The following is a 57532-nucleotide window of genomic DNA, read 5'->3' as shown; positions in this document are numbered from 1 at the left end:
TTGGCGCAGGCGGCGGTAGGTGTCGAGGGCGGCGGCCTGTCTGCCGGAGCGGTAGAGGGCGAGCATGGCCTGCGAGTGGAGGCCTTCGTGGTGGGGGTGGCGGGCGGTGAGGTGGGTGAGTTCGGCGGTGAGTTCGCCGTGGTGGCCCAGACGGAGTTCGGCGTCGATGCGCCGTTCCTGGGTGACGAGTCTGCTCTGGTGCAGGCGCATCGTCTCGATGCGCAGCACGGGGCCGTGCGGGACATCGACGAGTGCTTGCTCCTGCCAGAGGCCGAGGGCATGCTCGAGGACACGGGCGGCGTCGGCGTCGCGCCCCTCCTCGAAGGCCCGGTGACCCTGGGCGGCGAGTTGTTCGTAGCGGTGGGCGTCGACGGCGTCGGGGGGAATCTGGAGGAGGTAGCCGCCGTACCGGGTGGCGAGGATGTCCTTGGCGCCCGGGGCGGTACTGCCGGTGCCGTCTCCGACGCCGTCCCCGATGGCAGTGGTGGTGGGGAGCGAGTGGGCGATCATGCGGCGCAGTTGGAGGATGTAGGTCTGGAGGGTGGTGAGGGAGCTGTGGGGGAGGGCGGTGTCCCAGATCTCTTCCATGAGGGTGGGGACGGGGACGACCTGGCCTGGGCGTAAGGCGAGGAGGGCGAGGATCTGGCGGGGTTTGCCCGCGGTGGGGACGATGTCTTTTCCGTTGATTTCGGCGTTCAGTGCACCCAGAAGTTTTATGTCCATTGTTCCTCCGGACCGTTGGCGTGTTGCGCGGCGGTCGGTTCGAAGCGGTGATGTGCCTTTCGATACTGCTTCGGAGGGGGGTTGTCGCGGGGTTCTCACGGCTTTCCCGCTAGGGGGCCTGAAGGTTTCGTGGACGGGGGCGCGAGGCGGTGCCGAGTGGTTCTCCAGCGGTATTCCAGAACCGGCCGGAATCGGAGGCCGGCCGCAGAGGTTCGGGCGCCGACCGGGGGCTTCACACCGTCCCTCGCGACGCGCCGGAATACGCGGTGATTTCCCGGCATGCCACGGAATGCAGGGCTCTCCCCGCTCGGCGCGGACCTGCGTGAGAGATTCCCTCAGCAGATCTCGAGGCCGCCCGGCTGATGCCCGGCAGCGGGCCTGCGGGCCGTACCGTCGCCGTCGTCGGAAGAAATCTGTTTCCCGATGACTGTCAGGGGTGCGGATCGTCTCCGGTCGCGGAGTCGAGGTACGCGTTCGCTGACGGCCCTGCGTCATGGTCTTCCTCGCCGCAGAGGCTGGGTCGGCCGGTCCGTGACAGGCATGAAGTCCGAGCATGACGTGCCGCGGTGGCCGGCTCCACGACTCCGCGATCGGCCCCATGCCCCCTCTCTCAGCCGAGCCGGTCGAAGTCGTCGATCTGGTCGCTCGTCGCCGGGCTGGTGGCCTGCCACTGTCCGGGGCTCAGCAGACGTGTCCGCGCGGCCAGACGGTGCAGGGCGGCGACGGCGCCTTGGTCGAGTTGAGCCCCGCTGTAGCCGATGTACGCCACGACGCCGGGCACCGGCTCCCACGCCAGCGCGCCGTTGCCACCGAACACGGACGTGATGACGGCAGGCTTGCCGTCCACGGTCCCGGCCGGCTGGACACCGGCGGCGTACATCTGGTCTTCGAGGCCGCCGCACCGGGCGACACCGGTGAAGGTCAGGCCGCCGGAGAGCTCGTCGGCCTCCCCGGTCGCGGCGGAGCTGTAGCGGGTCTCGTGTACGGAGAGCGCGCGTGATCTGCCGGTGGCCGTCACCGAGAGCCCGGGCGGCGCTGCGACATCGGGGCGGCCCGAGACGACGCGGGTGGCGGCGGCGACGGCGATCAGCTCGGCCTGGGGCAGATCTCCTCGGACCCGCGCGTACGAGCCCCCCACCGGCCAGGTGATCTCCCGATCCTGGGCCGTTGCCGAGGTGCGGCCGACCTGGACCGGGCGTCCCCCGGTCGGCGCCGGCACGGGGAACGTGACCACCGCGCCGTGTCGTCCCAGCGATCCGTCCGAGCGTCGTACCACCACCGTCGACGGGCCTGCGTTCGCTGTGCGGTCCCGTCTGACCAGCGTGGCGCCCCGAGGCAGTGCCAGTCCTGTGATCACCATGCCGGGGGTCTGTCCCGCCCCGACGGCCGCGTCCGGGCCGGCGGGAAACGCACTTCCGGTGGGTGAGGCCGACGGCGAGGCCGCAGGCGCTGCGGGGGTCCGCTCGTCGGATCCGTTCACGGCCACGATGGCGATCACGAGCGCCGCGGACAGGGCTACGGCTGTGGCCGCGGCGATCAGCCGACGCGGTGGTCTCCAGGGCGGTCGGTCCGGGCCGCTGCTGAGCACATCCCCCATGTCGTGCAGTGTGCCCCACGGGTTCCGGGCCGTACAGCCGCCCGGTGTCGGTCGCCGGTACGGAGAATATGCGGACGGGTCGGCTCCGCCACGCGGCACGGGCAAGCGCCGCCCGACGCTCTCGGGCGGCGCTCGCCGGTGTCGGGTTACTCGACCTTGGCCCAGTCGAGCGTGCGCTCCACGGCCTTCTTCCAGCCCGCGTAACCTTCCGCGCGCTGATCGTCGGACCACTGGGGCTCCCAGCGCTTGGACTCCTGCCAGTGGGTGCGCAGTTCGTCGGTGTCGCGCCAGAAACCGGTGGCCAGGCCCGCCGCGTAGGCGGCGCCGAGCGCGGTGGTCTCGGCGACGACCGGACGGCTGACCGGTACGCCGAGGACGTCCGCCTGGATCTGCATGCACAGGTCGTTGGCGGTGACGCCGCCGTCCACCTTGAGCACGTCGAGGTGGACGCCGGAGTCCTGCTCCATGGCCTCGACCACGTCGCGGCTCTGGTAGCAGATGGACTCCAGGGTCGCCCGGGCCAGGTGCCCGTTGTCGTTGTAGCGGGCCAGGCCGACGATCGCGCCGCGGGCGTCCGAGCGCCAGTACGGGGCGAACAGACCCGAGAACGCGGGCACGAAGTACATTCCGCCGTTGTCCTCGACGGTGCGCGCCAGCGACTCGCTCTCCGCGGCATCCTTGATGATCTTCATCTGGTCGCGCAGCCACTGCACCGCCGACCCGGTGACGGCGATGGAGCCCTCCAGGGCGTAGACCGCCGGGCTGTCGCCGAACTGGTACGCCACGGTGGTGAGCAGTCCGTGCTGCGAACGGACCAGCTCGGTACCGGTGTTGAGAACCAGGAAGTTGCCCGTGCCGTAGGTGTTCTTGGCCTCGCCCGGCGCGTAGCAGACCTGCCCCACCGTGGCGGCCTGCTGGTCGCCGAGCACCCCGCAGATGGGGATGGCGGCGCGCAGTGGCCGGGAGGTGCGGGTCACGCCGAACGCCTCGCGGTGGGAGGACGGGTTGATCGTGGGCAGCATCTGCCGGGGGATGTCGAAGAAGCCCAGCAGCTCGTCGTCCCAGTCGAGGGTCTCCAGGTCCATCAGCATGGTGCGGCTGGCGTTGGTCACGTCGGTGGCGTGGACGCCGCCGTCGGGACCTCCGGTCAGGTTCCACAGAACCCAGGCGTCCGTGTTGCCGAACAGGGCGTGGCCCTGTTCCGCCGCCTCGCGGACGCCGTCGACGTTCTCCAGAATCCACTGGATCTTGCCGCCGGAGAAGTAGGTCGCCGGCGGCAGCCCCGCCTTGCGTCGGATCACGTCGCCCTTGCCCGAGCGATCCAGGGCCGCGGCGATGGAGTCGGTGCGGGTGTCCTGCCAGACGATCGCGTTGTAGTAGGGGCGTCCGTTGCGCGGGTCCCACACCACGGTGGTCTCGCGCTGGTTGGTGATGCCGATCGCCGCCAGATCCTCGGGGGAGAGGTTGCCGTGTCGCAGCGCGTTCTGCATCACCGAGTTGGTGCGCTCCCAGATCTCCACCGGGTCGTGCTCGACCCACCCCGAGCGCGGAAGGATCTGGGCGTGCTCCAGCTGGTGCTTCGCCACCTCGTTGCCGGAGTGGTCGAAGATCATGAATCGGGTGCTGGTGGTGCCTTGGTCCACCGCGCCCACGAAGTCAGCCATGGGTTGCCGCCTCTGCTGTGGGTGTCATTCCTCGGGGGCCGGAACTCGGCCGGGAGGCTCCGGCTCCGCGGTCGGCAGGAACCGACCGATGAAGGCCTTGTACAGGCCCGCGCCGAGCAGGCCGCCGATCAGGGGACCGACGATCGGCACCCAGAAGTAGAGATTCCCGTACTGATCTCGCCATGCTGTGCCGTAGCCCGTGATGAAGCTGGCCAATCGGGGCCCGAAGTCACGCGCCGGGTTGATCGCGTAACCCGCGTTGGTGCCCCACGCCATACCGATGGCCACGACGATCAGACCGACGATGAACGGGGCCAGATTGGCACCCGGCGGCGTGTTCAGCAGGTCCGTGACGGCCAGGATCAGCAGCAGCAGGATGGCGGTGCCGATGATCTGGTCACGGAACGCGCCCCACTCGTGGACCGGCAGGTTCGGATTGCCGTTGGCGGGGAGCGTGGAGAACACGCCCTGTGTCTTGATGGTGTGTCCCGGGTCGGCCTTCGCCAGTGCCTCGGTGTAGTTCCACCGCACGATGAGAGCCGCCACGAAGGCTCCGGCGGTCTGGGCCAGCGCGTAGGGCGCCACCTTGCTCCACGGGAAGCCCTTGAACGTGGCCAGGGCGACCGTCACCGCCGGATTGAGATGGGCGCCGCTCAGTCGCGCCGCGACGTAGACACCCAGGGTGACGCCGAGGCCCCAGGCCCAGGCGATGCTGTCGTGATTTCCGAGTCCCCCCGGTGGTGTCGTGAGCGCGCCACCGGCGACCACCTGGGCCACCACACCACAGCCGAAGAGAATGAGAATCATGGTGCCGAGGAACTCGGCCGACACTTCGCCGACCAATCCCAACCTTTTGAATCGCTCAGCCATGGAAGCCCGCTTCCCGCCGGTGTTGAACCGGCATGTCCGACTGCTCGAGCTCTCCCGGACAACAGCATAGGGCGATCATGGACTAATCGCACAAATCGGGTGCATCTGGCTTCCTCGATCACCCCGGCCGGCCGGCGGCGCCGTCCGACGGCATCCGGAGCGATGTCGAGCACCTTTGGGCGCGAGGTGATCTCCGAAGCTCCGAATCCAGGCAGATCACGCGACGAAGGGATCAGGAACGTCCCATCCATCCCATCCGTGGCGGCCCGTGCCTAGCGTCGACCGGATGGTCAAAACCTTCCTGGTCAACGTCCTCCCGGTGATCATCGCGGTGATCGCCATCGCCGTGCCCACCTGGCTCGGCGTGCGGCAGACCCGCATCAGCCGGCACGCGAACAACATCCAGGCCATGATCAATCTGCTGGCCGAGTTCCGGTCGGCCGGATTCCACGATCAGCACGATTACGTGTGCGCCCGGCTCCAGCAGGAGCACGCTGCGGACGGCGGGGTGCGCGGGCTGCCCTACGACGCGAAAGCGGCCTTCTGCAACGTCGTGTACTACTACCAGTCCCTCGCCAACCTGACCGTCTTCAAGATCGTCGACGAGGAGATCTTCCTGCCCCTCCTGCGATACCGGATCGTCAGCGTCTGGCAGGCGGCCCGGCCCTACGTGGAACGCGAGCGCGAGCTGCGAGGAAGCGACGGCTCCTACCTGTCGGCGTTCGAAGAGCTCGCCCGGCGGACGGGCGATCTGCCGCACAATCTCCAGGACCGCATCGCGGACAGCCGGTCCGGCCGGCAGTGGTGGACGCGCCGCCGCTGGGGCCGCTCACGCCGGACCGCCTGAGGCCCGGGCGAGGAAAGACGGCGGCGAGCCCGCGCCGCGACCGTCGCGGACGCCGACCGGGCAGCGGATGCCTGCGGGGCACTAGCGTGGGCCCATGATCGTATGGCTCAACGGCACGCACGGCGCGGGCAAGACGACGACCAGCGCACTCGTGCAGCAACTGATCCCCGATTCACGGGTTTTCGACGCCGAGAAGGTCGGCGAGACCTTGATGGACATCACGCCGGGGCTGCCCGGGACGGACAACTTCCAGCACTGGCCGCCGTGGCGGCCGCTCGTCGTCGAGACCGCCTGCCGCGTACTCGACTACACCGGCGGCACCCTGGTGATGCCCATGACGGTCCTGGTCGAGCAGTACTGGCGTGAGATCAGCACGGGCCTCGCCCAATACGCCATTCCCGTACGGCACTTCGTCCTCCACGCGGACCAGGACACCCTCCGAGGGCGCATCGAGGGCGCGAGTGTCGGCCCTTCCCCGTTCCGCCTCGCCTACCTCGAGCCCTACGCAGAGGCAGCCCGTACCTGGCTGCACGCCGAGGCCGAGGTCGTCGACACCACCCACCTCACACCGGCCCAGGCCGCCCGCCGGATCGCGGACGCCGTCGGAACCTGAGACCCGCCGTGACACACGCGCTTCCGGCAGCCGTCGACGACGAGGACGAAGAGGGGCGGCGACCGTCGGACCGGCGACATGCTCAAGCCCTGTCGGCCGGAGCGGTGCCGATCCAGCGGCGGTGGGCCTCTGGGTCGACATTGCTGCCGCAGACGATGGTGACCACGTGTCGCCCGGCGAAGCGGTCGCGGTCTTCGAGGATCGCTGCGATGCCGAGCGCGGCCGACGGTTCGACGACGAGGCCCGCGTGGTCGAGGAGCATGCGCATACCGGCGATGATCGACGCCTCCCGGACCAGGACGGCGTCGTCGGCGACCAGGAGGAGGTCGTCCAGGACGGCCGGGACGGGATACCGGCCGGCGACGCCGTCGGCGATGGTGTCGGTCGAGTCGGTGGTGACGACATGTCGACTGTGCCACGAGTGTGTCAACGCCGGTGCGCCCAGCGGCTGGACGCAGATCACCTGGACACTCGGTGCCAGGGCCTTCATCACGTGCCCCACGCCGGTGGCCAGCGCCCCGCCGCCGAGCGCGATCAGGACGGTGTCGAACGACGCCGCGGTGTCCGCCAGTTCCAGGCCGATCGTCGCCGCGCCCTCGCACGTCTCGAGGTCCAGGCTGTCTTCGAGCAGCCGGATGCCGTCCTGGCGCGCGATGGCCGCCGCCCGCTCGCGAGCCGTCTCGTGGTCGCCGTCCACCAGCTCCAACCTGGCGCCCAGCGCGCGGATGCGGTCGAGTTTGGCGGCGGTCGCGAAGCGAGAGGCCACGACGGTCACGTCGAGCCCCCGGCCGCGACCGGACCAGGCGAGGGCCTGGCCGAGGTTGCCCGCGCTGGCGCACACCACGGCTCGCGGCCCTTCGTCGGCGAGCAGGCTCGCGACGACCTCGGTGCCCCGGGCCTTGAAGCTGCGGACCGGGTTCGCCGTCTCCAGCTTGACGCTCACCTCGCAGCCGAGGTGGGGCTCCAGCGCCTCGCAGCGGTACAGCGGAGTGTCGAGAAACATCGGGTCGATCACCCGACGAGCCGCCCGGATCCGAGCGGTGGAGAGGCGCGTCCCCTGCATGACTCAAAGCGTAGCCGCGTCGAGACGCTGCAGGAGCCGGCTCTCGAAGTGGTCCCCGAGGCGAGCGAGGCGATCAAGTGGGGCCGGCCCGCGTGGGTTCACGTACGGCAGGCCCGTGCCCGGCGGCCTGCTGCGCGAGATGATCGCGTTTAGCACGTGTGAGCACGAGGACGACGGCGTGCTGTGGAGGTGACGGCAGCGGAGGCGGGTCGAGGCCGACGATGAGCCGCGACCGTATGACGGCTTGGGGGAGAACGGGATGTTGACCGGGATCGTGATCGACGCGCTGGACGTCGCGCGCATGGACCGTTTCTGGTTGGACGCGACGCGGGGCCGGACGGGCGGTCTGCGCCTGCGGTGCGTGCCGGGCGCGGAGGCGAAGGCGGCGTACAAGAACCGGCTCCACCTCGACCTGGCCGGGGGACCGGACTGGGAGGCCGAGGTGGCGCGCCTGCTCACACTCGGCGCGACGCGGGTCGACATCGGGCAGGGGGACGTCCCGTGGGATGTGCTGGCCGATCCGGAGGGCAACGAGTTCTGCGTGCTCCGTCCCGGTCACCCCGGCGTTCTCGCGGACTCCGGCCTCGTCGCGATCTGCCTCGACGTCGCCGAGGAGGACCGCTACGCGCAGCGGGCCTTCTGGGAGTCCCAGGCCGACTGGCATGCCGTCGAGTCCCACGACTGGGGCGTCCGGCTGCGCCAAAGGCCCACCAGCACCGTCTCGCTGGTGATGGGTCCGCCCGCGGCGCCGAAGACCGCGCGGAACAGGTTGCGGCTGGAGGTCACGCATCGCGCTGGGGAATCCGGTGAGTTCCTCGACGCCGGGGGAAACGAGTTCCACGTCGTGGGCTGACTTCCGCATTCCGCGGCCGCACGCGTTCATCCACCTCGCGCTCGCCGCGACCCTCACCAGCCGGCCGGCACCAACGGACACGACGCCACCCGACTCCCGCCGCTGCCGGACGCTGTCCCCATGCCTCAAGTGGCGCCGGGGACCTGGGCGGTGTGCTGCGCGGCGAAGGGCAGGAGAAGGGCGGCGGTCCGTGATGGGGCCTCCAGGATGGGCGTGTGGCCGGCACCGGGCAGCAACGCGACGTCCGCGCCCGGAACGACGAGGTAGTCCGCTGCGGACGACGGCCGCCATCTGCGGTCCTGGTCGCCGAAGATCACCTGCAGTGGCTTGCCGAGGTCCCTCAACCGAGCCGGGAGCGGCCGCTCGCCGAGATAGGCGGTGGCCGCCAGCGTCGCCGCCGCGAGCGCGCCGTAGGTCATGCCGCGCAGTTCGTCGACGAGGACTTGTGGGATCTGATAGCCCGGGTGGAACGCGGTGCTCGCGAACCGGCGGATCTGCTCGTCGGTCGGTGGCCACTGCGCGGGGTCGATCGCGCCGGTCCCCGGACCGATGAAGGCCTCCATGTGAGGGCCCGTGTTGATGAGCGCGAACGCGGTCACCAGGTCGGGTCGCTGCTCGGCGAGAGCGGTGGCGGCATAGCCACCGCTGGAGTGGCCGACGACGACGGCGTGTTCGATACCGAGCCGGTCCAGTGCCACGCCGATCCGGCGTCCCTGCTCGGGCATCGCGTAATCGCCGCCGACCGGCTCGGCCGAGCGGCCGTGCCCCGGCAGGTCGACCCGGACGACGCGATGGAGCTCGGTCAGCAGCGGAACCAGCGCGTCCCACGAACGGCTCGACGCGGCGGATCCATGGATGAGCACGAGCACGGGGGCGTCGCGGGGGCCGTCCTGCCTGACGTGGAGGCCGCCGTGCTCCAGATGGAGGGTCGTCTCCTCGGTGGTGTCCGCGTTGCCGGTCTTCCGAGGGTGCCTGTCGGGAGGAGTCATGGATCCACTGTCGCCGCCCGCGCTCACCGGCGGCTTGGACGAATGTTCCCTCCGCTGTTCCCTCCTCTGCTACTTCCTCGATTCCCTCCTCCGCCCGCGTAGCATTTGGGGATGGGGTCCACGACGGGGAAACGGGACGGGCCCGCCGGGTGGGGCGTAGCGCGTCCGCGGCGGCCCGGCCGGATCGCCGGTGTCGACATGGCCGGGTTCCGGGTCCCCGGCCCGCTCGTCGGCGGTCTGCGGATGGTTCCGCACCCGGCCGTGATGCTGGTGCTGGAGTTCGGTGCAAGCCCTTCCACCGTGGAGGACGGTTCCGGCCGTCGGTATGGGGGGAGTCTCGTAGCCGGGCCGGGATTCGGCTCCGGAGGCGGCGTGCGGGCGTGGGGTGAACAGGTCGAGTGCGTGCAGGTGCGCCTGTCCCCTGTGGTCGCCGGGACGGTTCTGGGTGTTCGTCCGGCCGATCTGACCGGCTCGCTGGTGTCCCTCGACGACCTGTGGGGCCGGGCGGCGTCACGGATCCGCGAGCGGTTGGGCGAACTGCCCTCGTGGGAGGACCGCTTCGCCTTCACGGACGCGGTGCTCGCCCGTCGGCTCGACGAGCGGTCGCCGGTGTCTTCGGCGGTGGATCCGGCGGTGGCCTGGGCCTGGAACCGGATCGTCGTCGACGGGGGCCGCGTCCGGATCGACCACTTGGCGGCCGAACTCGGCTGGAGCCGCAAGCGTCTGTGGTCCCGGTTCCACTCCTACATCGGCCTTCCACCGAAAGCAGCCGCGAAACTGGTCCGCTTCGACCGTGCCGTGCACCGGCTGGTCGCGGGCGAGGGCGCCGCCCGCGTCGCGGCGGACGGCGGCTACTGCGACCAGTCCCACCTGCATCGGGACGTCATGGCGTTCACCGGCACCACCCCGGCGACCGTACTGGACGAGCCGTTCCTGACGGTGGACGACCGCGCATGGCCGACCACGGACACATCTCGGCTCGACGACGGTCACCGACAGCGGCTCACGAGGGTCGCCGCGGCAAGTCCGACATGAGGAGTGGAGCGGTTGTCGGGTGCCGTGCCATGGCGTGGCGTGGCGATGAGTTTCGTCGTGGTGGCCAGTCTGTATCCACAACACGCGACCGACGAGCTCACCGGAGGACGGCACCATGACCGCCACCTACACATTCGACGTCTTCTCCAGCCTCGACGGGTTCGGCGCCGCCGGCGGCGACTGGACCGGCTACTGGGGCAAGCAGGGCCCCGAGCTCCTGGACCACCGTCTCGCCCTGTACGGCGAGGAGCAGCGGATGGTCCTCGGGGCCAACACGTACCGGTTGTTCGCGCAGATGCTGGCGTCGAGCACCGAGGAGTCCGAGGTACGTGACCCATGGGTCACCCGCATGAGGAGCCTGCCGGCAACGGTGGTGTCGACCACGCTGGAAGGACCCCTCGACTGGCCCGACGCGCAGGTCGTGAGCGGCGACGCCGTCGACGTCGTCGCCCGGCTCAAGAAGGAGTCCGAGGTGCCGTTGCGCTCGCACGGCAGCCTGTCGATGAACAGGGCGCTGATGGCCGCCGGGCTCGTCGACCGCGTCCAGGTGACGCTCTTCCCCGTGATCACCGGTCGGACCGGTCTGGACCCGATCTTCCAGGGTGCGGCCGACTTCGACCTGGAGCTGATCGAGCACCACACGCTCGACGGGAACATCCAGGAACTCGTCTACCGACCCGACCTGCACGTCTGAGGCGCCCCCGCCCGCCCGGCCAGGCGGCTGGAACCTGACCGGTATGTGCGAGATGCGAACCCGGGCGACGGGGTGGCGGTGGTTCGACCGAGCGCGTTCCCCCCGTTCCGCGCACTCGTCGTCAGGGCAGGATCGAGTCCACGTACCCGCCGTCGACCCGCAGGGCTCCGCCCGTCGTGGCCGATGCCTGGTCGGAGCTGAGGTAGACGACCATGTGGGCGATCTCCTCCGGCTCGATCAGCCGTTGCAGGAGGGACTGCGGCCGGTGCTTCCGCATGAATTCGCGCTGGGCCTCCTCCCACGGCAGGTCGCGGTCGACGAGTTCGTAGACGAAGTCCTCGACGCCGCCGGTGTGGGTGGGACCGGCGATGACCGAGTTGACCGTCACCCCCGTGCCCGCCGCCTGCTTCGCGAAGCCGCGGCCGACGGCGAGGAGCGCGGTCTTGGACATGCCGTAGTGGATCATCTCGGCCGGGATGACGACAGCCGAGTCGCTGGCGATGTACTGGATCCGGCCCCAGCCGCGTTCGGTCATGCCGGGGAGGTACAGCCGGGTCAGCCGTACCGCGGCCAGCACGTTCACCTCGAAGTAGCGCCGCCATTCCTCGTCGCTGATCTCCAGCGGGTCGGCGGAGCCGAAGATGCCGAGGTTGTTGACGAGGATGTCCACCTGCGGCAGCGCCTCCACGACACGGTGTGCGCCGTCCTCGTTCGTCACGTCGGCGGTCACGGGCACGAAGGAAGCCCCCGGTACCTCCGCCGCCAGTCGCGCCACACTTTCCGCGACCCGCCGCTCGTCGCGGCCGTTGACCCCTACCCGGGCGCCGGAACGCGCGAGCCCGGCGGCGATCGCCGCGCCGATGCCCTGCGTCGAGCCCGTCACCAGGGCGGTGCGTCCCGCCAGGTCGATCTGCATGTGGAACCAGTCCCCTTGCGCGTCGGTCCGTCCCGTCCTACGTGCCGGTACGACCGCCGTCGGCAGCTGCCTCGCCGGCCGGCCGCCGGCCGCCTGGCGTCAGCCTGGCGGCAGAGTGATCGGCCCGCCACTCCGGCCCGGTCGAACGGCCTCGGCTGCGTATGCCCGCTCGGCGACGGAGGACACGCATGTCGGGCGCGCCTGGCGCCGGCCGGTGCTTCTGGCGTCAGAGTTCGCTGGTCCAGACGCCGACTGGGTGCTCACTCGGCGGCAGCCACAACCGAGGCTGTGACTCGCGGTGCCCTTGCCGAGCCTGCTCTTCCCAGTGGAAACGGGCGTCCGCGTCGGGCCACGCGACTTGCAGCACCGGGAAGGGGGGCCGCCGGTAGAACCCGATGGCCCGCCCGAAGAAGGTCCGGTACCAGCGGAGATCGACCTTCCTGAGGGCGACTTCGTGGCCGTCGACGACGTCAGGATGCTTCTGGCCGTCGGCGAGGGTGGAGCCCGCCGCCTTCTCTCCGAGCCGGTTGAGTACGCGGTGCATGGCATGGACGTCGAGCCCGAACATGGCGAGTTCGGGCGCGCCGTGGGTGTGCGACAGGCCGATCGTGTAGGCGAAGCCAGGCCCGATGTCGTCCTCGGGGACCATCACGACATGCCAGCCGTGCTTCCGTACGTTCTCGATGATCGTCAGGCCGAGCCGGTCCGCTTCGTCTAGATCGCCGTAGTCATGGCACAGAACGCAGCGGCACCGGAATGGATCATCAGTCATGTGCCGAGGCTACGAGGGGAGCACCCGGGCCGAGTGGCCGGGGCTCGTGATTCCCCCTGCGAACGAACAGCGTTGTCATGCGGTCCGCGGATGTCGTTGCGGAGCGTGTGCCTAGGATCGTCGGCATGACACTGCGACCGGTCCAGGTGAACATCAAGGCCCTTGACGACTCGGCGGTCGGGCGGTTCTGGGCCGAGGCGCTCGGCTGGCGTGTGCACAGCGGGGGATCCGGCGTGACCGCCGTCCACCCCGTCGGCTTCGACTGGCTCAACCCGGTCGTCGTCGGCATCGACGTCGTCACGGTCCCGGAGCCCAAGACGACGACGAAGAACCGCGTGCACCTCGATCTCGCCACCACCTCCGCGGCGCATCAGGCGGAGCTGGTCGCGCGCCTTCAGGCTCTCGGTGCGACACCCGTCCACGTGGGCCAGGGCACGGTGCCGTGGACGGTCCTCGCCGATCCCGAGGGCAACGAGTTCTGCGTGCTGGAGCCTCGGGAGACCTACCGGGACACCGGGCCGATCGCCGCGGTGGTGGTCGACTGCGTGGACCCGCGGGCGATGGCCCGGTTCTGGGACGCGGCGCTGGACTGGACCCTGCACGAGGTGAGCGACGATCATGCGACGTTGCGTTCCGCCGGCGGTGGCGGTCCGCACCTCGAGTTCCTCCGCACGCCCGACGTGAAGACCGTGCCGGACCGCGTCCATCTTGACCTGGTGCCGGGCCCCCGTGACGACAAAGCGGCGGAGGTGGCCAGGCTGCGAGCCCTCGGCGCCACCGACCTCGACCTCGGCCAGGGCGATGTTCCGTGGACGTGCCTGGCCGACCCGGAGGGGCACGAGTTCTGCGTCCTCGCCCGGTCCTGACGCGGAGCCTCGCGGGGCAGAAGGCGGGGGGACATCCCGAGGCTGAGGACACGCTCCCTCAGCCCCCGTAGTCCGCCGTCCTCACACCCGCCAAGCCACCGACCCTCAATCCGCACGCTGACGGGGTCACGAGTCAGCCGGTGGGCGCGACGTCACGAGTCAGCCGGCGGGGGCGACGTCCGGGCGGTCGGCGCCGCGGAGCCGGCCGCGTAGCGTCGCGGCGAATTCCTCGGCACGTTCCAGCTGGGTGCGCAGGTCGAGGACCCGCTGCTGGGCGGCCTCCTCGAAGCCCCGCAAACGCTCCAGGAGTTCCTCCCGCTCGTCGGCGGACAGTTCCTCGCCGGAGTCGAGGCGGTCGGTCGCCCCGAGCAACTCGCGCATCTGGTCCAGCGTGAAATCGAGCGGCTTCATGCGGCGGACGATCATCAGACGGGCGACGTCGCTGTCGGTGTAGAGGCGGAAGCCGCCCTGCGAACGAGCCGAGGGGACGACCAGGCCGGTGTCCTCGTAGTGCCGGATGGTGCGCAGCGACAGCTCGGTCCGCGCGGCGACCTCGCCGATCTGCATGTGCTTGCCGTCCATGTCCCCTGATCCGACCCTTCTCGTCACCGTCACCGTCACCGAGGCCGACGCCGTCACCGACGACTCCGTCGGCGTCGCTGCCCGTCTGGGCCGCCGATCTCTACTCTAACGTTAGGGTAGAGTTGCCCATCTGGTTGCTGAGTCCGTGAGCAGTCCTCAGTGTGCGGTGCGGGCGTCAGTGATCCAGGCCCGACTGCTGCCGTGTCGGGGCCGATGCCGCCCCCGGCGATGAATCCGAGTCCCGCGGGAGAGATGCGTGCGCGAGTCCATGGTGCCCGGCGCCGCGACCTGCGCCGTCGCCTGCCCGCCGTGACCCTCACCCCGGCCGTTCAACGCCTTGCCCCTCACGCCTGACGCTTCACCCCTGGCCAGGGCCTTGACGCCTGCCCGAGCGCGTCACGGTGCTCTGTCCTCGCCTCCCGGTCCGTCAGGGGGCCGATCGCGGATGCCGCCTCGGCCTTCCGCGCCGTCTTCAGAACGCCTGTCCTCCTCCAGGGGCGGGCCCGAGCACGACAGGTAACCGCTTCGTTGTCTCCCTCCGCACTGTCTCCCGCCATGCGGCAACGTGGTCTCACACCCGACTGGCTGCGTGATCCGAGGGTCTGGCGCACCGAGATACTGGCCGGCCTGGTGGTCGCGATCGCCCTGATTCCCGAGGCGATCTCCTTCTCCATCATCGCCGGGGTCGACCCGGCCATCGGCCTGTTCGCCTCGTTCACCATGGCCGTCACCATCGCCGTCGTCGGCGGGCGCCGGGCGATGATCTCGGCGGCCACCGGCGCCGTCGCCCTGGTCATCGCGCCGCTGAACCGCGAGCACGGCTTCGGCTACCTGGTCGCCGCCGTGATCCTGGCCGGCGTCTTCCAGATCGTGCTCGGCGCGCTCGGGGTGGCGAAGCTGATGCGGTTCGTGCCCCGCTCGGTGATGGTCGGCTTCGTCAACTCCCTTGCCATCCTCATCTTCATGGCGCAGGTACCGGAGATGACGCACGTGCCCTGGCCGGTGTATCCGCTGATCGGGGTGGGGCTGGCGCTGATGGTGTTCTTCCCGAAGGTCACCACCGTCATCCCGGCGCCGCTGGTGTCGATCGTGGTCCTGACCGTCGTCACGGTCGCCGCCGGCATCGCGGTGCCGACGGTCGGGGGCAAGGGCGAACTGCCGTCCTCCCTGCCCGTGCCGGGTCTGCCGGACGTGCCGTTCACCCTCGACACCCTGACGACCGTCGCCCCGTACGCACTCGCCATGGCACTGGTCGGTCTCATGGAGTCGCTGATGACGGCGAAGCTGGTCGACGAGATCACCGACACCCACTCCTCCAAGACCCGCGAGTCGATCGGTCAGGGCATCGCCAACATCGTCACCGGCTTCTTCGGCGGTATGGGCGGCTGCGCCATGATCGGTCAGACGATGATCAACGTGCGGGTCTCCGGGGCCCGTACCCGGCTGTCGACGTTCCTGGCGGGCTCGTTCCTGATGGTGCTGTGCGTCGTCTTCGGGCCGGTCGTCTCCGACATCCCCATGGCGGCGCTGGTCGCGGTGATGGCCATGGTGTCGTTCGCGACCTTCGACTGGCACTCCATCGCCCCGAAGACGCTGAAGCGGATGCCGGCCGGTGAGATCACGGTCATGGTCGTCACCGTCGCGTGCGTGGTCGCCACCAGCAACCTGGCCGTCGGCGTCGTCGTCGGCTCGATCACCGCGATGGTCATCTTCGCCAAGCGCGTCGCCCACCTCGCCGAGGTCACGGCCTCCACCGACCCCGACGGCGGCACCGTGGTCTACCGGGTCACCGGAGAGATGTTCTTCGCCTCCTCCAACGACCTGGTCGGGCAGTTCGGCTACGCCACCGACCCGGACAAGGTCGTCATCGACCTGTCCGCCGCCCACATCTGGGACGCCTCCTCCGTGGCCGCCCTGGACGCCGTCGAGACCAAGTACGCCCAGCGCGGCAAGACGGTCGAAATCATCGGACTGAACGAGCCCAGCGCCCGGATCCACGAGACGCTCAGCGGCGAGCTCGCGGGCAGCCACTGACCAGTGCGGTGGAGGCGCACGGAGGGCTGGGGCGTGCCGCAGGCGGGACCCGCAAGACACGCCATCTCAGCCGCGGACGGTTGCCAGGAAGCCGCCCAGGGCGTCGGCAACCGCTGCGGGAGCCTCCAGAGGCAGCAGATGTCCGGCGCCGGGGACGATGGTCAGGGTCGCCTGCGGAACGTACGGCAGCAGGCACGCGCGCAGCACGTGGGGCGGCTCGACCTTGTCGTGCTCACCGGCCAGGACGCACACAGGGGCCGTGATGCGCTCGGCTTCCTCGGTGACGTCCTGCGCGATCCCGCGCAGCGGCCACTCCGTGCGGGCATCGGCCGAGGCGGCGAGGCCGTCCCGTACGACCGCCTCGCGTACCCGTTGCGGCAGGGCGGCGGCGGTCAGGACGTGATCAAGGGCGTTTCCCACGGTCTCGGGCGAGTCGTAGGCGTGGGAGAGGCCCTGTCGGTACTCGTCCGTGACGCCGGCCGGCGGCAGTGCGGGGGCGGGCGCGACCAGGACCAACCCGGCCAGCCCGCTAGGACGCCGGGCCGCGACCAGTTGGCCGACCTTGCCGCCCATCGAGTGTCCGACGAGGACGAAGGGGCCGGCGACGCACTCCTCGACCACCCGGAGGAGGTCGTCGGCGAGCTGGTCGAGGTGGTACGGCCCCGGCAGTTGCCGCGACAGGCCCCAGCCGCGCTGATCGAAGCGGACCGTCGCCTGCTCGGACGGCAGGCGACGGACGACCTCGTCCCAGGTGCCCGCCGAACCACCCCAGTAGTGCGTGAACACCAACGCCGGTCCGCCACCCCCGCCCCCGGTCCGCACCGCCAGGCCACCACCGGCCACGGCCACACTCTTTGCGTTATTCGGCACTTCCGCGCCTCTCTCCACTGTTGCGACAGGCGATCAACCCCGTGGGAAACTCTCCCGCACCGTGGCGTTCGACCTGCTCTCGTAAGGGTTACGACGGGATACGACGCTACGGGGACCGAGTCGTTCGCCCTGTCGAAAAGAGACTGACCTGTTGTGGAAAACGGACACTTCCGTGCGGCAGCTGCGGTACCTCCCCGCTGTCGGAGCCGCCTACGGAGTGGAGGTGCTCACCTTCGCTGGCCTGCGAACGACGGACACCGACGAACGCCGCACACGACTGCAGCGGCCCGACTTCCACGTCCTGGCCCTGATCACCGAAGGCAGCGGCGCCCACGAAGCAGACTTCCGGGACTACCCGCTGCACGAAGGCAGCGTCGTGTGGATCAGGCCCGGTGTCGTGCATCGATGGAGCGACGTCGATCGTCTCGACGGCTTCCTGATCCTGTTCCGGCCGGGCTTCCTGCCCCGTCCCGGCCTCGAGACCGTGGACGTCACCCCACCCGTCTGCTGGCGCGTACCGTCCGAGGTCCTGCCCCTGGCGGTATCGGCCGCCGAGCATCTCGACCGCGAGCACCGCGCGGCGGCGCGAGCACCGCATCTGGCATCCGCCGCACTGCTCTCGCACCTTCTGGCGGCGCTGGTCCTGCGCGTACTTCCCGCGACATCCGCACCGCGCCCGCACCACGCATCGGGCAACCGGGCGCTCGAGGTCTTTCACGCCTACCGCGCCGCGGTCGAGGACCATTTCACCCAGTGGCATCACGTCGCCGACTACGCAACGGCGCTCGGCTACGACACGCGCACTCTCACCCGGACGACCCGCGCCGCTACCGGAACCGGCGCCAAGGCCTTCCTCGACCAGCGCATCCTGCTCGAAGCGAAACGGCTCCTCGCCCACACCGACCTGCCGGTCGGCGCGTGCGCGCGTCGCCTCGGATTCCACGACGCCGGCAACTTCACCACCTTCTTCCGGCGGCAGACGGGCCACGCCCCCTCCACCTGGACCGCCGGCCTCCGATCCCGCCGGACCGACCGCCCGCACCCGACACCGAAACCCGGCACCTCGTGAGACACCTCGCGGTCTGGGTCTGGTGGGCGGGGTTAGTCAGGGGGAGTCGACGGCCGCGGGTTGCGACGCGCGCGCCACGACGAGGAGGAACAGTCCGCAGGCCGCGACGAGCAGCCAGCCGGGATGCGACGCGGCGGCGATGCCGGTGGGGCCGGCGCCCGCGACCAGAGCCCCGGCGAGGGCGATGCCGACCGCCGCACCGACCTGGCGCGCGGTGGAGGTGATCGCCCCCGCAACGCCGGCCCGGGAGAGTGGCAAGCCGCTGACCGCGGTGTTGGTGAGGGGGGCGTTGGCGAAGCCGAACCCGACGCCGATCAGCAGGTGGGCGAGGAGGATCAACGGCACGCTCGTGTCCTGGCCCAGGTTCACCAGGCACAGTCCGCCGGCCGTGGTGAAGAGGCCCGCGAGGATCAGCGGGCGCCGAGGTCCGACGCGCCCGACCAGAGCGCCGGACCAGGGCGCGCCCAAGGTGGCCCCGAGTGCCATGGGCAGGGTCGCGGCACCGCTCTCCAACGGTGTCCAGCCGCGGGACTGCTGAAGGTAGAGGGTGTTGAGCAGCAGGCTCACATTGAGCGCGACGAACACCGCCATGGCGCCGAGTACCGCCGTCGCGAACGGCGGTCGGCGGAAGAGCCCGAGGTCCATGAGCGGTTCGCCGCGGCGCAGTTCGACCAGGACGAACGCCACCGTCGCCGCCGCGATCAGGACATAGCAGGTGAGAGCGGCGGGCGAGGCCCAGCCGATGCCAGGGCCTTCGATGAGGACACCGACGAAGAGACCGAGGACCACACCGAGGAGTACCAGGCCCGGCAGATCGAGACGGCGCACGCGCTCGGCGCGGGACTCCGGCACGAACACGGCGACCAGGACGAGGGCGGTGACGACGACCGGCGCGTTGATCCAGAACACCGAACGCCAGCCGAACGCGGCGATGAGCGCCCCACCGGTCACCGGACCCGCCGCCATGCTGAGCCCGAAGACCGACGCCCACACGCCGATCGCCCGGGCCCTCTCCCGGCGGTCGGGCATCGCGTTCACCACGATCGCCAGGGCCACCGGGCTGAGCATGGAGGCACCGACGCCCTGGACGGCCCGGGCGGCAATCAGCACACCCGGTGACGGGGCGAGGGCGCACGCGAGGGAGGCCAGGCCGAAGACGAGCAGTCCGCACCGGAAGACGCGGCGGCGTCCGAGGCGGTCCGCGATCGCGCCGGAGACGATGAGGAGGCTCGCCAGGACCACGGTGTAGGCGTTCACCACCCACTCCAGATCACGGGTGCCCACATCGAGGCCCCTCCCGATCTCCGGCAGGCCCACGTTGACGATGGTGGTGTCGACGCCCACCAGGAACATGCTGAGCGCGCAGACGGCCAGTACCGTCCAGCGTCGGCGCGCGCTCAGCGGGGAGGGTGGAGCGGGCAGCGATGTCGTGAGCACGGGAGGCCCCTTCTACGGGATCGGGATCGGGTGCCGCCCAGGCTCGGGCCGGGGGAGGGGCCGGGCCCAGGAAATTTGCGAACACTGCAAAAATGACCGCATGGATGCCGAACTCGCGGAACTCCTCGACAGCATCGGGCCCCGGCTGCGCGCCCTGCGGCGGGACCGCGGACTCACCCTGGAAACCCTCTCGGAGGACACCGGAATCTCCGTCAGCACGCTGTCGCGCCTGGAGTCGGGCCGACGGCGCCCGACGCTCGACCTCCTGATCCCGCTCGCCCGCGCCCACCGCGTCGCGCTGGACCAGCTGGTGACGGCTCCGGCCACCGGGGATCCGCGGGTCCATCTGCAGCCTCGAAGCAGGGACCGCGGAAGTGTCCTCGTCCCGCTGACGCAGTATCCGGGCCGCGTCCAGGTCTTCAAACAGGTCCTCGCGCACCGCGAGCCGAGGCTGGTGACCCATTCCGGCTACGAATGGCTCTACGTGCTCGCCGGTCGGCTCCGCCTCATCCTGGGGGCGCGCGAGATGACTCTCCAGCCGGGCGAGGTGGCCGAGTTCGACACCGGTGAACCCCACTGGTTCGGCCCCGCCGACGCCGAAGCGGTGGAGATCCTGCACCTGTTCGGCCCCCATGGCGACCAAGCCGTCGTCCGCACCGGCCCGACGGCGAACGACCGAGGTGCGGGCGATCCGGCCGCGTCTCGGTGATCGGCCCGTCGGTTCACGCGGCGACCGTACGGCGCGCGACTTTGTGGGACCAGGGGTCCGTTCTGCCCCGCGAGCTGTGTCAGACCCGTGTGGAATGCTCCGCGCTATCGGTCCGAGAACGTGGATGGGGTGGTCGAGGTGTGGACCAAGGGGGAGGTCTGGCAGCTTCGCCGGGGAGCGGAAGTCGCCGGCGAGATCATCGTGGAGGAGGGCGACTTTCCCTGGCTGTACGGGCGCTTCGTGCCGGCCGCGGGCTTCGCCGAGGTGGGGCCGCTGTTCGAGCGGGAACTGGCGTCGACCGAGGCGGAGGAGTGGGAGGACTGGGACTCCGTGGTGGGCGAGATCAACGACAAGCTCCAGCTCGTCGCCCCAACGGGACCGGTCGCCGAGTTCCTGCTGCACATCGACGGCGCACGGGCCTGGTTCCGGTGGATCGACGAGCCGATCGACTGACCGGCGTCCTGCCGGCCACCTGATCCGCCGCAGGCCGGTCGATCAGTCCTCCACAGAGGGGACGACTTCTTCAGGGGCCGGGCCGCAAGAGAAGGCCGCTGACCGGACACGGTCCGAGCGGCCCCGGCGCCTGTATCTACGATGGGAACGCGCGATGGCACCGTCGTCCTCGCCCTGACCACGGAGAGGCACGCAAGCCATGAGCAGCCGACGCGACCGCTGGGCGGAACTGACAGGTGGGCAGGGCGGAGAGGAGTACGCGCTGCGGTTCGCGCGGCTCGCGGAGTCGGGTCACGACGTCCACGGTGAGGCCACCTTCTGCGACACCCTTCTGAATCCTGCCGCCCGTGTACTCGACGCCGGCTGCGGTACCGGGCGGATCGCGATCCGGCTCGCCGAGCTGGGGCACGTCTGCACGGGCGTGGACGTCGACCACTCCATGCTGGCCGTCGCGCGCCGGGTCGCCCCGGACCAGGAATGGCTCCACGGCGACCTCGCCCGCCTGGAGGACCTCGGTCTGGAACCGGGTTTCGATCTGGCGCTCGCCGCCGGGAACGTCATTCCCCTGCTGGCCCCCGGTACCGGACCGGACGTGGTCCGGCAGCTGGCCGCCGTGCTGACGCCGGGCGGACTGCTGGTCACCGGCATGGGACTCGACGCGGCACACCTGCCACTGCCGGAACCGACGGTGACGCTGACGGAGTTCGACCACTGGTGCACGCGGGCCGGACTGACGCTGAGGCAGCGCTTCGCCACCTGGGACGGCGACCCCTACCGTCCGGGCGGCGGCTATGCCGTGAGCGTGCACGCCCGCTCCACCGGCTGAACCGGTTTTCCCGGCGCGGGCGCAGCTCTCCGCTGATGGCGGGCAGTGGGGACACCTTCCGTTGCACCCCGCAGGTCGGTGATGACCCTCGGCGCGTGCCGCCATGCCGCCATGCCGCCGTGCCGCCTCGCCGCCGGGTCTCCCGGCGCCGAGGATCGAGAGCATCCGCGAGGGCGGCCGGTCGGTGCCGCACATTTGGGCTTAACCCACCCGCACCGCTCCGTTAACATGTTCGAACTCGCGATGAACGCCCCCCATTACCCGTTCTTCACCGGGAAAGCACGCCATCTGGTGTGATAAGTAACCTATTGAGTCAAATCGAGCACATTGGTCAAGTAATTGATATCTATAGCAGTGCAGGCGCTCTCGCGAATAAAAGACAGAACCGCGTACTCCGTGGGGCGTCACCAGCGGGTCATGCTGTGGGGCACGGCGGGTGTGGTCGCGCTTGGATTCCTCGTCGCGCTGGAAGTCGCGGCGCGACGCTGTGGTCTGCCGGGCCCGATCAGCAATCAGGTGGGAGAGCTGATATTCCCTCCCAAATCCGGTTTCCTGCTGTACGCCAGTTTGGCGTTGATGATGGTGGTTCTCACCTGGCGGCAACGATTCATCGCCATGGGAGCCGCGCTCGGTATCGACGTCGTTTTCCTGGTGGTCCGGTGGGCCGCTGACGTCAAGGTCACGGGTGGCCACCCCTTCGGCAACGGTGCGCTGTGGGTGATGGTGGGCTGTGCGGTCATCGCCGTCACGCGCCGCACCGGCGAGGAACGTGTCCTGCTGCTCAAGGGCGTCGGGCTGGGCCTGCTGCTGGTGGCCGGTCGCAAGGCCGGCGACATCTGGCTGATCATCACCTCGAAGACCCGGCCCATGGTGCTCGACCAGTACGTGGCGACCGCCGATCACGCGCTGGGCGAACCGTCCTGGCTGGCAGGCCGTGTCATCACCGCCACCGGTTCCATCGGCTTCAATTTCCTCGACATCGTGTACGGCCAGCTCGCCGTGGCCGCGGTCGTCGTGGCGCTGTACCAGCTGCGCAATGTGGCGGCCGAACGCCGCTTCCCCGGGCATCACCTGGTGCGCACCTTCCTGGTGATCGGCCTTCTCGGGCCGGCCATCTACATGATCTTCCCGGTGGTCGGGCCGGTCTTCGCCTACGGCACCGGCGCCGAGCACTGGGCATCGGTCAGTCTCTGGTCCCCGACGCCGCCCAGCGAGCAGTGGGCCGTGGGCGATCTGTGGCCGATCACGCCGTCGCCGATCAAAATCCCGCACCACATGCCGTTCGACGAGATCACCCCCCGCAACTGCATGCCGAGCCTGCATACGGCGTGGGCCACCGTGATCTTCATCCATTCCCGGAACAGCCCGCGGGTGCTGCGATTCGCCGGCACGTTCTGGCTGATCGCCACACTGACCGCGACCCTGGGATTCGGCTACCACTACGGGGTGGACCTCATCGCCGGGGTGGTGTTCGCCTGCACGATCGAGGCAGCTCTGCGCTCGCTCGACCGAGGCTGGGACCGATCGGGAATCCAACTGGTCGCCTACGGCACGACGGTCTTCGCCGCGCTCTTGCTGTCCTATCGCTACCTGCCGCTGCAGATGGCCGAGCATCCGTGGGTGTCCGGACCGCTTCTCGTGCTGGCGATGGCCTCCGTGGTCTACGGCTTCGCACGGAACGCCGCGCCGGGGGAGCCGAGGACCGCACCGGAGCGTGAACCGGAACCGCAGCCCGAACTCATCTGAGGGCGCCCGACGACGTTGACGCGCTCGCCTCTGTCCCGGATCTCGCGCAGCGCGCCGGCCGACAGGCCACCTAGGCGGCCGTTCCGGTATCGGTTCCTCGGTTCCGGTATCAGTCGAGCGTGAGTGGTGTGGCGGCGGCGATGTGGGTGAGCTTGGCGGGGTTGCGGACGAAGTAGATGCCGGTGACGAGGTCGTCCTCGACACGCAGCGCCATGACGCTGTCGATCTCGCCGTCGACGCGCAGGAGGAGCGCCGGCTCGCCGTTGGCGGTGGTGGGCTCGGCGGTCAGTCTGCCTTCCTTGTTGCCGAGGGCGGCGAGGAGCAGGCGGACCACCTTCGCGACGCCTGTGACGGGCCGCAGCGCGGCGCTCCTGACACCGCCGCCGTCGCTGATCAGGACGACGTCGGGGGAGAGCACGTCGAGCACGCCCTGCAGGTCACCGGTCTGCACGGCGTGCCGGAACGACGCGAGGGCGGCCTGGGCCTGGCGCGCGGAGACCACCTGGCGGGGGCGGCGGGCGTCGATGTGCTTGCGGGAGCGGTGGGCGATCTGGCGGACCGCGTCGGGGGTCTTGCCGACCGCCTCCGCGATCTCGTCGTAGCCGACGTCGAAGACCTCGCGCAGCACGAACACCGCCCGTTCGGTGGGGGAGAGGGTCTCCAGGACGAGCATCACGGCCATGGACAGGCTCTCGGCGAGCTCGACGTCCTCGGCGACGTCGGGCGAGGTGAGCAGTGGCTCGGGCAGCCAGGGGCCGACGTAGGCCTCCTTGCGGCGCCGCAGGGCCCGCAGCCGGTCGAGCGCCCGCCGCGTCGTGACGCGCACGAGGAACGCGCGCTGGTCGCGGACCTGTGCCAGATCGACCTCGGACCAGCGCAACCAGGTCTCCTGCAGGACGTCCTCGGCGTCGGCCGCCGAGCCGAGGATCTCGTAGGCGACGGTGAAGAGCAGGTTGCGATGGGCGACGAAGGCGTCGGTCGCCGGGTCCGCGGCGTGGTCTCGCATCCTCGGATCCTTCCATGGCGGCCCGCCCCAGGGGGCCGGGCCGGGGGAGCGGGCATCAGGGTGTGGGCGTCGGGCAGTGGGGAGCCCGGGCTCCCGCTCCGGAGGTCTACGGCACGTGGACGGGCCGGCTCGCGGCCTGGACGCGCTGCTGCCGGGAGTCGTCCTTGACCTTCAGGACCCGCGCTCCGGGCTTCTCCGCCTCGTCGGAGAGCTGCTTGACGGTGTGGGAGACGACGAACTCCTTCACGCGGGCGCCCGCGCGACCGCCGACGTAGAAGCGGACGGCGGTGTCGTCCCTGCGCGCGAACTGGAAGATGCCCGCGCCGCGGCCGAGGCTGACGCACAGCCCGGCGAAGGCGATGCTGACGGCTGCGGGCCGCCCGCCCCCGATCCGGCGGAGCACGGCGTCGGCGGCGTGCGGGCCGAGCTGGACGGCGGACTGGCAGCCCATCCGGTAGGCGAGGCCCGACGGCGAGGCCGCGTCCCCGGCGGCGACGATGCGGTCGTCGTCGATGCTGGTCAGGGTCTCGTCGGTGAGGAGGCGGCCCGACTCGTCGGTGCTGAGGCCGCTGCGGGCGGCCAGGTCGGGAACGCCGAAGCCGGCGGCCCAGATGGTCAGGTGGCCTGACACCTCGCGACCGTCGGCGAGACGTACGGCGTCGGCCGTCACGGAGGCCGCCTTGGTGCCGGGGCCTTCGAGGACGGTCACGCCGAGGGCCGCCAGGCGCTTGGCGACGAAGCGGCGGCCGTTGGGGTGGAGGTAGGGGCCGAGCCGTCCTCCGCAGACGAGGGTGACGGCGTGGCCCGCCTCGGCGAGCTCGGCCGCGGTCTCGATGCCGGTGGCGCCGCCGCCGACGACGGTGAGCGCCGCGGTGGCGGGTGCGGCGGCCACGGCCCGGCGCAGCCGCTCGGCCTCTTCCAAGGTCGCGATCGGATAGGCGAACCTGTCCGCGCCGGGCACCTCCGGCGCGCCGCTGCGGCTGCCCACCGCGTAGATCAGGTGGTCGTACCCGACCGTGCCGCCGCCGGCCAGCGAGACCGTGCGCGCCTCCCGGTCGATCCCGGTCGCGGTGTCGACCACGAGCGTGACGCGGTCGCTCAGGACGTCCTTGTAGTCGACGACCGCGTCGCCGGACCCTGCCACCAGCTGGTGCAGGCGCAGGCGCTCGACGAAGGTCGGCCGCGGGTTGACGAGGGTCACGGCCACGTCCTCGCGGCCGGTCAGGCGGTTGGCCGCGAGGACTCCGGCGTATCCGCCGCCGATCACGATGACTGCCGTCCGGCTGCCCGTGTGCTGCGTCATGGTCTGTGCTCCGTTCGCTCGGGTTCGCACACATGACGTCGGACGGAGGCGATGTGTGACATCGTGTGGCCCGGATCACAACCAGGGCGCGTCAAAGCCGCATGACGTGCCTCTCTTTCACTCGGAGCGTGCCGGATCCGAACCCGAACCCGGATCCCGTTCCGCTGCCTCGGCGACGCGTTTGATGTGGGCCAGACGCCGGTCCCAGTCGGCCGCGAGCGAGGCCATCCATCGCGCCGTCGTGTCCAATGCCGCGGGCCTCACCGCGTAGCGGACCTCTCGTCCGACCCGGCCGCCGGAGACGAGCCCGGCGGCGTCCAGGACGGCGAGGTGTTTGACCACCGCCTGCCGCGAGACGGGCAACCGTTCGGCGAGCGTCGTGGCAGTGGCCTCGCCCTGTGCGGCGAGCAGGTCGAGCAGCCGGCGTCGCGTCGGATCGGCCAGCGCGCCGAGGACGCTGTCGACGACCTCGGCGGCGCCGGGACGCTCTTCCGTCACGTGGAGGACTGTTCCGCGCGGGCCTTGAGCGCGTCGAGCTCCAGAGGCCAGCCCGCGCTGTGGTCCTTGAGGTTCTGACTGCGCAGCTCCTGGGACCCGGCCAGCGCCGCGAACCCGCTCTCGACGACGCGCAGGCGGGTCCGGTCGCCCTCCTGGGTCAGCGTGAACTCCACGAGGGTGCTGTTGTCCTCGCGCAGTTCCTCGCCGGGGAACGCGCTGGTCCAGCGGTACGCCAGGTAGGTCGGCGGCTCGACCTTCTCCACGCGTACCGGGAAATAGCCGTGCTCGGCGTTCTTCGCCACCATCGACTCGCCTTCCCTGGCCACGGTCCCGGGCAGGGTGGCCTTGTCGGCCACCCAGAACGCGGGTTGGGCCACCAGCGACCACACCCGCTCCAGCGGAGCTTCGATCAGGGTGTCGCGTTCGATCCGGTCCTCGCTCATCAGGTACTCCTTCGTCGTCACCATCGGATGCAACTTCAGAGTTGCACATCGCCGAGCGAGGTGCAACTCAAAGGTTGCGCTTCGAGGTGTCGCGTCGGCCGGCCCGGTCGGCGGGCTTGGGATTCTCTCGGGACGGATACCTTCACAGCCCGGCTGGACGGCGCCTGGGAATGGTGGTCGGCCGCCATCGAGGAGGCGCAGGAGGGGCGATGGGTCCGTGACACCGCGGAGCGGCAGGTGGTGGCGGACATCGTGGTTGCGACCAATACCCTGCACGGCGGTCGGCTCGCGCCGTACACCGAGGATTCTTCGAGAGGGCCGGGTGCCGGCGGAGAAGGAGATCGCCCTGGCCGAGGGCTTCCTGACCGGGCCGGGTCCATGGAGGATCTCGCGCTGTTCTTCTACGACGACCGACGACCGCCTTGGCCCGGTCGGTGCCGTGTGCGCAGGGAACGGATTCTCACGACGGACCCTGGTGGGGCATCGTGAACACGGGCGAGCGGCCCGGCTCGGGGCGGTGCACACCCCGCGGCCGGTACCCCAGACGGTCCGCCACCCCCACCAGATCGGCCAGCAGCCAGACGATGGCCAGCCACATCTCGGTGCCTTGCAGTCCCGGCTCGCGGCCGGGACCCGAGCCGCCCTCTCCCGCCGGACCGAAGCCGAAACCCACGCCGTCACGCCATCGCGCCGTCGCCGACACCAACTGCTCCTTCGCCCACGCCCGCACCTCATCCTCCCGATGACGGGTCTGCCGTCCCGTGAGCCACAGTGGATGCGCCACGTCCAGGACGTTGCAGGCGTTCTGGCGGCCCGACGCGAACCAGCGCGGATCACGCGCGTGGGCCAGCACGCTGTCCACCACCCGCTCCGGGTACGGCACGGGAAGCCCGAACTGGGCGAACGAGCCGCGGGTCAACCGGTAGTAGCCGTTGACCAGTTGCAGCCGGCCGTCGGCGGGGGACGGTGTCGAGCCCCACATTCCCGTCAACGGATCCACCCGCGTCCCCAGCCAGCCGAACAGCGCCTCCAGGGTGCCCGGTTCGCCGCGCGCCCCACCCGGCGACTCACGATCGCGATACGCCCCGGTCGCCCAGCAGTCCACCCACGCGCCCGCCGACCAGGCCCGGGTCCGCCAGGGCAACGCCTCCAGCCGGGCCACCAGTTGACCGGCCGTCATGCGGTCCACGACATGCACCGGGTGGGCGAACCGCGAACCCAGCAACTCCAGCGCGCTGCCCACCGAAAGGACGTGGTACTCGGCGGCGCCGTCCTCGATCCACCCGTCGCGGGCCGGCGCGGGCAGCACGCCGGGCCCGCCTTCAGGGGCGAGCTCGGGGACGAACCCGCTCACCGGATCCTGCAGCACACGCAGTCGCTCGGCATGCTCGGCCGCGGTCAGCTGCTCGGGCGGTGCGCCCAGCAGCAGATCGGCGATCTCCACGGCGTCACAGTGCGCGCGCACCGTCGCCGAAACGCCCGGCCGGTCGCTGTAGCGGCCGGTCTCGTCGCTCCAGCAACGGGCCAGCACCTCGGCGGCCTGCCCCCGGGCGCGCTCGGCGAACTCGGCCACGGCGTCACCCAGGCGCGTGTCCGGTGTGACCGCCGCCGCTCCGCCGTGTCCGCGACGATCGCGCAGCGGCCGGGCCGGGTTGCCGGCGGCGATCGTCCACGGCGCCAGGTCCTTGGTGACGACCGCCCCCGCCCCCACGACGCAGTGATCGCCGATCGTCACCCCGTCCAGGACGACGACGTTCGAGCCGATCCACACGTCGTCCCCTATGACGATGCCCTTGCTCGTCAGCGGCTGCCGGTGCACGAACCGGTCCGGCGCGAAACCGTGGTTGAAGCCGAGCAGGGAAGTATGCGCGCCGATACGCACCCCGTCCCCGAGCGTCACGTGCCCGCGCACCGTCGCGTACGGGTTGACGCAGCAGTCACGCCCGGCCCGCACCTCACCCGTGACGTACGCGTACCCCGCGATGTAGGAATCGGCGCCCAGACGCAGAACGTCGGCGAACACGGCAGCGGCCGAGGAGACGTAGCAGCGCGCCCCGAAACTCGCGCCGGCCTCGGCCAGCGTCTCCTGGTACGCGACCTGGGCCGCTCGTTGCGCGGAAGAGGCCCGGCGTACGAAGTCCCAGGGGCAGTAGTCGAAGTAGGAGTCCTCGGTGGCGCCTTCGTGATCCACGCACGTCAGCATAGATAGCGCTTACTGCACGGGCAATCTCTTCTCGACGGAGGGTGAAGCGCACGCCCGGCGGTTCCGTCCTGCGGGCGGTTTACGGCTGTGCGGACCCGGGCTCGGCCGAGCCGCCCGGAAACTGACCGGATGGCGGCGTGGGGCTGCCGGAAGGGGTCTCATGACGGACAGCAGGATCTTGGTCGCGGTACGGGAACGCCCGCAGGACGAGGGTGCGGGTGCCGAGCAGTTGGCGCGCATCGCCGATGCCGTCGAGAAGCGGGGATTCGACATTCGATGGGCGGCCGGTGTCGCGGACGCCGAGGCGGTGCTGCGGACGGAGGCGGGCCTGACCGCGGCACTCGTCGCCTGGGAACTACCGGGCCGGGCAAGCGCGGACGGCGAGCCCGGCGGCGCCACCGTCCTGCGCTCCATCGGACGGCGCTTCCAGGATCTCCCGGTCTTCCTGGTCATGACCGACGACGGCGTGCGGGACCTGCCGCTGTGGGTGTCGGAGTCGGTCGTCGGGTACGTGTGGCCGCTGGAGGACACCCCCGGGTTCATCGCGGGCCGGATCACCACGGCCGCGCGCACCTACCAGGACGCCGTCCTGCCGCCCTTCTTCCGGGCGCTGCGCCGCTTCGACGACGCTCACGAGTACTCCTGGCACACCCCGGCCCACTCCGGCGGTGTCGCCCTGCTGAAGTCGCCCGCCGGCCGGGCGTTCCACGACTACTTCGGGGAACGCCTGTTGCGCAGTGACCTGTCGATCTCCGTGGCGGAGCTCGGCTCGCTGTTCGAGCACACCGGCCCGATCGGGGAGGCGGAGCGCAACGCCGCCCGGGTCTTCGGCGCCGGCCTCACGTATTTCGTGCTGCACGGCGACTCCACCTGCAATCGCGTGGTCGGCCACTTCAGCGTCACCCGCGACGAGATCGCGCTCGTGGACCGCAACTGCCACAAGTCGGTGCTGCACGGGCTGGTCGTCTCCGGCGCCCGTCCCGTCTACCTGATCCCCACCCGTAACGGTTACGGCCTGGCGGGACCGCTGCCTCCCGCGGAGCTCGCGGCGGAGTCCGTCGCGGCCCGGATCGCCGCGAACCCCCTGACCCGGGACGCGGTCTCGCCGCACCCCCAGTACGCCGTCTTCACCAACTCCACGTACGACGGCCTCTGCTACGACGCCCCGGCGGCGGCACACGCGCTCGCCACGAGTACGCCCCGGCTGCACTTCGACGAGGCCTGGTTCGCGTACGCCCGCTTCCACCCGCTCTACGCGGGCAGGTACGGCATGTCGGTGGACGAGGCCACCTTCCCCGGTCCCGACCGGCCGACGGTCTTCGCGACCCAGTCCACGCACAAACTGCTGGCCGCGCTCTCGCAGAGCGCCATGATCCACGTCCAACCCTCCCCGAGGGCGCCCGTCGAGCACGACCGGCTCAACGAGGCGTTGATGATGCACGGCACCACCTCCCCGCTCTATCCGATGATCGCCTCGCTGGACGTGGCGACCGCGATGATGGACGGGCCGCAGGGCCGCTGGCTGATCGACGAGGCCGTGACCGAGGCGGTCCGTTTCCGCCAGGAGATGGTCCGCATCCGACGTCGCATCGAGACCGCCGGCGACCGGCCGCCCTGGTTCTTCGGCGTCTGGCAGCCCGAGACGGTCACCGACCCGGGCACCGGCGCCCCCCTGCCGTTCGACGAGGCCCCGGCCGACCTGCTGCGCACGGAGCCGGCCTGCTGGCACCTCGAACCCGGAGCCGCCTGGCACGGTTTCCCGGGGCTGACCGACGGCTACTGCATGCTCGACCCGATCAAGGTCACCCTGACCTGCCCGGGCATCGACGCGACCGGCACGACCGGCGAGTGGGGCATCCCGGCACGCGTGCTCACCGCGTACCTGGCCACCCGTCACATCGTCGTGGAGAAGACCGACAGCTACACGACGCTCGTCCTGTTCTCCATGGGCATCACCAAGGGCAAATGGGGCACCCTGCTCGACGCCCTGATGGACTTCAAGGCCCTCTACGACCAGGACGCACCCCTCGACCGGGCCCTGCCCGCACTGGTCGCCGAGCACCCCAGGCGCTACGCCGGCCGAACCCTGCGCGAGCTGTGCCAGGACATGCACGACCACCTGCGCTCCGTCCGCCTCGTCGAGCTGCTGGACACCGCCTTCCAGCAGCTGCCGGAACCGGTCGCTCCGCCACAGCTGTGCTATCAGCGCCTGATCCGCGGCGGCACCCACCGCGTGCGGTTGACGCAGGCGTCGGGCCAGGTGGCCGCCGCCATGGTCACCGTCACCCCGCCCGGCATTCCCGTCCTGATGCCCGGCGAGAACGTCGGCGCCCCCGACGGCCCGCTGCTGCGCTACCTCTCCGCCCTCGAATCCTTCGACCGGCGCTTTCCCGGATTCCGCAGCGAGACCCACGGCGTGACCCTCGACCCCGACACCGGCGACTACCTCGTCGAATGCCTGCGACCGGCAGCCGGCGAGGAAGAGGGCTCCGACGCGCGGGAACGCCGCGGGGCGACCCCGGCCCAGCGCGGCCGGCCGGAGGAGATCCACGCCGAGGGCCGGTAGGCGGGCAGGGGCCCGGCACAGCGCGTGTCATCACGGTTCGGCGGGCCCGGCGTCGGCCGGGATTGGCACCGGCCGGCAACGGGTAATGCAACCGGGCCGTCGTGAGGGTGTGAGGAACTGGGCCATGACAGAGACTCGGCAGATCTTGTTCATCCAGGGCGGCGGTGCGGGCACGCACGACGCATGGGACGACAAGCTGGTCGACAGCCTGAGGCGGGGGCTCGGGGCGGAGCACGAGGTCCGATACCCGCGCATGCCCGACGAGGACGACCCGAGTTACGCCGCGTGGAGCGCGGCGATCCGACATGCGGTGGCGGAGCTGGAGGACGGGGCGGTCGTCGCCGGCCATTCGGTCGGCGGGACGATACTCGTCCACGCGCTGGCCGAGCGACCGCCCGAACGCAGGCTCGCGGCGATCGTGTTGATCGCCGCCCCGTTCGTCGGCCGGGGCGGCTGGCCCGGCGACGAGTTCGAGCTGCCCGCCGACCTCGGCGCGAGGCTGCCGCACGGCACCCCGGTGCATGTGTTCCACGGACTCGAGGACGAGACCGCCCCACCCTCACACGCCGACCTCTACGCCCGGGCGATTCCGCAGGCGCGGGTACACCGGCTGCCCGGGCGAGACCACCAGTTGAACAACGATCTGAGCGAGGTGGCCGAGGCGATCGGCCCCGACCGACCCTGACGCCGCGTCCCCGACCGACCCCGACCCTGCATTGAGTACGCCTACTCATGCCGACCCGCACCGGGGCGGCCACGATGAGCCGTACGGAACTCACGGACAGGAGGCGGGGGCATGGGCAGGTTCCTGGCGGCGGTGGCGGCCGTGGTCGCGGCGGGCGCGGCGTTGGTCTTCGCATACGTGGCGGGCGCACCACCCGCCGTGGTGCTCGCCGTCGGCGCGGGCGTGCTGAGCCTGCTGTGGCTGATGCTCCTGCTCACGGTGCCCTGGAACCTGTACTTCCGTGCGCACGCGGTCCTCGCCGAGATCGCGGTGAGCCGCGAGAAGGGCATCGAGATCTCGTCGGCCCGGGATGCCGAGGCCGCGCGGATCGCCCGCACCATGCTCCGGGCGGCGGTCGCGGGTCACGTCGTGACCGGTGCGCTCACCCTCGCCGTGACCTGGGCGACGGGCGAGTTCACGGGCTACTGGTTCGCCGCGTTCTTCCTGCTGAGCACCTTCTTCCGGCCGGCGGGCGCCTACTTCGGCCAGCTCCGGCGCCGTCTGGGCACCCTCCTGAAAGATGTCACCTACCCGCGCGACGACGTCGTCGAGATGCGGGCCCGCGTGGACCGTGCCGAGGCCGGGACGCGGGTCCTGGAGGAGAAGGCGGAGGAGCAGTACAAGGCCCTCGCCGAACTGCGCCGCACGGTGGACGCGCTGGCCATGAGCACCATCGAGCAGGCCGACAAGGCTGACCGCAGGATCACCGCGCTCGGCCGGGAGTTCGAGTCGACGGTGAACCGGCTCACCGACAACCAGGACATCATCGCGGGCGTGAAGGCGTTCCTGCGCCTGCTGCGGACCCCCGACGCGGGCGACGGCGTCCCGACGTCCGGGTGACCGGGTGACCAGGTGACCAGGTGACCGGGTGACCGGGCGGCCGGCAGCCATGGCCCGAGGTGCGGCAGCGGAGCCGTAGAGGGGCTGATCGTGGCGCTTCCCGGCAGCCGGGCCGCGCCGCGAGGCAGGCGGACGCGTCGAGCGGTGAGCCCGGCGGGCGCGGCCGTGGATCCTGTGCGGCCCGAGAGCGGCCGGCCGCGCCGGGATGTCGCCCTGGCGCCCCACCGCTGGGCCCCACCGCTTGAGAACGTCTGCGGGCAGGCAGACAGTGGGAGGCATGAGCCGTCACCGCAGTCCACCCCGCAGGGCGCCGTGGATCATGGCCGGAGCAGCCGTCCTGGTGGCGGGGGGCCTGGGGATCTGGGGGCTGACGGCCGGGGACGGCGATGCCCCTGGGCCGGCGCCGTCGGCTTCGAGCGATCTGTCCCTGCCCACGCTGGACCCGCTGCCGTCCCTGACGGTCGGCCCGGAGGCTTCCAGTACGGCGCGTCCCCGGCCCACGGATACCCGGGTCGCCCCCTCCCCGAGGACGTCCGGGCCCTCGACGCACCCCGGGCACCGTGAGACGGCCCACCGCACCCCGTCCGTCCCGCCGTCCTCGGCCGTGCCGAAGGCGACCTCGAAGCCGGTCCGGTCCGAGCCGCCCGCGCCGTCGTCACCACGGCCCTCGCACACCACGAGGGCACCGTCGCGGCCGCCGTCGCCCTCGACGCCGTCCGCGACGCCGTCTTCCTCGCCGACCGTGTTCGCGGCGTCGTCGAACCCGGCCCTCGCACAGTCGCCGACGCCCGGAGACGGTTCTGCCGTCACCACGATCTGGTACACCTCGCCCGTGGCCCGGGCCGCCGCTCAGCGCATGGCCGTCTCGGGGACGGTGGGTGACCCGGTGTGCTCCATGTCGGCGGTGGGCGCCGTGGACCCCGCGCTGGTGCCTCAGGTCGGCCGTATCGGGGTCGGTATGTACGACCACTACTGGTGCCTGATCTGGTAGTGATCGCCAGCCTCTCCACGCATCGGCCGTCTCAGCACACGCGCCTCACGCGGCTCACGGGGCCGAGGGCCTCGCACCGGCTCGTCGGCGAGGGCCGGGTGCGCGGGCGTGTCATGGTCGGCGGAGCCCGGCGGCCGAGCGCCCGGGGAGCGGTGCCGCGACGACCGACGACCCGGCCGTCCACAACTCACCAGGAGCACTCATGATCTTCATCACCGCCCGGTTCCGTGTCCTCCCCCAGCACGCGGACGACTGGCCGGACATCACGCGGGACTTCACGCTGGCCACGCGCGACGAGCCCGGATGTCTGTGGTTCGACTGGTCGCGCAGCGTCGACGACCCCGCCGAGTACGTGCTGACCGAGGCGTTCCGCGACGACCAAGCCGGTTCGGCGCACGTCTCCTCCGCGCACTTCGTCGCGGCCTGCGCGGAGCTGCCGTCGTACCTCGCCGAGACACCCAGGATCGTGAACGTGACCGTCCCGCAGGACGACTGGTCCCTGCTCGGGGAAATGGCGGTCGACGGCAACCGCTGACACTGCCGGGCGACCCCGGGTCGCCCGGCCGGCCGGGCACCGTCAGGGGGCGCGGCCTCGAAGGGTTGCCTCCCTCTCGTCGAACGTGCAGGTCGCAGCCGGTTTCCCACCGCACCGTGGGGACGGGAAACAGGAAACCCGTCGACCTCTCGGAACCCGGCGGCCAGTCTGATGCCGAGAGACCGAGCACGACCTGCGACCAGGCAGGACGACCGCAAGGGGGAAACATGCGCAAGTTGTTCAGTGGGGCCGTCGCACTGGCCACCGCCGCGACCGCGATGGTGGCGCTGACCGGCACGGCCGAGGCCAAGCCGGCCGCCGACTGGGCCGGGTGCCCGTCCGGCGCCGTCTGTATCTACCCGCAGAACCAGGACCCCGCCCAGAGCCCGAGCAACGTGTACTGGAGCTACGGGCCCCACAACCTGAGCAACCAGGTGGGCTGGCACTGGGTCCTCAACAACCAGACCGGGGGCGCCTCGGCGGAACTGTGCCTGAACTACGGCGGCACGAACTGCAACTACACCATCGGGGCCCAGAACGGGGTGTGGGCCGACCTCACGCCGGTCAACTCGATCAAGCTGAACCGGCCGTAGGACTCTGCTCACGCGGCGACGCCGAGAAACGCTGAAGAACACGGGAGAGCACAGCAGAACACGGGGGAGCACAGAGGAACACGGGGGAAGGTCCGGAATCGCGTTCGCGGTTCCGGACGTCCGTGTTTCCGCCACCCTCGGGCCACGCCGGTGAAAGACTTGATCGACCGTCACATTGCCGCAGTACTCTGGATGTCGGCCGTTTCACGGCTCATGCGCGCGACACCCGGGGGATGCGGTGGGGGAGCAGCAGCACACCGGCGACCGGTGTGAACCGCGGCAACTCGACGGAGCCGTTCCGGACTTCCCCGCCCAGCTGAGACGGCTCCGCCGACAGCGCGGGCTCTCGCTGGCCGACATGGCCCGGCAGACGCATTACAGCAAGGGCTATCTCAGCAAGATCGAGACGGGTGCGAAGCGAGCAACCGTCGATGTCGCGCGGCGTTGCGACCAGATCCTCCAGGCCGAGGGCGGGCTGCTGCGGCTGCTGACGAAGAGCGCTGAGAACGCCGAAGAGGTGGGCGGGGACAAGGAAACGGCGAAACCCGGGGAGTCGACGGACCCGGAGCACGCGGACGACGCGCGGGCCGGGCGGGGCGACGGTGCCGGGTCCGGGCGGCCGGAGGTGGACGATGTCCGTCCCTACCGAGGGCTGTCGGCGTTCACCGCACAGGACGCGGCATGGTTCTTCGGTCGAGAACGGGCCACCGCAGCCCTCGTCGAGAGGGTCTTCGAGCGGGTCGGCAGCGGGCCCCTGATGGTCATCGCCCCTTCGGGTGCCGGCAAGTCCTCCCTGTTCCACGCCGGACTCGTACCGGCCTTCCGGAAACCCGGTGGCTTCCCCATGCCGGGCGCCGAGAGGTGGCCGGTGGTGGCGTTCACGCCCGGCGCGCATCCCTTGGAGGAGCTGCTGACCGGCTTCGCCAAGGCGCTGGACGGCGATCTCGGCGTCACCGCCCGGCAGTTACGGGACCGGCCCGAGGACCTGTGGGAAGCGGTGCGGCGCACGGTGGACGACGATGCCTGCGCCGACGGGGACAGACGGCCACCGCCGGTGCGTCCGGTGCTCCTCGTCGACCAGTTCGAGGAGCTGTTCACGCTCTGCTCCGACGAGGACGAACGACGTGCTTTCGTCCGGGTGCTGTGCGCCGTGTCGACGTCCCGCCGCCCGTCGGATCCGGCGGACGGACCCGGCGGCGATCCGGCCGTGGTGGTCCTGGGCGTACGGGCCGACCTGTCCGGCAGGTGTGTCGAACTCCCCGAGCTGGCAGCGGTGTTCACCGACGGGCTGTTCGTGCTGCCCCCGATGTCCGTCGCCGGGCTGCGGGAGGCGATCACCCGCCCCGCCGAACTCGCCGGACTCACCCTGGAGTCGGGTCTCGTCCCCCTGCTGCTGCGCGACGCCGGGCTGCTCGACCAACCGGCAGGACTGCCCGGCGACGCGTCGGACGTCGGAAGCGCGCTGCCGGACGTCACCCCCTCCGGTGCGCTGCCGCTGATCTCCCACGCGCTGCTGACCACCTGGCAGCGGCGCGAAGGCGCCACCCTGACCGTCGCCGGGTACGAGCGCACCGGCGGGATCCGGGGGGCGGTCGCGCGCACCGCCGAGGACGTGTTCGCGGGCCTGTACCCGGCCGAGCAGCAGACGATCCGCAGGATCCTGGTGCGTCTGGTCCACGTCGCCGACGGCACCGGACCGGCCCGCTGCCGGATGAGCCGGGCGGCGCTGTTGGAACGGCTGTCCGACACGGACGGCGCCACGGCCGCACTGGACGCCTTCGTGCGGGCCCGCCTGATCACCGCCGACCGCGACACCGTCGAGATCGCCCACGAGGCCCTGCTGCACGCCTGGCCCCGGCTGCGCGGCTGGATCGACGCGGACCGCAACGGACTGCTGATCCACCAGCAACTCGCGCACGCCGCCGAGGAGTGGGAGCGCGAGGGACGCGATCCGTCCGCCCTCTACCGTGGCACCCGGCTGGACTCCGTCCGGGCGTGGGCCGAGGAACTCGACGGCCGGAGCCGGCTCGGCGCGCAGGAGGAGGCGTTTCTGCGCGCGAGCCAGGCCGAGGAGGCCGAGCGGCAGCGGCAGGCCCGCCGGCAGGTCCGGCGCCGGCAGAGCACACTGGCGACGCTGGTCGTGCTGCTGGCCCTCGCCGTCGTCGCCGGAGTGCTGGCGTACCGGCAGCGCGCGGACGCGCTGCACCAGGAGCGGGTCGCCCGCTCCCGGGCACTCGCCGCGCAGTCCGCCTCCCTGGCCGCCGGCCAGCCCGAGGCGTCGATGCGGCTCGCCGAGGAGGCCTACCGCTCCCAGGCGACGCCCGAGGCGCGCGGAGCCCTGCTGAGCACCCAGGCGCAGCCCTTCTCGGCCCGGCTCGGCGGGCACCGCGGGCCGGTGAACTCGGTGGCGTTCGCGCCCGACGGGCGCACGCTGGCGACGGCCAGTTCGGACGGCACGGTGACGCTGCGAAGGCTCGCGGACCGCCGTACGACCGCCACGTTCAAGATGTCCGGCCGGGTGCGCTCGGTCGCCTTCAGCCCCGACGGCCGTACGGTCGCGGCGGGTGCCACGGACGCGCCGGTGCAGCTCTGGGGCGCGGCCGACCACCGTACGAAGATGGTGCTGCCGGCCGGCACCAGGGGCGCCCGGGCCGTGGCCTTCGACCCCCGCGGCCGCACGCTGGCCGTCGCGGCGGGTGACGGCACGGTCCAGGTGTGGGACACCGAGCACCGGCGCCGCGTCATGTCCTTCGCCGGTCATGTCGGGCAGGTCGACGCGCTCGCGTACGCCCCGGACGGCCGGACCCTCGCGTCGGCCGGCGCCGACCGCACCGTCCGGCTGTGGGACACGGTGCGCGAGCGGCCGTCGGGCGTGCTGGAAGGGCACAACGACGAGGTGTACGGCGTGGCGTTCGCGCCGGACGGACGCAGCCTGGCCAGCGGGGGAGCCGACCGGACCGTACGGCTGTGGGACCTGGCACGGCACCGGACGACCGCGGTCCTGACCGGGCACAGCGACGACGTCAACGCCGTCGCCTACACCCCCGACGGCGCCACGGTCGTCAGCGCGGGAGGGGACGGCACGACCCGGCTGTGGGACGTGCACAGCGGGATGCAGACGCTGACGCTCACCGGCCACACCGACTACACGATGGGCGTGGCCGTGAACGCCGACGGGAGCATGCTCGCCACCGCCGGGTTCGACCAGTCGGTGGTGCTGTGGGACCTCGGCGGGCCGGTGCTGACCGCCCGCCCGTACACCGAGATCTGGCAGTCCGCCTACAGCCCCGACGGAAGACTGCTGGCGACCGCCGACACCGATCACACGGTGCGGCTGTGGGACGTGGCGCGGCACCGGCCGGTCGCGACCCTGCGCGGGCATCGCTCGGCCGTGTTCTCGGTGGCGTTCGCACCCGACGGACGGACGCTGGCCTCGGCCGGCTCCGACGGCACGGTACGCCTGTGGGACGTCGTCACCCACCGCCTCCTCGACACGCTCGGCGGACATCACGGGGACGTGTTCTCGGTGGCGTTCGCCCCGGACGGCGCGCTGCTGGCGTCGGCGGGCGCCGACCGTACGGTGCGGCTGTGGGACGCGGCAACGCACCGCCCCCTGGCCACGCTCACCGGTCACACGGACTTCGTCAACGACGTCGCCTTCAGCCCCGACGGACGCACCCTCGCGAGCGCGGGTGACGATCTGACCGTCCGGCTGTGGGACGTGGCGGCCCGCAGACCGCTCGCCACGCTCACCGGGCATACCGGCGCGGTACGGGGAGTGGCGTTCGGCCCGGACGGCCGGGCGCTGGCCAGCAGCGGCAACGACGGGACCGTGCGCCTGTGGGATGTCCGCGGGCGACGCTCCGTGGCGGTGCTGCGGGGCCACACCGGATCGGTGCGCGGGATCGCGTTCTCCCCCGACGGCCGCCTGCTGGCCAGCAGCGGCAGTGACCGTACGGTGCGGCTGTGGGACGTGGCCGAGCGGCGGCCGTGGGCCACGCTGACCGGGCACACGAATGCGGTGTGGGCCACCGTCTTCGCCCCGGACGGGCGGACGGTGGCCAGCAGCAGCAACGACGGGACCGTGCGGCTGTGGCGCCTGGACGTCTCGGCCCGGTTCGCCGCGATCTGCCGGCTGCGGCTGTCCGCTGCGGGTGCTTCGGCGTGCCCGCACCTCTGACCGCGACCACGGCGATCGGCGCACCCGGCCACGTCCGGCGTGATCTCAGGAGACTCCGTCGGGCGCCGTGCGGAACTCGAATGCGGGACGGTCCCACAGCACGGCGGGCGGATTCGCGGACACGGTCCCGGTGCGCACCGCACCCGCGCTGCGGTAGAAACCCTCGGCGGGAGGATGCGACACCACCAGTACGCGGTCCAGCTCGGCGTCACGGGCCTCGGACATCATGTGGGCCACGAGCAGCCGACCGATGCCACGTCCCTGGGCCGCGTCGGCCACGAACAGCAGGTCGAGCTCCGGCGGGTCGAGGACGAGCGAGTAGAAACCGAGGACCGGGCCGGGGTGCTCGTCGGCGGCGACGGCCGCGAAGACACGGTGGGTCTCGATGTAGTCGGGACCCACCCGGTAGTCCGCGACCATGGCCGCGTACGGGCCTTCGTAGGCGCGGGAGCCCCGCACGAGCCGCGTGAGCCGTTTGGCGTCCCGCACGACGGCCCGGCGGATCGTGATCGACCCGCTCCCGGGCGTAACGCCTGAATTCATCAGATGAATATTACGCATAGGGGAGCGGCTTCAGGTCCCGGGTGCGACGCGCGAGACGGCGAAGCCCCGTCGACACGATCCGGCGAGGCTTCGGTGCGCAGGTGCGCGGCGAACGGCGACCTGACGCGCCGCAGCTCGCGGCCCCCACGACACTCCGCGCCGAGCGGATCCGCGCCGAATCCAGGGCTGCCGTCGGTCGTCCGCCGGGCGGTGACCGATGCACGGAAGGGAAAGACCGCCGATGGCGATGCGTGGGAGGAAGGGCGCACCGGGAGACGCGAGATGATCACGTGCGTCGTCCCGGAGTTCGGCCATAGCGGCCTGCGGACCGCGAGGAGCCCGGGCTCCGTTCGGCTCCTCGGCCCGGGCATACTCGGGCTCTGCACGCGCACCGGCGTTCGCGGGACGAGAAGAGGGAGGTGGGCGATGGTGTCGACACCGGCGGCCGAGCCCCGCAAGGTCACGATCAACGACGTCGCCAGGTCCGCCGGGGTGTCCCGGCAGACCGTGTCGCGGGCGCTCAACGACAAGGGCGAGATCGACGGCGACACGAAGCAGCGCGTACTCGACGCGGCGCGCGCGCTCGGCTACCGCCCGAGCCGATTCGCCCGAGGTCTGGTCCGCCAGGACACCATGACCATCGGGCTGGTCATCCCCGACCTGCTCAACCCGTTCTTCACCGAGGTCGCCGCCGCCGCCCTGGAGGCGGCCAGAACCCGCGGCTGGCATGTGGTCGTGTACGACACCACGGACCGGGCGGAGGAGGAGCGCGGCACGCTCCAGGTGATCACCTCGCAGGTCGACGCGGTCATCGGCTACTTCAGCTGCTCCGAGAGCGAGCTGGAGTCGTACACCCGGGGCATGCCGGTGGTGCTCATCGGCCGCGAGGGCCGCAGCGCGCGGTTCAGCTCGATCCGGATCGACGGCGAGCAGGGTGTCCACGCCGCGATCGCGCACCTGGCCGCGAAGGGGCACCGGCACATCGGCATGCTGGACCACCCCACCCGCGGCCGGCCGAGTATCCGGCACGACTGGTTCACGGCGGCCGCGCGGGCGCACGGGATCGACGCCGGTCTGGTGGTCGGCACCGAACAGACGGCCGACGGCGGGGGAGCGGCACTCAGGTCGCTGCTCGCCGCTCGTCCCGAGGTCACCGCCGTCTTCACCTTCAACGACATCATCGCGATCGGAGCGCTGCGAGAGGCACGTCGACTCGGCAGGACGGTGCCGCACGAACTGGCGGTGATCGGCTTCGACGGCCTCCAGCTCGGAACGCTGGTCGAACCACCGCTGTCCAGCGTCGCCCTCGACACGCGCGCGCTCGGGGCGCTCGCCATCGAACAGGTCGCGCGACTGCTGACGGGACGGGACCCGCTGGCGGCCGACGACCTGGTCGTCCGGGCCGAACTGCAGCTGAGCGGGTCGGCCTGACGCCGTGGAGGGGCGGTCCGCCTCGCTTGTCTTGACATGGGCTCGGGCCTGAGCGCAGACTTCCGAGCAATCCACCCCGCACCCGAGTTCCCCCTGGCAGACCACGTGCAGACTGTCCGTGAGCGCTCCCGTGAACGTTCACGGGAGCGCTCACGGAAGCTCACCCGGGCCGGCGACCGCCGTCGGCCTTCCGGTCCCCGCGTTCGTCACCAAGAAGGAGTCGTGACCTCTTGCTCCCCGAGTTCTCCCCCCATGTCTCGGACACCGCACCGGGGCGCGGCGCGCTCCGCCCGGCACGCTCGTGGCTGCACTCCGACGCGCCCACCCGCTCGCTGAACGGGGCGTGGCGATTCCGGCTGTCGCCCACTGCGGCCGTGGCGGAGGACTTCGCGTCAGAGGACTTCGACGACCGCGACTGGGACGACCTGACCGTCCCCTGCCACTGGGTGCTCGAAGGCGCCGGCGCCCACGGCCGTCCGATCTACACGAACGTCCAGTTCCCGTTCCCCATCGACCCGCCGCACGTCCCGGACGAGAACCCCACCGGCGACCACCGCCGCCACTTCGACATGCCCGCCGAGTGGACGGACGCCGAGCGTGTCCTGCTGCGGTTCGACGGCGTCGAGTCGCTCTTCCGGGTGTGGGTGAACGGGGTGGAGATCGGCAGCGCCGCCGGCAGCCGGCTCGCCCACGAGTTCGACGTGACGTCCGCGGTCCGTCCGGGCGACAACGTCGTCGCCGTCCGGGTGCACCAGTGGTCGGCCGCCAGTTACGTCGAGGACCAGGACCAGTGGTGGCTGCCGGGCATCTTCCGCGACGTCACCCTGATCGCCCGGCCGGCCGGCGGTCTGGAGGACGTGTGGCTGCGGACGGGGTTCGCCGACGGGCACGGCCGGGTCGACGTGGAGATCACCGCCGAGCCGACGGCCTACCCGGTCACCCTGCGCATCCCGGGACTCGATGTCGAGCGCACCTGGTCCGCCCCGGACGAGGTGGCCCCCTTCGACATCGCCGACGTGGAGCCCTGGTCGGCCGAGCGGCCGCACCTGTACGACGTGACCGTGTCGACGGCCGCGGAGACCGTCACCCTGCGGGCGGGCTTCCGCACGGTGGAGATCCGCGGCGACCGGTTCCTCGTCAACGGCCGCCGGGTCGTGTTCCATGGCGTGAACCGCCACGAGACCCACCCGCTGCGCGGCCGGGTCTTCGACGAGGAGCACGCCCGCGAGGACCTGGCCCGTATGAAGCGGTTCAACGTGAACGCGATCCGCACCAGCCACTACCCGCCGCACCCGCGCCTGCTCGACCTCGCCGACGAACTCGGATTCTGGGTCGTCCTCGAATGCGACCTGGAGACGCACGGCTTCGAGAAGCTGGACTGGGCCGGCAATCCGAGCGACGACCCGGCCTGGCGCGAGGCGTACCTCGACCGCATCGAGCGCACCGTCGAACGCGACAAGAACCATCCCGGCGTCGTGATCTGGTCCCTCGGCAACGAGGCGGGCACCGGCAGCAACCTCGCCGCCATGTCGGCGTGGGTGCACGCCCGTGACGCCGAACGCCCCGTGCACTACGAGGGCGACTACACCGGCGACTACACCGACGTCTACTCGCGGATGTACGCCTCGGTGGCGGAGACCGAGCAGATCGGCACCGACGGGTCGCGTACCCCGCTGCTGAACTGCACGCCCGCCCAGGGCGCCCGGCAGCGCACCAAGCCGTTCCTGCTGTGCGAGTACGCGCACGCGATGGGCAACGGGCCGGGGGCCTTCGACCAGTACGAGGCGCTGGTCCACCGGTACCCGCGGCTGCACGGCGGTTTCGTCTGGGAGTGGCGCGACCACGGCATCCGGACCACCACCTCGGACGGGACGCCCTACTACGCGTACGGCGGCGACTTCGGGGAGGTCGTGCACGACGGCAACTTCGTCATGGACGGCATGCTGTTGAGCGACGACGTCCCGACGCCGAGCCTTCACGAGTTCAAGGCCGTGGTCCAGCCGCTCCGCTTCACCTTCGACGGCGACCAGGTGGAGATCGCCAACCTGCGGCACACCGCCGACACGTCCGACCTGCGCCTGCGCTGGCGCGTCGAGCACGACGGGACACCGGCCGGCTCCGGCGACCTGGACGTCCCCGTCATCGCGGCGGACGGCTCGGCACGGGTGGCGCTGCCGAGGATCCCGGTCGCGCCGGACGCCGAGACCTGGCTCACCGTCGAGGCGGTCCTGGCGGACGGAACGGCGTGGGCACCCGAAGGGCATGTCGTCGCAACCGCCCAGCTGGACGCCTCACTTCACCGTCCCGTGCGCGCCGTGCGCACCCGGACCGGCTGGCGGCCCGGTGACGGAACGCTGACGCTGGGCCGCGCGGAGTTCGTCGACGGGTCCCTCGTGCGTCTCGGCGGCCGCGAGGTGACGGGTCCGCGGCTGGAGCTGTTCCGTGCGCCGACCGACAACGACGAAGGCGCGTGGGGTGACGTCGGGGAGAGCGACGCGAGCATCGCCGGGGTGTCCAACGCCGAGCTGTGGCGGCGCGACGGACTCGACCGGCTGACCACGCGCCGGGTGTCGCTGGAGCGCGCCACCGGGTCGCTGCGCACGGTCGACAAGGTCTCCGCGGCGAACTCCGGGTCGTGGGTGATGGTCGAGTCCATCTGGTCGCTGGAGGGCGACGAGGTGGAACTGCGGGTGGAGATCGAGCCGTCGCGCGGGTGGCACACGGTGTGGCCGAGGATCGGCATCCGTTTCGACCTGCCCGACGGTGACGCCCCCGTCGACGGTGCCGCATGGTTCGGCCTCGGCCCGCTCGAGTCCTACCCCGACAGCCTGCGCGCGGCACGTACGGGCCGCTTCTCCGCCACGGTCCGGGAGCTGGCGGTCGACTACGCGCGCCCCCAGGAGACCGGACACCGCTCCGCACTGCGCCGCTTGACGCTGACGAGCGGCGACGCCGAGGTGCTGCGCATCGAGGCGCTCCCCGACACCCGCGGACGCCGCCCCGGCTTCACCCTCAGCCGGCACACCCCCCAGGAGATCGCCCGCGCCGCCCACCCCCACGAACTGCCGGGTTCGACGACCAGTCACCTGATCGTCGACGCCGCCCAGCACGGGCTCGGCTCGCGCGCGTGCGGCCCGGACGTGTGGCCCGAGTTCGCCCTCCGCCCGGAGGCCCGCACGATCAGGCTGCGCCTCACCTGATCCGCCGCCCGCCGGAAACCGCCCCGGGACATGGGGCGCTCCCCGCCCGGTCCCGACCCTCTGAGGCTGCTCAAGTTCCTTGGCAGGTACGGAAGCCGACGGCCAGGATGAGGGACATGACGGGAATCGCGGGGCTGAACAAGAAGCACAACTTCGTGCTGACGATCCGGGACACGGACGTGGTCGCCTCGGCGCTGCGCCAGGCGCTCGCCGAGGCGACGCCCGAGGAGCGTCCGGGACTGGAGCGCGCGGCGGCGCTCGTGGAGTCGAGCGCCGCCGCCGACGAGGCACGGCTGCGCGCCCGCTGGGTCCGCTCGCGCCTCGCCGCCGTGGGTTTCGAGGGGGACATCGCCTCGGTGGCGGCGGTGAAGGCACTGCGCCGGGCGGAGCCGAAGCTGAGCCTGCTGGCCGCGGTGCAGCTCCAGCGGGAGGCGGTGGCCCAGCCGGAGTGAGCCGACCTGCCCCCCACCTCGGAGCTGTGGCCTCGCCTGGGCCGGCGCCCTCGATGCCGCCGCCCTCCTTCACGCACGCCGGACCGGCTTGAGCCGGTCCCTCGTACCGGGGCCATGTCGGTGCCCGGCGTAGAGACTTGAACGGACGGTGCGTCGCCCGTCGGCGGGTGGGGGAGGGTGGTGTGCCGCCGCCGCCGAGTGTCGAGGCCGTGCCGTCAACGTGTCAAGGGATGCGTCCGAGATAAGTCGGGAAAGATTTCAACTTTCGAAGGCTTGCCGAGAGTTGGAACTCATCAGTTAAATCAAGACGTGAACTAAGCGTCGCAGCAGTGACCTTGGCATGCCGCCGCATCTGCTGCCGACGTCCTCGTGTCCTTTCCCGACGCACCCGCAGGGACCTTCATGAGACTCAGATCCCTGGGTGTCGCGCTCGCCGCCACGGCAGCGCTGATCACCCTGCCCGCCATCCGTCCACCGGCGGCTTCGGCCGCCGACGCCAACCTGTCCCAGGGCAGAACGGCAACGGCGTCCTCGAACGAGAACGCCGGCACGCCCGCGGCCTACGCGGTCGACGGCGACACCGGCACCCGGTGGTCCTCGGCCGCCACCGACGACCAGTGGCTCAAGGTCGACCTCGGAACGAACGCCACGATCAGCCAGGTCGTCGTCAACTGGGAGGCGGCCTACGGCAAGGACTACAAGATCCAGTCCTCGTCCGACGGCAGCACCTGGGCCGACCTGCGCACGGTCACCGGCGGAGACGGCGGCACCGACACGCTCGCCGTCTCCGGCCAAGGCCGCTACGTACGCCTGCAAGGCGTCCACCGGGCGACACAATGGGGCTACTCCGTCTGGGAGTTCCAGGTGTTCGGCACCACCGGCGGAACGCCTCAGCCCGGTACCTGCTCGACCGCCGACTCCGCGCAGGGCAAGACCGCTTCGGCTTCCTCCACGGAGAACGCCGGCACCCCCGCGTCCGCCGCGTTCGACGGCAACGACTCCACCCGCTGGTCCAGCCAGACCTCTGACCCGCAGTGGCTGAGCGTCGACCTGGGCTCGTCCCAGGACATCTGCGGGGTCGACCTGAACTGGGAGGCCGCGTACGGCAAGGACTTCCAGATCCAGGCCTCGGCCGACGGCCAGAACTGGAACACCCTCAAGGCCGTCACCGGCGCGACCGGCGGCCGCGCGTCCTACGACGTCAGCGGCACGGGCCGTTACGTCCGCATCCTGGGGACGGCACGCGGGACGGTCTACGGCTACTCGCTCTGGGCGGTCGCCGTCCACACCACGTCCGGCGGCACCGGAGGCCCGGTCCAGGGCGGCGGCGACCTCGGCCCGAACGTGATCGTCGTCGACCCCTCCACACCCAACCTCCAGCAGAAGTTCGACCAGGTCTTCGCCCAGCAGGAGACCGCGCAGTTCGGCTCCGGGCGCTACCAGTTCCTGCTCAAGCCGGGAACCTACAACGGCATCAACGCCCAACTCGGCTTCTACACCTCCATCTCCGGCCTCGGACTGAACCCCGACGACACCCAGATCAACGGCGACATCACCGTGGACGCGGGCTGGTTCAACGGCAACGCCACACAGAACTTCTGGCGTTCGGCGGAGAACCTGGCGATCACGCCGGTCAACGGCACCGACCGGTGGGCCGTCGCCCAGGCCGCGCCGTTCCGCCGCATCCACGTCAAGGGCGGGCTCAACCTGGCCCCCAACGGCTACGGCTGGGCCTCCGGCGGCTACATCGCCGACTCCAAGATCGACGGTACGGTCGGCCCCTACTCCCAGCAGCAGTGGTACACCCGCGACAGCTCCGTGGGCGGCTGGACCAACGGCGTGTGGAACATGACGTTCACCGGCGTCCAGGGCGCCCCGGCGACCAACTTCGACACCGGTCCCTACACCACGCTGGACACCACCCCGGTCTCCCGCGAGAAGCCGTTCCTCTACCTCGACGGCAGCGACTACAAGGTCTTCGTCCCGGCCAAGCGCACCAACGCGCGCGGCGTGTCCTGGCCCGCCAACGCCGGGACCTCGCTCCCGCTCAGCCAGTTCTACGTCGTCAAGCCCGGCGCGACCGCGGCGACCATCAACACGGCACTTGCTCAGGGCCTGAACCTGCTGTTCACGCCCGGTGTCTACCACCTCGACCGGACGATCGACGTCACCCGCGCCGACACCGTGGTGCTCGGCCTCGGTCTGGCGACCCTCGTGCCCGACGGGGGCGTCGACGCGATGCACGTCGCGGACGTCGACGGCGTCCGGCTGGCCGGATTCCTCATCGACGCCGGCGCCACCCGGTCCGACACCCTGCTGCAGATCGGTCCCGCCGGAGCGGCGGCCGACCACTCCGCCGACCCGACCACCATGCAGGACGTGTTCGTACGCGTCGGCGGCGCGGGACCCGGCCTGGCGACGGACTCCGTCGTGGTCAACAGCGACGACGTCGTCATCGACCACACCTGGCTCTGGCGTGCCGACCACGGCGAAGGCGTCGGATGGGAGACCAACCGGGCCGACTACGGACTGCGGGTCAACGGCGACGACGTCCTGGCGACCGGCCTGTTCGTGGAGCACTTCAACAAGTACGACGTCGTATGGAACGGTGAGAGGGGGCGCACGATCTTCTTCCAGAACGAGAAGGCCTACGACGCCCCCAATGCCGCCGCCATCACACACGACGGCATCGTCGGGTGGGCGGCCTACAAGGTCGCCGACACGGTGGCGGTGCACGAGGCCTGGGGTCTGGGCAGCTACTGCAACTACACCTCCGATCCCTCGATCGTGCAGCGACACGGCTTCCAGGTCCCGGTCAAGGCGGGCGTCAAGATGCACAACCTCCAGGTGATCTCCCTGGGAGGCAAGGGCCAGTACGCCCACGTCATCAACGACACCGGCGCCCCGACCTCGGGGACGGACACCGTGCCGTCGAAGGTGACCGCTTTCCCGTGATCCGCCTTCTCGTGATCAGGATGCCCGTGCACCGCTCCTTCCTGATCCACGGGAGCATCGGCGCATCGCACAGGTGAACCCGCTGCCGGGGCCGCGAATCCGCGGCTCCGGCAGCGGTCCCGGCGGCGAGCTCGGGGCCCTGCGGCCGGGTGCGAGCCGTGCGGTGTGTCGCGGTCATGACCGTGCCGAGCCGGGGCACCCGGAGGGGCATGAAGGCGAAGCCGGCAAGGCGCGTGCTGCTTGCGACCGTTGTGCTGACGGTCCTCACCTCCGCCGTGTCATGCGGTGACCAGGAACACGACGGAACCGGTGGATCGGCCGCGGTGGGACCGCCCGTCCTGGCGCGATCGGGGATCCACCTCGTCATCACCACCGAGAACGGGCTGCTGCTGCGCCCCACCGACGGCCGTCGGGTCACCGTCGACGACCGGGCCGACGGCGACTGGTCGCACGACGGCGACACCTGGACCCTGGACCTGTCCTGCACGGACCGGGAGCGCGAGCGGGGCGAGGAAGCGTGCCCCCGGATGCCCTACGTGAAGGTCCCGGCCGGCCTGAGCGTCACGGTCAGCGCCCGCAACGCGGGCGTGGACGTGGCGGGACTCGCCGCCGCGCTGGACGTCACGACCGTCAACGGCGATGTGACGGTGACCCGTTCCGGGAAGGACGACGCACCGGTGCGACTCGCCACCCGCAACGGCTCGGTGCGCGCGACGGCACTGGACGTGGGCCGGCTGCACGCGGCGACCACCAACGGCGACGTGATCCTCGCGTGCGCCACCGCGCCGTCGGGCGTCACCGCCACCACCACCAACGGTTCGGTCGGCGTCACCGTGCCGCACGACGCCCCCGCGTACGCGGTCACCGCCGGTACGGACAACGGCCGGGCCACGGTCGGCGTCCCCACGCGCGACGACCGCCAGGGCCCGGCGATGACGCTGACGACGGTCAACGGTGACGTCGACGTCCGCCGCGACTGACCCGTCGCCCCGCGCCGACGCCGCGCCTCGCGAGGCCCCGCGCCCGTGTCCACGGCCCGTAGCCCGTCCGGTGGTGCGAACCCTCGTGAAGGGCGGGCCGCCGGGGCTCAGGCGGAGTGGCGCTGATGGATCGGCCGGTCCGAACCCGTCAACGGCAGGCCCGTCCCGCCCCGGCGTGAGGCGACGATCTCCGCCGTGATCGACAGGGCGGTCTCCTCCGGCGTACGCCCTCCGAGGTCCAGGCCGATGGGCGACCGCAGCCGCGCCAACTCGTGCTCCCGCAGGCCGATCTCGCGCAATCGCCGGTCCCGGTCGGCGTGGGTGCGGTGGGAACCCATCGCACCGACGAACGCCACCGGCAGCCGCAGCGCGACCTCCAGGAGCGGCACGTCGAACTTGGCGTCGTGGGTGAGCACGCACACCACCGTGCGCCCGTCCGTCCGGGTGCCCCGCAGGTAGCGGTGCGGCCAGTCCACGACCACCTCGTCGGCCTCGGGGAAACGTTCCGGGGTGGTGAAGACGGGCCGGGCGTCGCACACGGTGACGTGATAGCCGAGGAACTTGCCGGCCCGGACCAGGGCCGCCGCGAAGTCGACGGCACCGAACACGATCATCCGCGGCGCCGGCACGCTCGCCTCGACGAACAGGGTCAGGCCACCGGGGCAGTGCGACCCGTCGGGCGACAGCTCGACCGTGCCGCTGCGGCCCGTGTCGAGCGCGGCCAGCGCCTGCGCCGTGGCGGTGCGGTCGAGGTCCTCGTGCCCGCCGAGGCCGCCCTCACGGGAGCCGTCGGCGTGCACGAGCAGCGCGGCACCGAGCAGCGCGCCGGGACCGCGGACGACCCGGACGAGGGCGGCGGGCTCGCCCCGCGCCGATGCGTCCAGGGCGGAACGCAGCAGCGCGCCGACCGGACCGTCCGCCGTGACCGGGGTGACCAGGACGTCGAGGACCCCGCCGCAGGTGAGTCCGACGGCGAAGGCGTCCTCGTCGCTGTAGCCGAAGCGTTCGAGCGCGCTGTCGCCGGTCACCAGCGCCTGGGCGCACAGGTCGTACACCGACGCCTCGACGCAGCCGCCGGACACCGACCCGATGACCGTTCCCTCGCCGTCGACGGCGAGGGCGGCGCCCGGACCGCGTGGCGCGCTGCCGCCGACGGACACGACGGTGGCGACGGCGGCCTCGCGGCCCTCGGCCAGCCACTCGCCGAGCTGCGGCGCGAGGTCAAGCATCGAGGCCGGCCGTCAGGACACGGTCGGGGCGGATGGGCAGGCTGCGGTGCCGGACGCCGGTCGCGTGCCACACGGCGTTGGCGACGGCGGCGGCCGCGCCGACGATGCCGATCTCGCCGATGCCCTTGATGCCGACCGGGTCGTCGGGGTCTTCGTCCGCCACCCAGTGCGCCTCGACGCGCGGGACGTCGGCGTGCGTCGCCACGTGGTAGCCCGCGAGATCCGCTCCGACGGGCCCACCGGAGACCGCGTCGCGCCCGGCTTCCTCGTGCAGGGCCATCGAGATGCCCCAGATCATCCCGCCGGTGAACTGGCCACGGGCCGTGAGGGGATTGACGATGCGCCCGGCCGCGAACACGCCGAGCATGTGCCGCACCCGCACCTCGCCCGTGGCGGTGTCGACGGCCACCTCGGCGAACTGCGCACCGAAGGAGTGCCGTTCCTTCTGCGCGAGGGCGATGACCGCCTCGGTGGTGTCGGAGCGCACGGTGACGCCCTCGGGCGGGATCGCCGCGCCCGGCACGAGCCGGTCGCGCAGCTCGCCCGCGGCGGCCATGACGGCCCATGACCAAGACCGCGTGCCCATCGATCCGCCCGCGATCATCGCGGGACCGAACGAACTGTCGCCCAGGCGCACCCGTACGCGTTCCGTCGGGACGTCCAGGGCGTCCGCGGCGACCAGGGTGAGCGCGGTCCGCGCGCCGGTGCCGATGTCCGCCGCAGCGATCCGTACGGTGAAGCGGCCGTCCGCCTCGGCGGTGATCGAGGCCGTGGACGGGGCGGCGCCGGCGCCGAAGGACGCCGCCGCGGTGCCGGTGCCGAGCAGCCAGCGCCCCTCCCGCCGCACCCCGGGCCGCGGATCGCGGCGGTCCCAGCCGAACCGGCGGGAGCCCTCCTCGAAGCAGGCGCGCAGGTTACGGCTCGCGAAGGGGAGACCGGAGACCGGGCCCCGGTCCGGTTCGTTGCGCAGACGCAGCTCGATCGGGTCGATGCCGCACCGGTGGGCGAGTTCGTCGAGCGCGGCCTCCAGTGCGAAGGACCCCGGCGCCTCGCCCGGAGCACGCATCCAGGTGGGACTCGGGACGTCCAGTGATACGACCCGGTTCTCGGTGCGGTGCGCGTCGGCGTCGTACATCACCCGGGCCACACCGGCACTCGGCTCGACGAACTCGTGCACCGTGGAGGTGCGGCTGAGCGAGCGGTGTTCCAGGGCGCGCAGACGCCCGTCGGGGTCCGCGCCGAGCCTGACCCGCTGGACCGTGGGGCTGCGATGGCCGGCCAGCGTGAACATCTGACGCCGGGTCAAGACGACCCGCACGGGACGTCCGACGATCCTGGACGCCATCACTGCGGCGACCTGGTGGGCGCGTACACCCTTGCTGCCGAAGCCACCGCCGACGTGCTCCGAACGCACCCGCACCGACGCCGGATCGAGCGAGAACAGGTTCGCCAGTTCCCCCACGACCCAGGTGGGACCCTGGTTGGAGTCCACCACCTCGAGCCGGTCGCCCTCCCACCGGGCGGTGGCGGCATGGGGCTCCATGGGGTGATGGTGCTCCTCCGGCGTGGTGTACGTGGCGTCCACGACGACGGCGGACGCGGCGAGTTCGGCCTCCAGGTCACCCTTCTCCGTCACGGCGGGCATATGGCCGTCGGACGGATGGGCGTCGGGGTGGTCGCCGGTGAACCCCACGTCGTGCGGGAGCTGTTCGTAGTGGACGACCAACGCCTCGGCGGCCTCGCGCGCCTGCTCGGACGTCTCGGCGACGACCAAGGCCACCGGCCAGCCCAGGTGGGGCACCCGGTCGTTCTGGAAGACCGCGCACGTCGGGTCCGGAACCGTGCCCAGCAGGCTGACGTAGTCGGTCTTCAGCGCCGGGGCGTTGTGATGGTCCAGCACGGCGAGGACGCCGGGCATCGCGAGGACGGCGTCCGCCTCGACGTCGCGGATCCTGCCACGCGCCACGGTGGACAACACCAGCCAGCCGTAGGCGAGTTCGGCGAAGGGGATCTCGCCCGCGTACCGGGCCGCACCGGTGACCTTGTCCCGCCCCTCCACGCGGACGTGACCGGTGCCCACGGCGCGGACGGGGGCGAGGGGCGCCTCGGTCGTCGTCATCGGGCCTCCTCGGCCAGTTCGCTCAGCACCGCCACGGTCAGGTTGCGCATCAGGGTCACCTTGAATCCGTTGTGCGACAGGGGCCGGGCCGCCGCCAGTTCGGCGTCCGCGGCGGCCGCGAACGACGCGGCGTCGGCGGGTGCCCCGGTGAGGGTCCGTTCGGCGGCACGGGCCCGCCAGGGCCGGGAGGCCACCGCGCCGAACGCCAGGCGCACGTCGCGCACGACACCGTCGCGGACGTCGAGCGCGGCGGCGACCGAGCCGACGGCGAACGCGTAGGACGCGCGCTCGCGTACCTTCCGGTAGCGGGAACGGGCGGCGACGGGAGCGGGCGGCAGGGTGACGCCGGTGATCAGCGCGCCCGCCGGCAGGGCCGTCTCGCGGTGCGGGGTCTCGGCGACCGGGAGATAGAACCAGCCGAGGGGCAGTTCGCCCGGTCCCTGGGCGGTCTCGTAGTGCACCATGCCGTCGATGGCCGCCAGCGCGACGGCCATGTCCGACGGGTGCACGGCCACGCAGTGCGCCGAAGCGCCGAGGACGGCGTGATTGCGGTTCTCGCCCCTGACGGCAGCACAACCGCTGCCGGGCGCACGCTTGTTGCAGGGTGCGGTGGTGTCGGTGAAGTAGGCGCACCGGGTGCGCTGGAGCAGATTGCCGCCGACGGTGGCCATGTTGCGCAACTGGCCGGAGGCGCCGGCGAGCACCGCCTGCGCCAGGGCGGGGTAGCGCGTGCGGATCAGGGGATGGGCGGCGAGGTCGCTGTTGGTGACGGTCGCGCCGATCCGTACACCGCCGGCCGGAGTCGGCTCGATGCCGTCCAAGGGCAGGTCGCGTACGTCGACCAGGCGGTGCGGACGTTCGACGCCGCTCTTCATCAGGTCGACCAGATTGGTGCCGCCGGCGAGGTAGCGCGCGTCCGGGTCCGAGTCGAGCAGGGCGACGGCGCCCGGCACGTCGGAGGCTCTCCGGTAGTCGAACTCCCTCATGCCGCGGGCTCCTTCGTCTCGGGACCGGCACCGGCACGTGCCGCGGGCCCGGATTCCGCGGCCCTGGTGACGGCCTCCACGATCGAGGTGTAGGCGGCGCAGCGGCACAGGTTGCCGCTCATACGTTCACGGATCTCGTCCGCGGTCAGGGGCGGTGGTCCGGCCGTGGGCCGTACGTCGGCCGTGGCGGCGCTCGGCCATCCGGCGGCGTGCTCCGCGAGCACCCCGATCGCCGAACAGATTTGGCCCGGCGTGCAGTAGCCGCACTGGTAGCCGTCGAGATCGAGGAAGGCCTGTTGTACCGGGTGCAGCCGGTCGCCGTCCGCCACGCCCTCGATGGTGGTGACTTCACGCCCTTCGGTCGCGACCGCGAACTGGAGGCAGGCCACGGTCCTGCGGCCGTCGACGAGAACGGTGCAGGCTCCGCACTGTCCCTGGTCGCAGCCCTTCTTGGTGCCGGTGAGGTCGAGTCGCTCGCGCAGTGCGTCGAGCAAGGTGGTGCGGTGGTCGACGGGCAGCGTGTGCTGCTCGCCATTGATGTGCAAGGTGATGACGCTGGACGTCGGTAAAGGCATGAGAGCTTCTTTCGCGCTTCCGGAACCTGGGCGGCGGCCGTCGGTGCCTGACGGCTGCCGAGCTACGTAGTGCGGGGGCGTGGAGGGGTACCCGGGAGGGTGTACGCGGGTTCCCGGGTGGACTCGGCCGGGGCTATGGTGAACCCAACCGGACAATCGTCCACTACCGGCAAACGTAACGGACAGTTGTCCGCTTAGCAAGGGCGGGGTCGGCCACACACCCCCGAGGAGAGTCGAGTGCAGCACAAGAAGGACGCACCCTTGCGCTCGGACGCACAACGCAACCGCGAGCGCATCCTCGAAGTGGCCCTGACCGAGCTGACGCTGCGCCCCGACGCCCCGCTCAGCGCGATCGCCAAGCAGGCGGGTGTCGGACAGGGCACCTTCTACCGCAACTTCCCCAACCGCGAGTCCCTCGTCCTGGAGATCTACCGCCACGAGATGCACCAGGTCGCCGAGAGCGCGGCCCAGCTGCTCGAGCAGCTGCCGCCGGCGCAGGCCCTGCGCGCCTGGATGGACCGACTGGCCGAGTTCGCCATGACCAAGGCCGGCCTCGCCGACGCGATCCGCCTCGCCACCAGCACGCCCGGCAGCCCCGAGAAACCGAAGCCGACGCACACCCCCGTCACCGAAGCGGCCGAACTCCTCCTGCGCGCCAACGACGCGGTGGGCGCCATCCGGCCCGGCATGACCCCCGACGACCTGGTCCTCGCCATCGGCGGCCTGTGGCAGCTGGCACCCACGGACGACTGGCGCCCCCGCGCCACCCGCCTCCTCGACCTCGTCATGGACGGGCTGCGCGCCGGCGCGCCCGGCGCCGACGGCCGGCCGCGACCGTCCTGACCCGGCCGCCGGGCACCGACCCGGCTGCCCGGTGACGCCAGGTACGACGCGCCGTCCCCCCGCGGAGAGTTCGACCGCTGCCGCTGCCGCTGCCGTATGCGGATGTCGGTGGCCGCCCGACCGTGCGGCACCGTGGTCCCCGCGCCTGTCCTCCCTCGCTCACGCCGTCACCGTCCCCGTCCCGCCGAACCGCCCCCCGGGTCGGCATCCCCGCAGGTCAGAGCCGGGGACGTCCCGTCATGACGTCGTTTCCGCCGTACCGGTGGTGTCCCCGCCTCCCGCACCGCAGTCTCGTCTCGCCCCCTGCGCCACAGCCAGGGCAGGTGCGTTCGGCGACTCAAGGGGAACGACGCATGCGATCGAACGTCTCGGCCAGGGTGCCGGTCGATAACGCCGCGGTGACCGGACGCGCCGCCGACGGCCCGGTGACACCGGACCCCGGTGTCACACCCTCCCCGCTGTGACCTCGCCGCATCCGTTCGTCGCCGCCCCGCACGACCGCGTCCACAGCCCGACTCGTCCGGACAGTCCCCGTGGGCCACGCGCACCCGCCCAGGGTGCGAACGGGGCCGGACGACGACGATCGACCCATCGAAGGAGACAGCTCGCAGCCATGGGAAGACTCGCATTCTTTGCTTATGCCGAGAACCGGAACACACAGCACCGGGACACCGTCCGCACCACGAAGGGGTGGCGGATCCGGATCGGGACCGTCGCGGCCACCGCGGCGATGGTCTCGGTCGGCATCGTGCTCGGTGCCGAACCGGCCGTGGCGGCGCCGACCGCGATCACACTGACCTCCGCGTCCTGCCCCGACGAGATCGTGCAGGGCCAGTCCAGCGGCTGCGTCACGGAGTTGCAGAACCTGCTCAACGCGCACGGCGCCGGTCTCGTGGTGGACGGTCGGTTCGGGTCGAGTACGCTCTACGCGGTCCGTGAGTACCAGGCCGCCACCGCGATCGCCGTGGACGGGCGGGTGGGCCCCGCGACCAAGAGCAAGCTGTACGCGACCGGAGGCTCGGCGCCCGCCCCCATCAACCTGCAGTCCTCCTCGTGCCCCGCGAACGTCGTACAGGGCGACAAGGGCGGATGCGTCAGCGAACTCCAGCGGCTGCTGCGCCACCACGGCTACGCGATCACCGTGGACGGCGACTTCGGCGCCGGGACGGCGAGCGCCGTCCGCAGCTTCCAGACCTCCCGCGGTCTCACCGCCGACGGCCAGGTCGGTCCGAACACCAAGGCCGCGCTCTACTCGAACATCGGCGGGGGCGGCGGCAACGGCGCGCCCGCGCCGGTCAACCTGACCTCCGCCTCCTGCCCGAACGAGATCGTGCAGGGGCAGCGCAGCGGCTGTGTCACCGAGCTGCAGAGCCTGCTCAACCACCACGGCGCCGATCTCGCCGTCGACGGCGACTTCGGCTCGCTCACCGGCAGCGCCGTCAGGGACTTCCAGGCCGAGAAGGGCCTCTCGGTCGACGGCAAGGTGGGACCGAACACCAAGGCGGCACTGTACGGCGCGGTCACCCCGCCCACGTCACCCCCGCCCGGCGGCGGTTACGGCAAGATCCTCGACGTGGCCCAGGCCGAGGCCGGCACGGTCGAGGGCAGCGCCCGCGCGAACAGCTACGGGTCGTCCGTGGGTCTTTCGCTGTCCACCAGCAACTACGCCTGGTGTGCGACCTTCGTGAGCTGGGTCGCCCAGCAGACCGGGGCCACCTCCTACCGCAACTCCTATGTCTCGGGCTGGGTCAAGCAGGCACAGGCCGGCAACTACCACCTGTCGGTGACCACCGACCCGCAGCCCGGCGACATCGTGGCCTTCGACTGGGACGGTGGCAGCGACTTCACCGGCGGGAACGAGCACATAGGCATCGTGCGCACGGTCTCCGGGTCGTCGCTCACCACCGTCGAGGGCAACACGGGCAATCCCAACGGCGGCGGCGACGGTGTCTACGTGAAGTCCCGTGGCACGAACAGCGGTTACGACGTGGTGTTCATCAGGGTCCGTTGATCGTCTCGCCGTGCCGTACCCCGGCCCCGCCCGGTTGCGGAGCCGACCTGGTGGTGTGTGGGGGCAGGGCCGGGGAGGCAGGTGAACGGCCGGTCCGGCACGATCACGGTGTACGGAAGGCACCACCGCGTTCGCGCGGTGTCGTGAGGCTCGTCGCCGTCAGGCGGCGGGCCTCCTCCGTTTCGAGCGGGAGCCGGAGCGCGGTGGTTGTCCGAGGAAAGCTGACGAAATTGTTGACACTTTGCCGACGTCGTCTTACGTTCGCTGAGCCCGCGCCCGGCTCGAGCGTGCGCCGGACGGGCCGGGCGCGGACGCGGACACGGTCCCGCTCCGAGCGCTCCAGCCGGACCGACGTACGACGGAACAACAGCCGCTGCGTGTCGCGGCATCGAAGGGACAGCAATGAATCGCAGAGCCGTGGACCGCAGGACCGTGCTGAGGGGCGCCGCCGCCACGGCGGCTGCCGTGTCGGCGAGCGGTATCGCCGCCACCGGCGCCCAAGCGACCCAAGCGGCATCGGCGGTCCGGCCGGTCGGCGGGGGCCTGCCCCGGTCCCTCGTCTTCGACAAGGCCGACTACACGGTGCGCACGGCCACCCTGCCGTCCGCCGACGGCGGGACCAAGGAGGTCACCTACCACTTCTACGGCCCCGTCACCTACGTCACCGACCCGGTGGACGCGACGCACCAGAGCCTGGTCGTCAGCGTGCCCGTCGCGATCGACGGCGAGAAGGTGGACGCCGGACACACGCCGATCGTCTTCGCGAACTGGGTCGGCGGCTACTTCCCCGTCAGCGTCGCCAAGTCCACGGGCATCGGCGAGGGCATCATGGAGATGCCCGGCGGAAGGGTGCTGGAGAACAACGGGAACGACAGTAATCTGCCCAAGCTCGCCCTGGCGGCCGGTTACGTGGTGGTGGAGCCCGGAGCCCGCGGCCGCACCCTCGTCGACGCGGGCGGCGTCTACTACGGCACGGCACCCGCCGTCATCGTCGACCTCAAGGCCGCGGTCCGCTACCTGCGCGCCAACAAGGGGCGAGTGCCGGGCGACACCGAACGGATCGTGTCCACCGGCACCAGCGCGGGCGGTGCCATGTCC

Annotated in this window: 49 protein-coding genes (2 of these 49 only partly in view); 27 read left to right on the top strand and 22 right to left on the bottom strand. The window is 71.4% G+C overall.

Going from position 1 to position 57532, the window contains the following annotated elements; all coding sequences use genetic code 11:
• The 4 genes from OG440_RS01480 to OG440_RS01465 form a co-directional block, all read right to left on the bottom strand.
• Positions 1-723 carry the 5' portion of a BTAD domain-containing putative transcriptional regulator gene (locus OG440_RS01480; RefSeq protein WP_406004981.1) on the bottom strand. Its footprint begins 138 nt before the window's first position, so only the first 723 of its 861 coding nucleotides appear in the window; it begins with the start codon at positions 721-723; its stop codon lies beyond the left edge, outside the window.
• Positions 724-1333: 610 nt separating this feature from the next.
• On the bottom strand, positions 1334-2320 hold the full coding sequence (locus OG440_RS01475; protein WP_406004980.1) for a hypothetical protein: 987 nt from the start codon (positions 2318-2320) through the stop codon (positions 1334-1336).
• 146 nt (positions 2321-2466) lie between these two features.
• The gene (gene glpK / locus OG440_RS01470; protein WP_406004979.1) at positions 2467-3984 is read right to left on the bottom strand and encodes a glycerol kinase GlpK; all 1518 of its coding nucleotides are present in this window, start codon (positions 3982-3984) and stop codon (positions 2467-2469) included.
• Positions 3985-4008: 24 nt separating this feature from the next.
• Positions 4009-4854, bottom strand: a complete 846-nt coding sequence (locus OG440_RS01465; protein ID WP_406004978.1) for an MIP/aquaporin family protein — start codon at positions 4852-4854, stop codon at positions 4009-4011.
• Between the two features lie 286 nt (positions 4855-5140).
• On the opposite strand from OG440_RS01465, the gene OG440_RS01460 reads away from it, so the two are divergent.
• The gene (locus tag OG440_RS01460; protein ID WP_406004977.1) at positions 5141-5701 is read left to right on the top strand and encodes a hypothetical protein; all 561 of its coding nucleotides are present in this window, start codon (positions 5141-5143) and stop codon (positions 5699-5701) included.
• Positions 5702-5795: 94 nt separating this feature from the next.
• A complete protein-coding gene (locus OG440_RS01455) occupies positions 5796-6314 on the top strand; it encodes an ATP-binding protein (RefSeq protein WP_406004976.1) in 519 nt (172 codons plus the stop codon).
• A gap of 82 nt (positions 6315-6396) precedes the next feature.
• On the opposite strand, the gene OG440_RS01450 is transcribed toward OG440_RS01455, so the two are convergent.
• Positions 6397-7377: a threonine/serine dehydratase gene (locus tag OG440_RS01450; protein WP_406004975.1), complete on the bottom strand. Its 981-nt coding sequence runs from the start codon at positions 7375-7377 to the stop codon at positions 6397-6399.
• Between the two features lie 259 nt (positions 7378-7636).
• Here OG440_RS01450 and OG440_RS01445 point away from each other — a divergent pair, with 259 nt between their 5' ends.
• On the top strand, positions 7637-8230 hold the full coding sequence (locus tag OG440_RS01445; RefSeq protein WP_406004974.1) for a VOC family protein: 594 nt from the start codon (positions 7637-7639) through the stop codon (positions 8228-8230).
• A gap of 125 nt (positions 8231-8355) precedes the next feature.
• On the opposite strand, the gene OG440_RS01440 is transcribed toward OG440_RS01445, so the two are convergent.
• A complete protein-coding gene (locus tag OG440_RS01440; protein WP_406004973.1) occupies positions 8356-9219 on the bottom strand; it encodes an alpha/beta fold hydrolase in 864 nt (287 codons plus the stop codon).
• A gap of 111 nt (positions 9220-9330) precedes the next feature.
• Here OG440_RS01440 and OG440_RS01435 point away from each other — a divergent pair, with 111 nt between their 5' ends.
• Together OG440_RS01435 and OG440_RS01430 are read left to right on the top strand one after the other, a co-directional pair.
• Entirely contained in the window at positions 9331-10254 is a 924-nt protein-coding gene (locus tag OG440_RS01435) for a helix-turn-helix domain-containing protein (RefSeq protein ID WP_406004972.1), read from the top strand.
• A gap of 115 nt (positions 10255-10369) precedes the next feature.
• Positions 10370-10948 carry a dihydrofolate reductase family protein gene (locus OG440_RS01430; protein ID WP_406004971.1) on the top strand — a complete coding sequence of 193 codons (579 nt, stop codon included), beginning with the start codon at positions 10370-10372 and terminating at the stop codon, positions 10946-10948.
• A 121-nt stretch (positions 10949-11069) separates the two neighbouring features.
• On the opposite strand, the gene OG440_RS01425 is transcribed toward OG440_RS01430, so the two are convergent.
• Positions 11070-11864 carry an SDR family NAD(P)-dependent oxidoreductase gene (locus tag OG440_RS01425; protein WP_406004970.1) on the bottom strand — a complete coding sequence of 265 codons (795 nt, stop codon included), beginning with the start codon at positions 11862-11864 and terminating at the stop codon, positions 11070-11072.
• 226 nt (positions 11865-12090) lie between these two features.
• The gene (locus tag OG440_RS01420; protein WP_406004969.1) at positions 12091-12636 is read right to left on the bottom strand and encodes a DUF4262 domain-containing protein; all 546 of its coding nucleotides are present in this window, start codon (positions 12634-12636) and stop codon (positions 12091-12093) included.
• 125 nt (positions 12637-12761) lie between these two features.
• On the opposite strand from OG440_RS01420, the gene OG440_RS01415 reads away from it, so the two are divergent.
• Complete coding sequence (locus OG440_RS01415) at positions 12762-13502, top strand: VOC family protein (RefSeq protein ID WP_406004968.1); 741 nt, start codon at positions 12762-12764, stop codon at positions 13500-13502.
• Positions 13503-13661: 159 nt separating this feature from the next.
• Here OG440_RS01415 and OG440_RS01410 read toward each other — a convergent pair whose 3' ends face one another.
• The gene (locus OG440_RS01410; protein WP_406004967.1) at positions 13662-14084 is read right to left on the bottom strand and encodes a MerR family transcriptional regulator; all 423 of its coding nucleotides are present in this window, start codon (positions 14082-14084) and stop codon (positions 13662-13664) included.
• Between the two features lie 555 nt (positions 14085-14639).
• On the opposite strand from OG440_RS01410, the gene OG440_RS01405 reads away from it, so the two are divergent.
• Positions 14640-16118, top strand: coding sequence for a SulP family inorganic anion transporter (locus OG440_RS01405; protein WP_406004966.1), 1479 nt, complete (start codon positions 14640-14642; stop codon positions 16116-16118).
• Between the two features lie 66 nt (positions 16119-16184).
• Here the strand turns inward: OG440_RS01405 and OG440_RS01400 are convergent, their stop codons facing one another.
• Positions 16185-16967 carry an alpha/beta fold hydrolase gene (locus tag OG440_RS01400; protein ID WP_406011219.1) on the bottom strand — a complete coding sequence of 261 codons (783 nt, stop codon included), beginning with the start codon at positions 16965-16967 and terminating at the stop codon, positions 16185-16187.
• A 193-nt stretch (positions 16968-17160) separates the two neighbouring features.
• On the opposite strand from OG440_RS01400, the gene OG440_RS01395 reads away from it, so the two are divergent.
• Positions 17161-18057 carry a helix-turn-helix domain-containing protein gene (locus tag OG440_RS01395; protein WP_406004965.1) on the top strand — a complete coding sequence of 299 codons (897 nt, stop codon included), beginning with the start codon at positions 17161-17163 and terminating at the stop codon, positions 18055-18057.
• 36 nt (positions 18058-18093) lie between these two features.
• On the opposite strand, the gene OG440_RS01390 is transcribed toward OG440_RS01395, so the two are convergent.
• A complete protein-coding gene (locus OG440_RS01390) occupies positions 18094-19494 on the bottom strand; it encodes an MFS transporter (protein ID WP_406004964.1) in 1401 nt (466 codons plus the stop codon).
• 100 nt (positions 19495-19594) lie between these two features.
• Here OG440_RS01390 and OG440_RS01385 point away from each other — a divergent pair, with 100 nt between their 5' ends.
• The 4 genes from OG440_RS01385 to OG440_RS01370 all read left to right on the top strand — a co-directional run bounded on the left by OG440_RS01385 (position 19595) and on the right by OG440_RS01370 (position 23228).
• Positions 19595-20203, top strand: coding sequence for a helix-turn-helix domain-containing protein (locus OG440_RS01385; protein ID WP_406004963.1), 609 nt, complete (start codon positions 19595-19597; stop codon positions 20201-20203).
• 129 nt (positions 20204-20332) lie between these two features.
• A complete protein-coding gene (locus tag OG440_RS01380) occupies positions 20333-20656 on the top strand; it encodes a hypothetical protein (protein WP_406004962.1) in 324 nt (107 codons plus the stop codon).
• A 199-nt stretch (positions 20657-20855) separates the two neighbouring features.
• Positions 20856-21482, top strand: a complete 627-nt coding sequence (locus tag OG440_RS01375; RefSeq protein WP_406004961.1) for a class I SAM-dependent methyltransferase — start codon at positions 20856-20858, stop codon at positions 21480-21482.
• 417 nt (positions 21483-21899) lie between these two features.
• Positions 21900-23228: a phosphatase PAP2 family protein gene (locus OG440_RS01370; protein ID WP_406004960.1), complete on the top strand. Its 1329-nt coding sequence runs from the start codon at positions 21900-21902 to the stop codon at positions 23226-23228.
• Positions 23229-23337: 109 nt separating this feature from the next.
• On the opposite strand, the gene OG440_RS01365 is transcribed toward OG440_RS01370, so the two are convergent.
• From OG440_RS01365 to OG440_RS01345, 5 genes are all read right to left on the bottom strand, one after another.
• Positions 23338-24234, bottom strand: coding sequence for an RNA polymerase sigma-70 factor (locus OG440_RS01365; RefSeq protein WP_406004959.1), 897 nt, complete (start codon positions 24232-24234; stop codon positions 23338-23340).
• Between the two features lie 106 nt (positions 24235-24340).
• Positions 24341-25537, bottom strand: a complete 1197-nt coding sequence (locus OG440_RS01360; protein WP_406004958.1) for an NAD(P)/FAD-dependent oxidoreductase — start codon at positions 25535-25537, stop codon at positions 24341-24343.
• A 117-nt stretch (positions 25538-25654) separates the two neighbouring features.
• Positions 25655-26035 carry an ArsR/SmtB family transcription factor gene (locus OG440_RS01355; protein ID WP_406004957.1) on the bottom strand — a complete coding sequence of 127 codons (381 nt, stop codon included), beginning with the start codon at positions 26033-26035 and terminating at the stop codon, positions 25655-25657.
• Positions 26032-26478 carry an SRPBCC domain-containing protein gene (locus OG440_RS01350; RefSeq protein ID WP_406011218.1) on the bottom strand — a complete coding sequence of 149 codons (447 nt, stop codon included), beginning with the start codon at positions 26476-26478 and terminating at the stop codon, positions 26032-26034. The genes OG440_RS01355 and OG440_RS01350 overlap by 4 nt, the downstream gene beginning before the upstream one ends.
• 460 nt (positions 26479-26938) lie before the next feature.
• Positions 26939-28669, bottom strand: coding sequence for an acyltransferase (locus OG440_RS01345; RefSeq protein ID WP_406004956.1), 1731 nt, complete (start codon positions 28667-28669; stop codon positions 26939-26941).
• A 172-nt stretch (positions 28670-28841) separates the two neighbouring features.
• Between OG440_RS01345 and OG440_RS01340 the strand changes: the two genes are divergently transcribed.
• From OG440_RS01340 to OG440_RS01330, 3 genes are all read left to right on the top strand, one after another.
• Positions 28842-31247: an Orn/Lys/Arg decarboxylase N-terminal domain-containing protein gene (locus OG440_RS01340; protein ID WP_406004955.1), complete on the top strand. Its 2406-nt coding sequence runs from the start codon at positions 28842-28844 to the stop codon at positions 31245-31247.
• A gap of 124 nt (positions 31248-31371) precedes the next feature.
• Positions 31372-31932 carry an alpha/beta fold hydrolase gene (locus OG440_RS01335; protein ID WP_406004954.1) on the top strand — a complete coding sequence of 187 codons (561 nt, stop codon included), beginning with the start codon at positions 31372-31374 and terminating at the stop codon, positions 31930-31932.
• A gap of 111 nt (positions 31933-32043) precedes the next feature.
• A complete protein-coding gene (locus tag OG440_RS01330) occupies positions 32044-32811 on the top strand; it encodes a hypothetical protein (RefSeq protein WP_406004953.1) in 768 nt (255 codons plus the stop codon).
• Positions 32812-33096: 285 nt separating this feature from the next.
• Here OG440_RS01330 and OG440_RS01325 read toward each other — a convergent pair whose 3' ends face one another.
• Positions 33097-33624, bottom strand: coding sequence for a hypothetical protein (locus tag OG440_RS01325; protein ID WP_406004952.1), 528 nt, complete (start codon positions 33622-33624; stop codon positions 33097-33099).
• A 19-nt stretch (positions 33625-33643) separates the two neighbouring features.
• Between OG440_RS01325 and OG440_RS01320 the strand changes: the two genes are divergently transcribed.
• The 4 genes from OG440_RS01320 to OG440_RS01305 all read left to right on the top strand — a co-directional run bounded on the left by OG440_RS01320 (position 33644) and on the right by OG440_RS01305 (position 39110).
• The gene (locus OG440_RS01320) at positions 33644-33802 is read left to right on the top strand and encodes a hypothetical protein (RefSeq protein ID WP_406004951.1); all 159 of its coding nucleotides are present in this window, start codon (positions 33644-33646) and stop codon (positions 33800-33802) included.
• A 202-nt stretch (positions 33803-34004) separates the two neighbouring features.
• A complete protein-coding gene (locus tag OG440_RS01315; protein WP_406004950.1) occupies positions 34005-34337 on the top strand; it encodes a putative quinol monooxygenase in 333 nt (110 codons plus the stop codon).
• A gap of 227 nt (positions 34338-34564) precedes the next feature.
• Complete coding sequence (locus OG440_RS01310) at positions 34565-34930, top strand: hypothetical protein (RefSeq protein WP_406004949.1); 366 nt, start codon at positions 34565-34567, stop codon at positions 34928-34930.
• Between the two features lie 358 nt (positions 34931-35288).
• Positions 35289-39110: a DNA-binding protein gene (locus tag OG440_RS01305; RefSeq protein WP_406011217.1), complete on the top strand. Its 3822-nt coding sequence runs from the start codon at positions 35289-35291 to the stop codon at positions 39108-39110.
• 45 nt (positions 39111-39155) lie between these two features.
• Here OG440_RS01305 and OG440_RS01300 read toward each other — a convergent pair whose 3' ends face one another.
• Complete coding sequence (locus tag OG440_RS01300; protein WP_406004948.1) at positions 39156-39653, bottom strand: GNAT family N-acetyltransferase; 498 nt, start codon at positions 39651-39653, stop codon at positions 39156-39158.
• Positions 39654-40079: 426 nt separating this feature from the next.
• Between OG440_RS01300 and OG440_RS01295 the strand changes: the two genes are divergently transcribed.
• From OG440_RS01295 to OG440_RS01275, 5 genes are all read left to right on the top strand, one after another.
• Complete coding sequence (locus OG440_RS01295) at positions 40080-41084, top strand: LacI family DNA-binding transcriptional regulator (protein ID WP_406004947.1); 1005 nt, start codon at positions 40080-40082, stop codon at positions 41082-41084.
• A 230-nt stretch (positions 41085-41314) separates the two neighbouring features.
• Complete coding sequence (locus tag OG440_RS01290) at positions 41315-44284, top strand: glycoside hydrolase family 2 TIM barrel-domain containing protein (RefSeq protein WP_406004946.1); 2970 nt, start codon at positions 41315-41317, stop codon at positions 44282-44284.
• Positions 44285-44400: 116 nt separating this feature from the next.
• On the top strand, positions 44401-44736 hold the full coding sequence (locus OG440_RS01285) for a hypothetical protein (RefSeq protein WP_406004945.1): 336 nt from the start codon (positions 44401-44403) through the stop codon (positions 44734-44736).
• A gap of 402 nt (positions 44737-45138) precedes the next feature.
• Positions 45139-47691 (top strand): discoidin domain-containing protein, encoded by a 2553-nt coding sequence (locus OG440_RS01280; RefSeq protein WP_406004944.1) that lies wholly within the window; start codon positions 45139-45141, stop codon positions 47689-47691.
• 209 nt (positions 47692-47900) lie between these two features.
• Positions 47901-48671, top strand: coding sequence for a DUF4097 family beta strand repeat-containing protein (locus OG440_RS01275; protein ID WP_406004943.1), 771 nt, complete (start codon positions 47901-47903; stop codon positions 48669-48671).
• Positions 48672-48778: 107 nt separating this feature from the next.
• On the opposite strand, the gene OG440_RS01270 is transcribed toward OG440_RS01275, so the two are convergent.
• Genes OG440_RS01270 through OG440_RS01255 form a run of 4 tightly spaced genes read right to left on the bottom strand, consistent with a single transcriptional unit; the run spans position 48779 to position 53580 of the window.
• Entirely contained in the window at positions 48779-49900 is a 1122-nt protein-coding gene (locus OG440_RS01270) for an XdhC family protein (protein WP_406004942.1), read from the bottom strand.
• Positions 49893-52019 carry a xanthine dehydrogenase family protein molybdopterin-binding subunit gene (locus OG440_RS01265; RefSeq protein ID WP_406004941.1) on the bottom strand — a complete coding sequence of 709 codons (2127 nt, stop codon included), beginning with the start codon at positions 52017-52019 and terminating at the stop codon, positions 49893-49895. Before OG440_RS01265 ends, OG440_RS01270 begins: the two co-directional genes overlap by 8 nt.
• On the bottom strand, positions 52016-53005 hold the full coding sequence (locus tag OG440_RS01260) for an FAD binding domain-containing protein (protein WP_406004940.1): 990 nt from the start codon (positions 53003-53005) through the stop codon (positions 52016-52018). The genes OG440_RS01265 and OG440_RS01260 overlap by 4 nt, the downstream gene beginning before the upstream one ends.
• Complete coding sequence (locus OG440_RS01255) at positions 53002-53580, bottom strand: (2Fe-2S)-binding protein (protein WP_406004939.1); 579 nt, start codon at positions 53578-53580, stop codon at positions 53002-53004. The genes OG440_RS01260 and OG440_RS01255 overlap by 4 nt, the downstream gene beginning before the upstream one ends.
• A gap of 237 nt (positions 53581-53817) precedes the next feature.
• Here OG440_RS01255 and OG440_RS01250 point away from each other — a divergent pair, with 237 nt between their 5' ends.
• The 3 genes from OG440_RS01250 to OG440_RS01240 form a co-directional block, all read left to right on the top strand.
• A complete protein-coding gene (locus OG440_RS01250) occupies positions 53818-54423 on the top strand; it encodes a TetR/AcrR family transcriptional regulator (RefSeq protein ID WP_406004938.1) in 606 nt (201 codons plus the stop codon).
• A gap of 613 nt (positions 54424-55036) precedes the next feature.
• The gene (locus OG440_RS01245; protein WP_406004937.1) at positions 55037-56434 is read left to right on the top strand and encodes a peptidoglycan-binding protein; all 1398 of its coding nucleotides are present in this window, start codon (positions 55037-55039) and stop codon (positions 56432-56434) included.
• 402 nt (positions 56435-56836) lie between these two features.
• On the top strand, positions 56837-57532 hold the 5' end (the start) of the coding sequence (locus tag OG440_RS01240) for a subtype B tannase (protein ID WP_406004936.1). It continues 882 nt past the right edge of the window; 696 of the gene's 1578 nt are visible here — the first part of the coding sequence; the start codon lies at positions 56837-56839; its stop codon lies off the right edge, out of view.

The organism is Streptomyces sp. NBC_00637 (assembly GCF_045161545.1).
Lineage (GTDB): Bacteria > Actinomycetota > Actinomycetes > Streptomycetales > Streptomycetaceae > Streptomyces.
This window is presented reverse-complemented; position numbering and strand designations above follow the sequence as displayed.

Bases quoted from the DNA above. Each gene is read 5' to 3' on its own strand.
- OG440_RS01475 (WP_406004980.1), bottom strand. From the start codon at position 2,320: ATGGGGGATGTGCTCAGCAGCGGCCCGGACCGACCGCCCTGGAGACCA.
- glpK (WP_406004979.1), bottom strand. From the start codon at position 3,984: ATGGCTGACTTCGTGGGCGCGGTGGACCAAGGCACCACCAGCACCCGA.
- OG440_RS01465 (WP_406004978.1), bottom strand. From the start codon at position 4,854: ATGGCTGAGCGATTCAAAAGGTTGGGATTGGTCGGCGAAGTGTCGGCC.
- OG440_RS01460 (WP_406004977.1), top strand. From the start codon at position 5,141: ATGGTCAAAACCTTCCTGGTCAACGTCCTCCCGGTGATCATCGCGGTG.
- OG440_RS01455 (WP_406004976.1), top strand. From the start codon at position 5,796: ATGATCGTATGGCTCAACGGCACGCACGGCGCGGGCAAGACGACGACC.
- OG440_RS01450 (WP_406004975.1), bottom strand. From the start codon at position 7,377: ATGCAGGGGACGCGCCTCTCCACCGCTCGGATCCGGGCGGCTCGTCGG.
- OG440_RS01445 (WP_406004974.1), top strand. From the start codon at position 7,637: ATGTTGACCGGGATCGTGATCGACGCGCTGGACGTCGCGCGCATGGAC.
- OG440_RS01440 (WP_406004973.1), bottom strand. From the start codon at position 9,219: ATGACTCCTCCCGACAGGCACCCTCGGAAGACCGGCAACGCGGACACC.
- OG440_RS01435 (WP_406004972.1), top strand. From the start codon at position 9,331: ATGGGGTCCACGACGGGGAAACGGGACGGGCCCGCCGGGTGGGGCGTA.
- OG440_RS01430 (WP_406004971.1), top strand. From the start codon at position 10,370: ATGACCGCCACCTACACATTCGACGTCTTCTCCAGCCTCGACGGGTTC.
- OG440_RS01425 (WP_406004970.1), bottom strand. From the start codon at position 11,864: ATGCAGATCGACCTGGCGGGACGCACCGCCCTGGTGACGGGCTCGACG.
- OG440_RS01420 (WP_406004969.1), bottom strand. From the start codon at position 12,636: ATGACTGATGATCCATTCCGGTGCCGCTGCGTTCTGTGCCATGACTAC.
- OG440_RS01415 (WP_406004968.1), top strand. From the start codon at position 12,762: ATGACACTGCGACCGGTCCAGGTGAACATCAAGGCCCTTGACGACTCG.
- OG440_RS01410 (WP_406004967.1), bottom strand. From the start codon at position 14,084: ATGGACGGCAAGCACATGCAGATCGGCGAGGTCGCCGCGCGGACCGAG.
- OG440_RS01405 (WP_406004966.1), top strand. From the start codon at position 14,640: ATGCGGCAACGTGGTCTCACACCCGACTGGCTGCGTGATCCGAGGGTC.
- OG440_RS01385 (WP_406004963.1), top strand. From the start codon at position 19,595: ATGGATGCCGAACTCGCGGAACTCCTCGACAGCATCGGGCCCCGGCTG.
- OG440_RS01375 (WP_406004961.1), top strand. From the start codon at position 20,856: ATGAGCAGCCGACGCGACCGCTGGGCGGAACTGACAGGTGGGCAGGGC.
- OG440_RS01370 (WP_406004960.1), top strand. From the start codon at position 21,900: ATGCTGTGGGGCACGGCGGGTGTGGTCGCGCTTGGATTCCTCGTCGCG.
- OG440_RS01365 (WP_406004959.1), bottom strand. From the start codon at position 24,234: ATGCGAGACCACGCCGCGGACCCGGCGACCGACGCCTTCGTCGCCCAT.
- OG440_RS01360 (WP_406004958.1), bottom strand. From the start codon at position 25,537: ATGACGCAGCACACGGGCAGCCGGACGGCAGTCATCGTGATCGGCGGC.
- OG440_RS01350 (WP_406011218.1), bottom strand. From the start codon at position 26,478: ATGAGCGAGGACCGGATCGAACGCGACACCCTGATCGAAGCTCCGCTG.
- OG440_RS01340 (WP_406004955.1), top strand. From the start codon at position 28,842: ATGACGGACAGCAGGATCTTGGTCGCGGTACGGGAACGCCCGCAGGAC.
- OG440_RS01335 (WP_406004954.1), top strand. From the start codon at position 31,372: ATGACAGAGACTCGGCAGATCTTGTTCATCCAGGGCGGCGGTGCGGGC.
- OG440_RS01330 (WP_406004953.1), top strand. From the start codon at position 32,044: ATGGGCAGGTTCCTGGCGGCGGTGGCGGCCGTGGTCGCGGCGGGCGCG.
- OG440_RS01315 (WP_406004950.1), top strand. From the start codon at position 34,005: ATGATCTTCATCACCGCCCGGTTCCGTGTCCTCCCCCAGCACGCGGAC.
- OG440_RS01310 (WP_406004949.1), top strand. From the start codon at position 34,565: ATGCGCAAGTTGTTCAGTGGGGCCGTCGCACTGGCCACCGCCGCGACC.
- OG440_RS01305 (WP_406011217.1), top strand. From the start codon at position 35,289: ATGGCCCGGCAGACGCATTACAGCAAGGGCTATCTCAGCAAGATCGAG.
- OG440_RS01300 (WP_406004948.1), bottom strand. From the start codon at position 39,653: ATGAATTCAGGCGTTACGCCCGGGAGCGGGTCGATCACGATCCGCCGG.
- OG440_RS01295 (WP_406004947.1), top strand. From the start codon at position 40,080: ATGGTGTCGACACCGGCGGCCGAGCCCCGCAAGGTCACGATCAACGAC.
- OG440_RS01285 (WP_406004945.1), top strand. From the start codon at position 44,401: ATGACGGGAATCGCGGGGCTGAACAAGAAGCACAACTTCGTGCTGACG.
- OG440_RS01280 (WP_406004944.1), top strand. From the start codon at position 45,139: ATGAGACTCAGATCCCTGGGTGTCGCGCTCGCCGCCACGGCAGCGCTG.
- OG440_RS01275 (WP_406004943.1), top strand. From the start codon at position 47,901: ATGAAGGCGAAGCCGGCAAGGCGCGTGCTGCTTGCGACCGTTGTGCTG.
- OG440_RS01270 (WP_406004942.1), bottom strand. From the start codon at position 49,900: ATGCTTGACCTCGCGCCGCAGCTCGGCGAGTGGCTGGCCGAGGGCCGC.
- OG440_RS01265 (WP_406004941.1), bottom strand. From the start codon at position 52,019: ATGACGACGACCGAGGCGCCCCTCGCCCCCGTCCGCGCCGTGGGCACC.
- OG440_RS01260 (WP_406004940.1), bottom strand. From the start codon at position 53,005: ATGAGGGAGTTCGACTACCGGAGAGCCTCCGACGTGCCGGGCGCCGTC.
- OG440_RS01255 (WP_406004939.1), bottom strand. From the start codon at position 53,580: ATGCCTTTACCGACGTCCAGCGTCATCACCTTGCACATCAATGGCGAG.
- OG440_RS01245 (WP_406004937.1), top strand. From the start codon at position 55,037: ATGGGAAGACTCGCATTCTTTGCTTATGCCGAGAACCGGAACACACAG.